Consider the following 56,131-nt stretch of genomic DNA (forward strand, 5'->3'; position numbering starts at 1 on the left):
GGGGTGTTCTGCGCGGACCGCAGTACCAGCGGGTGCTGGGGTCTGTGTACGCCGACGCGCGGGTCGTGGTCACGCCCCGGGTGCGGGCCGAGGCCGCCTTGATGTTGACGCCGGACGCCGTGGCGAGTCACCACACCGCGTTCAACCTCTGGACCGCCGACGACCGAGCCGGCGGTGAGGTTGTCCATGTGACCGTCGAGCGCGATCCGCACCGGGTTCTGCCCCGCGTGAGCGGCCTTTGTGTGCACGAAGTACAGCACCTCGACCGGGCGCTGAGGGACGGCCTGCCGCTCACCTCGCCCGAACGGACCTTCCTCGACCTGGCTCCGTACCGGGATCTCACCGGCCTGGTCACCGCCGGAGACTCGCTGGTACGCCGGACCGAACTGGAGCCCGAGCGCCTGGTCGAAGTGGCGACAGCCGCCAGCGGTCTGCGTGGCGTACGGCTGGCGCGCGAGGCGGCTGCCCTGGTCCGGCGTGGTGTGGACTCGCCGATGGAGACGTCCCTGCGGCTTCTCCTGATCCTCGCCGGACTTCCCGAGCCGCTGGTCGGCCATGTCGTCACCGACTCCGCGGGCGGCTGGCTCGCGCAGCCGGACCTGTCCTATCCCGACCTCAAGATCGCGATCGAGTACGACGGCCGACACCACCTGGTGGACGCACGTCAATGGCGCAAGGACATCCGCCGCCGCGAGAACCTCGAACGCGAAGGCTGGCTGGTCCGCGTAATCACCGCCCACGACCTCTTCGCCACACCCCAAACGCTGGTGGCCCGCATCACCGAAGACGTCCACTCCCGCCGCTACCTCCGCGCCGCCTGACCCACCCCGCCGAGTCGTGTCGATTGGCTCCACCCCCCATCACCCGAGTCGTGGATATTGGTCGAGAAATCCCCTATTTCACGCCCACTTTCCACGACTCGACGAACTAGTTGCCTTCAGCTACGAATTGCATCGGGTCGCCGAAGGCTAGGTCGGTGAGGCCGGCGGTGTGGAAGGCGCCGATCAACAGGGATCGGCGGTGGGCGGCGAAGGTTAGGACGTGGGCTACCATGCCGCCGTAGGTGAAGACCCTTGGGGGTTCGCAGGTGGTGTCGACGAAGCTTTCGTCGAAGCGGCCGTCGTCGTTGAGTTGGGTGACCAGGGCGACGAAGCGGGCGCCGGCCTCGGCGTGCCTGGTGCGGAGCTCCGGGATCGGGGTGACCACCTGGCGGCCGCATTCGGGGACCTGGAACGGGCGGTCCTCGACCGAGGCGAGCCACATCTCCTCCTGCCAGACCAGGCGGTCGAGCAGGTAGCGGATCGAGATGTCGTCGTCGATGCCCTCGACGGACAGCTCGATCGGCCGGTCCAGGGTGGCGGCGTCCAGCCGGGCGCCGCGTTCGATCAGCTCGCCGGTCAGCCACACGTGGTGCTCGACCATCCTGACAAGTACGTCCATGCCCCTCACCTTTCTGCGGGCCGGCAGCCGAAGTCCGGCCGGCGGCTGGAAATGCACTCCACTGGGCGCCGCGAGGAAGAACACCCGCGACGCTTCCCGCCGCCACTCCCGCGGCGGCATCCCGTACGCCCGGGCGAACGCGCGCGTGAACGCCTCGTTCGACCCGTACCCGGCCTCGACAGCAACATCCAGTACGGCGACGGGCTCGGCCAGCAGCCGGTACGCCGCCCGCTCCAGCAGCACCCGCCGCCGGAACGCGAACGGCGACTCCCCCGCGACCGCGCCGATCACGCGGTCGAAGTGGAACCGCGACAGATGTACCCGGTCCGCGAGCCCGGCGCCGTTCACCGGGTCGCACGGCCCGCTCAGCCCGGCCGCGACCACCGCCACGAACTCCTCGAACACATCCGCCATGTGCACCACTGTGCCCCCACCCGGCGCGCTCCGACTTGATCGAAATTGCGCTGGTTGGCGGAGTACTCCGTTATGTGTAGTAGCGTGACGGCATGGACAGCAGCCAGTTGCTCAAGGGCGTTCTCGATCTCGCCGTCCTGGCGGTCCTGCGGGAGGCCGACGGCTACGGGTACGACGTACTCCGCCGGCTGCGGGCCGCGGGACTGGAGGACGTCGCGGACGCGTCCGTGTACGGGACGCTCCGGCGGCTGTTCCAGGCGGGCGCGCTGACGTCGTACGTGCAACCGAGCGAGGAAGGCCCGCACCGGAAGTACTACGGGCTGAACAAGACCGGCCGTGAGCTCCTGGCCCGCTCCACCGAGACCTGGAACCACTTCGCCGGCACCATGTCCGTGCTGCTGGTGGACAAGGAGGCGGCGTGAACACCGGGGCGGCGGCGATCTACCTGGCACAGGTACGGTCCGAGCTCAGCGACCTGCCGCCGGGCGAGCTGGAGGACGTCCTGCAGGACGTCGGCGGCCACCTCAGCGAGGTCTCGGCCGAGTTCGGTACCGAGCCGACGATCGGCCAGCTCCAGGACCGCCTCGGAACGCCACGGCAGTACGCCGAGGAGCTCCGCACCGCGGCCGGCTACCCGCCACGGACCGGCCCGGTCGGGCAGAGCCACAAGGAGCGCCTGGACGCGGGCTGGAACGCGCTGCGCTGGGGCCTGATCGCGGCCACCGTCGGCCCGTTCTTCATCGCGGTGGCGATCTTCGCGTGGTCGCGGCGGGAGACGTCGTTCTTCGGGCTGCTCGGGTTCGGCATCCTGTTCGCGGCGGCCTTCTTCGGGGTGGTGGCGCTGCGCGGGAACGACCCGAAGGTGGTGCTGGACACCCCACAGGGCACCCGCGGCGCGACCACGGTCCGCGGCTGGATCGACCAGATCCCGCCGAACATCCGGCACGAGCTGCGCACCATCGGGCAGCCGATCTGGTGGGTCGCCCGCGGCATGATCGGCGCGGGCGGGTTCTTCGCGCTGTTCGGCGCCCCGGCGGTGACCGTGGTCGGGGCGTTCGCGGGCGCGGCCGTGTCGATCTGGATGGGCCGGCGCACCCAGCAGGACGGCCGCTGGCTGTGGTACGTCGTACCGCTGAACGTGGTCGCCGCGATCGCGGTGCCGGCGTTCCTGGCGGCGGCGTACATGGGTACGTCGTTCGGGTTCCTGAACAACTACCAGCCGCGGCACGGCGGCTCGGCGTACAGCCCGCCGGACAACGGGCTGCGGCTGAACGGTTCACCGGTCACGAACGTCTACCCGTTCGATGCCCAGGGCAAGCAGGTCGACGTCCGGCTGTACGACCAGGACGGCAACCCGATCGACCTGGAACGGCAGGACTGCGCGGAGACCTACCAGCCCGGACAGCACGGCACCACGAGCAACCAGTTCCCGCAGGCGGTGATCGTGCCGGACGAGAACGGCGTGGTCACGAACGCGAGGAACTGCAAGGACACGACAAAGGCCCCGTTCGCCCCGCCGACCGCGTCGCCGACGCCGACACACACCCCGACACCGAAGCCGACGGTGAAACCTACGCGCTAGGACCGGCCGCGGCCACCTGACGGTAGGTGTACCCGAGCCGCCGGTACACCGCGATCGCCGCCGCGTTGTCGCCGTCCACCATCAACGCGACCCGCCCGTGCCGCTTCACCAGCTCGGCGGTCACGAAGCCGCACACCTGCCCGGACAATCCCTTGCCCCGGGCAACAGGATGCGTCGCGACCCCGGCCAGGAACCCGACCCCGGGCGCACTCCACGCGTCCGCCGCGACACTCAGCAGCTCGCCGTCGTCACCGGTCACCGCGGCCCAGCGCCGTACGCCGGGATGCCCCGGCCACGCGTACGACGACGGCGACGCGGTGTCGAGCAACGCCGCCACACCGGCGTCCCCGTCCAGCCAGGCCGCGGTCGTGGTCACGTCCGGAACCTGGTCCGTGTCCATCCAGCCGAACGCGGCCGCGAACTCCAGCCCGGGAAGGTGTTCCGCCATTTCGCGGATCAGCTCCTCGTCGCCGAACGGCCGGAACGACGGACCCACCTCGGTCAGTACGGCGGCCGCCAGCCGGACCGCTTCCGACACCGGCCCGACGACAGCGAGCCGGTCATGTCTGGACACGTCCGGTGCCGCGACGACGACCGCCGAACCCGCGCGCCAGGCCCGCGCACCGGTGGTGAATCCCTGGGCAGCCCATCCGACGATCGAGTCGTCCCCACTCGCCAGCTTCAGCTCGGCCGGCGTCTTGATCTCCCGCACGGGACAAACCGTATGTCATGCCGGTGCACCGCCCGCACGCTGGATGGCGTACGGGACCAGATGCCGGTAGCCGCGGACCGCGACCCGGCGCAGCCGGTGGATCGTGTACGCCGCGTGGCCGTCCAGCGCGGCGGCCAGTTCGCGGTCGGCGAGGACCCGGCCGGGCTTGCATTCCGTGGTCAGGCGGGCGGCCAGGTTGACCACCTCGCCGTACACGTCGCCGAGCCGGATCAGGATCGACCCGTACGCGAGCCCGATCCGCAGCTCGGGCAGCTCCGGGTCCGCGCTGACCGCGTCCTGCAGCGCCAGCGCGACCGCGGCACCCTGCGCGGCAGTGTCGGTGACGAACAGGACCTCGTCGCCGATCGACTTGATCACCCGGCCGCCGTTCTCCGCGACGACGTCCGCGGCGGTGCCCTCGAAGCGTTCGATCAGCTGGCCGAGCTCGATCTCGGTCAGCCGCCGGGTCAGTCGCGTGTAGCTGACGATGTCCGCGAACCCGACCGCACGGACGCCGCGCGCGAGCTCGTCCGACCCGGCCATCGCGCGCCCGGCGGCCGCGGCCAGGTGGCGGCGCCAGACGTACGTCTGCAGGCGCTCCATGGCCGGCAGCAGCAGCGCGGCGACCTCGATCGACTCGTCCGCCGACAGCTTGGAGCCGCCGAGGAACTCCAGGAACATCGCCGACTGCCAGGACGCCAGCCGGGACTGGGTCTGGCCGAGCTTGCGGGCCAGCGACGACTCCATCTCGGGCTCGATGAACCCGTCGTCCTCGAGCGCCGCGACCAGCCGCAGCGCCTCGACGTCGTCGTCGGTGAACGCCACCTCGTCGTCGGGTACGGTCGCGAACCCGAGCGCGTGCCACATCCGCTCGGCGCGCTCGGTGGAGATCCCGGCCCGCTCCGACACCTGGACGCGGGTGAACTTCCGCTCGCCACCGAGCAGGGTGCGCTCGAACTCGCGCTGGACGCCGGCGAGGTCAGGGTCAGGAGCCACCGCGGCGCTCGGCAATGGTGGCGTCGATGGCGTCCCGGAACGCGGGCAACCGCCGCGTCAGGTCGTCGAACTTCTCCCGGGTGAAGTGCAGCAGCTGCAGCCGCGACTTCGCCGTGACAGTTGCCGTTCGCAACGTGTTCTTCCGGACCGCGACCTCGCCGGCGATGTCGCCCGGCCCGAGCTCGGCGATCTCCTCGCCCTTCTCCCGGACCGCGGCGGTGCCGCTCAGGATCAGGTACGCCGCGTCCGGCGGCGTCTGCTCCAGGATCAGCGACCAGCCGGCCGGCACCGAGACTTCCTCGCCGGCCCGGAAGATGTCCCGGATGTCGCGTCCGGACAGATCCGCGAACAACGGCAGGTCCCGCGGGGACGTCCTACCCAGTGCCACGTCGATCCTCCTCGTCGCGCTGATGTTTCCAGTCGGTAACTCTAACGGCTGGACGCCGCCGGGGTCATCCGGTGGCCGAAATTCGGCGGTGGGCCGACCTCCGGGTCGTCCGTTGCCCACTGCACGTATCCGTCCGGGCGGACCAGGATCCGGGGCGTATCCGGCTCGTCCAGCAGCACGTGCCGCCCGGCGCGGAGCCGTTCGGAGACCGTCGTACCGTCGCTCAGCGTGAGGTCCGGCATCCGGCGGCCGACCAGCGCGTGGTCGCCCGGCGCGTACGCGAGGCCGATGCCGGAGATGACGCCGGCCAGCCGGCGGTTCGCCTCCGGTACGGCGAGCAGGTCGGCGAACGTGTCGCGCAGGCAGGCGATGTCGTCGTCCGGCACCATCAGCACCCCCTGCGCGCGGGTGTTCGCCAGTACGGCGGCACCGGCCGGGTGGCGTTCGTCGTGGTAGCTGTCCAGCAGGCTCTCGTCCGCGTCACGGCGGACGACCGCGCCGAGCTTCCAACCGAGGTTGAACGCGTCCTGCAGGCCGAGGTTCATACCCTGGCCACCGGTCGGGGAGTGGATGTGCGCGGCGTCCCCGGCGAGGAAGACGCGGCCGTCGCGGTACCGCTCCGCCTGGCGGGCGGCGTCGGTGAAGCGCGAGGCGTGGCGGAGTTCCCGCAGTACGACGTCGGCGCCGTACCAGGCACGCAGCGCGGCGGCGACCTCGTCGTGGGTGACAGGCTGATCCTTCGGGAGGTGTTGCTGTTCTGGGCCTGTGAAGAGCGCGCGGTGTACGCCGCCGTCGAGTGGGACGAGGGTCATCACGGCGCCGTCGCGGGGTACGAGTTCGGGGAGTTGCCAGTCGGGTCGTACGCCGGACACGACCACGTCGGCGACCACCGCGGTGAATCGACCGTCGCGGCCGGGGAAGCCGATGCCGGTGCGGGTGCGTACTGCGCTGTGGGCACCGTCGCAGCCGACGACCCAGTCGGCGCGGATCGTCGTGCCGTCGGTGAATGTGGTGTCGACGCCGTCCTCGTCCTGGTGCAGGTCGATGAGCTCGAGGCCGCGGCGTACGTCTTGGTTGGCTTCGAGGAGTTGTTCGACGCGGAGCTGTGGAATCCCAAGCTGGTAAGGGAATCTGGTGTCGAGGGCGGTGTAGTCGAGCGGGACGCCGGCGAAGTGGCCCGCGGGTAGCCGCGGGGAGTCGAGCAGGTCGCCGAGGAGGCCGCGGGAGTGCAGGATCTCGATCGAGCGCGGCTGCAGGGTGAGGGCCTTCGACTGGCCGGAGCGTTTCGTCGCCTTGTCGACAATCTGCACGTCCGCGCCGGCGAGGGTCAGCTCGGCGGCGAGCAGCAGGCCGGTCGGGCCGGCGCCTACGACGAGTACGTTCATGCGAGCAGGTCGTTCTTGCGCGAGTAGATCATCATGAAGCCGTAGAGCAGGACGAACAGTACGATCCACTGGACGGTCGTCACGCCCGGGACCGCGTCGAGCGGGAGCGCGTACGCAATCACCACGCGGACGACCGCGTCGAACACCAGGCCGACGCCCCAGACGGCGGTCACCAGCCGGATCCCGTGCCGGAAGCGCGGCTCACGATCCCACCGGCTCGCCCAGACCTCGCCGCCACCCTTACCCCGCTTGGCCTCCGCGATCCCCCGCCCCATCGCCAGCAACAAAGGCTTGCCGAGGGCAACAGTCCCGAGCATCCACAGCCCACACAACGCGGTGATCACGCCATCCTTGGCCAGCAACATCCGCGGACTGTGCATCGCGAGCGAGGCGACGGTTCCGGTCACCAACGCCACAATCACGAACACCGCCATCCAGTCGACCCGCCGCCCCCGCACCGCCGACCAGACCGTCCGCCCCACCGGAACCACAGACCCCGCCAACGTCGCCCCCACAACCCCCACCCCAGCCCGCCGCAACCCGTAAAACACCACCAACGGCACCACCAAATCCACCACCACCGGCCCCAAAACAGCCCCCCACCGAGCCTTCGATTGAACCCCCGACTGCTCCACCGCCGCGGGCGCTGGTGCGAGAAGTGCCGCCTGCCGCTCCGCGGAGGTTGGCACGCGATCCACCCCCGCCCGCAGCACGGCATCCTCCCGCCCCGCGGGAACTGGCGGGCGGTCCACACCCCCACGCGGTACAACGCTCTCCCGCTCCGCGGGGGTTGGCTCGTGACGCGGCGCCTGTCGTCCAGTGGGGGCTGGTGTGCGGTCCACCCTCGCTCGCGGCGTGGCGTCGTCCCGCCCTGCAGGGGCTGGTGGGCGGGTGACGTCCGCATGCGGCTGGGGGCTCTTCGGGAGCGTGGGGGTTGGTGGGCTGGTTGTCGTCTCGTGTGTGGCGGGGGTTGGGTCCGCGGCGCGTGCGGCGTGGGTTGCCGGGGTGGTGTTCGGCTCGGGGTGGTTCATCGGTCGTTCCGGGTGGCTTGGTGGAAGAGGTTGGTTAGTTCTTGGGCGGCGTGGGTGGGGGCGGTGCCGGCTACCAGGCGGGTGGCGAGGGAGTCGATGGCGGCTCGGAGGGTGTGGGCCATCAGGAGGGGGTCGAAGGGGCGGAAGACGCCCGTCTGCTGGCCCTCCTCGAACAGGAGGGTCAGGCGGGCGACTGCGGCGTCGGCCTCCTCGGTCGGGACGGGAGTGCCGGAGAAGACGATCTGCTGGACCGCGCGCACGTGATCGGGGCGCTCCGCGATGAACTCGACGTTCGAGCGGATGTACGCCGCCAGCTTCCCGTCCGGGCCTTCGGCCGCGTCGATCGCGGGACGCATCCGGGCCGCAGCGTCCTGGGTCACCCGGCGCAGCACCTCGGCGAGCAACTCGTCCTTCGTCGTGAAGTGGTACGAGATCAACCGCTTGCTGCTCAACCCGGCCGCCTCGCAGATCGCGTCGTACGACGTCGCGCCGTACCCCCGTTCCGCGAGCACGCCGATCGTCGCCGCGACGATCTGGTCCCGCCGGGCCGCCGTACCGCGGCTCCGCTCCGTGCTCTGTTTTATCCGCATGAGTAAAAATTACCCACCCGGATAAAACTTCGTCAAGCCCGCGACCCGTTGACCTCCTCGACGCGCCCGGTTACGGTGACCCGGAAATCGATTTCTCACCCCTGCTCCACCGCCCGAGGAGACCCAGATGCGGAAGCGATGGTTGTTGGTCATCCCTGCCCTGATCGCGGCGTCCGTGATACCCGCCGACCGCTCGGCCCCCGCACAAGCAACCACCGTGCCGTCCCCCGTCGACCGCGTCGCCAAGCTCACCGGACCGCAGTCGATCAACGACACCGAGGCGCGGTTCGCGCTGAAGGCGACCGACCTCGGCATCCTCTGGGACAACGGTTCCGGGCAGATCCTGACCGCGTTCGGCGACAGCTACGGCAGCGGCTGGACCGGCCCGGGCGGCGGTGCCGGCGACCAGGCCACGATCGACTGGCGGTGCAACCTGCTGCTCCGCAGTACCGACCACAACCTCGCCGACGGGATGTCGTTCGACTCGGCCGCCGAGGACCGGCCCGGTCACGCCAAGGAGTTCCTGCCCTGCAAGAAGATCGACCGCGACGAGCACACGGTGATCCCGACCGCCGGCGTCTCGGTCGGCCACCGCCAGTACGTGCAGTACATGTCGGTCAACTACTGGGGACCGCCCGGCAGCTGGTTCACGAACTACTCCGGCTTCGCGTACTCCGACGACAACGGCGAGACCTGGACCAAGGACGCCGGCGCCCGCTGGCAGAACACCAAGGCCTGGGACGACAACTTCCAGATGACCGCGCTGACCAGGAGCGGTGGATACGTATACATGGTCGGTACGCCGAACGGCCGCTTCGGCAGCGCACACCTCGCCCGGGTCCCCGAGCAGCAGGTCCTGCAGAAGAAGGCCTGGCGCTACTGGGACGGCCGGACCTGGTCACCGCGGGAGGAGGCCGCCGTACCGATCGCATCCGGCCCGATCGGCGAGGTCTCGGTGCAGTGGAACGCGTACACCGGCAAGTGGCTGATGATGTACCTCGACGAGCACCGCGCCTCGATCGTGCTGCGCTCCGCCACCGACCTCACCGGCCCGTGGAGCGGCGAGCAGGTCGTTGTCAAAGGCACCGATTACCCCGGCCTCTACGGCTCCTTCATGCACCCGTGGTCGCAAGGCCCCGACCTCTACTTCACGATGGCGCAGTGGGATCCGTACAACGTGTTCCTGATGCACACCAAGCTCACCGACGACGGCAAGGCGACCAACCTGGTCAGCGATCCCGGCTTCGAGGCGCAGACCAGCGGTACGCCGTCCGCGCCCTGGCAGCTGAGCGGAACCGGCGGCATCGACCGCAACAACCTCTCGCACAGCGGCACCAACAACGCGTACGTCCGCGACTCGATCGGGACCCACCAGCTCCAGCAGACGGTCGCCGTACGGCCGAACCACCGGTACCGCCTGTCCGCCTGGGTGCGCACCGCGGAGAACAACTCCGAGACGATGCTCGGCGTCCGGACCCTGCGCGGCCGGACGATCGCGCAGCAGACCGGCGGCGCGCATCCGCAGTACACGCAGGTCAGCGTCGACTTCAACTCCGGACAGGAGTCGCTGATCCAGCTGTACGCCGGCTTCTTCGGGCACAGCCAGGACGTCTGGCTGCAGCTCGACGACGTCGTACTCCAGGAAATCGGCTAGGTACGGCGCCGGCGCCGGGTCCGTGAGGTCCGCCGGCGGACCGGCCGGCGCGGGCCGACCAGCCGCGGCCCGGCCAGCCGGTCTTCCAGGCGGCGGGCCTCACGGCGGATCGGCTGCGCGACGTACTCGCCGAGGATCAGCCCCGAGGCCAGCGCGACGCCGATCGCGACCGCGGTGGTGAGACCGACGATGCCGATCAGCTCGCCACCCGCGGTCAGTTCGTAGAGGCCCTTGTAGATCGTCAGGCCCGGCAGCAGCGGGATCGACCCGGCGACCACCACGACCAGCGGCGGTACGCCGGTCCGCCGGCCGCCGGAGTACCCGCCGAGGCCGACGACGAAGGCGGCCGCCGCGGTGGACCAGGCCGGGCCGAACGACGCCCTGGTCATCACCGTGAAGATCAGCGAGGCCAGCGCACCCATCACCGCGACCGGCAGCAGCGCACGCAGCGGCGCGTACGACGCGTACGCGAACGCGACCGCCATCACCGCGCCGGAGATCACCATCACCGGGAGGTTCGCCAACTGGATCGTCTGCGGCTCGATCCCGACCTTCAGCCCGAACCGCACCCCCAGCGCGAGCCCGAGCGAGACGCCCGCGATGATCCCGCCGGTGAGCAGCATCGCCTCGAAACTGCGGGCCGCCGCGGTCACGTAGTACCCGGTGATCGCGTCCTGGACGGCGCCGGTGAGGGCGATCCCGGCCAGCAGCATGATGATGCCCGCGGCAACGACCAGCGACGGTTTGACCGGCGCGTGGACGGCGTACAGCACCAGGGCGACCGCGGTCGCGACGAACGCGCCGGCGACCTGCTGGTAGAACGCCGGCAGCCGCTGCCGGTTGAACCAGCGGTTGTTCAGCTCGATGCCGATCGCGGTCAGCACCGCCACCAGCGTGATCAGCCAGCCGCCGCCGAGCAGCAGCGTCGCGCCGCCGGCCATCACGCCCCAGGCCAGCACCGCGGTCCACCGCGGGTACGGCGGTCCCGCGGACGTCAGCCGGGCGAGCTCGCGGGACGCGTCCTCGCGGTTCAGGTCGCCGCGGGCGAACCGCCGTACCAGCCGGTCGACGTCGGTCAGCCGGGAGAAGTCCTGCGAGCGGTACCGGACCAGCCGGATGTGGGTCTCCGGCGCGACGTCGGGCGCGGCCTGGTACGAGACGGCCATCGAGGTGAACGTGATGTCGACCTCGCACCCGCGCAGCCCGCCGGCCGCGGTGACGCCGAGGATCGTCGCGGTCGCGTCCGCCGTACCGGCGCCGCTGGACAGCAGCACCTCACCGACCCGCAACGCCAGGTCGATGGTGGCGTAGACCTCCCGCTGCTCGTCAGGCTCCATCGAGCAGGCGATGCGCCATCGCGAGGTCGGTGATCAGGATGTTGACCCAGCCGCCGAGCAGGGCCGCCCGGATCGCGGAGTACTTGCGTTCACCGCCGGCCACGCCGATCCGGCGCGGCACCGCCAGCAGCTCCTTCGCGGTCACCCCGATCACCCGTTGGTCGAACGTCGAGCGCACCAGCTTCCCCTCTTCGTCGAAGAACCGGAAACACACGTCCCCGACGGCACCGAGCCGGCGCAGCTCGTCCTGGTCGGCCTCCGCGACCGCGTTGCCGCTGCGCTGCAGCAGCGGCGACGGTTCCAGGCTGCCGATCCCGACCAGGGCGTCGGTGAGTTGTCCCCAGGTGCCCAGAACGTCCCGGACCGACACGTCGTTCATCATCGCCCGGCGGACGGCGGGGGTGCCGACCAGGCCGGGCGCCGGCAGGTAGACCGGCATCCCGCCGGTCAGCTCGGCGAACCGCGCGGTCAGCCGGGTGGCCTGCATCTGGACGGCGGCGTCGCCCAGGCCGCCGACGATCTGCACCACCTTGTCGACCACCGGCACGCTCTTGCGCGGCATCCGGTCGACCGCGGAGATCAGCGTCTCGCTCCAGGACGAGATCCCGACCACGTGCCCGCCGGTCAGCGTCATGTCCAGGTACGCCGCCGCGCCCGAGCCGAGCGCGGGCAGGACCTCGTCGCCGGCACTGTCCACGACGACCGCGTCGCGTAACCCGTACCGGCCCTGGAGCTCGTCCTCGAGGTCGCTGTGCACGCCGCTCGGCATGGTCACCACGGTGTGCACGATGCCGACCTCGACGGCCTGCTTGAGCATCCGCGAGACCCGCGCCTGGGACAGGTTCAGCTCGGCGGCGATCTGCGGTTGCCGGATGCCCTTCTCGTGGTACATCCGGGCCACCTTCGCAAGCAGCCGCAGCTCGTCCAGCCCCGGCTGGCGCACCGCGCGGTTGCTGTTCACGACACCCCTCTCAACACGATCAAACTGGACTATAGGCAGATGTAGACCCTCGGTGCGCCACCAACATCGGGCAATGGACTCTCCGGCGTGTCCCGGGTGCCGGTCGCCACCACCGAGCCGTCGCGTGGATCGACGATCGTGTAGCCCAGCGGCACGGTCTCGTCGAACACCATCACCGGCCCGCCGTTCTCGCGGTACACGATCAGGCCGCCGTCCTTGGTACTCAGCGCCCGCCCCGAAATCACGCGGGTCCAGTCCGGCGTCATGTCGGTGGTCGGGAGGCCGTCCAGGATCTTGCCGAGCATCCCGACGTACGTCGAACCCTCGAAGCCGAGCGCCTCCCGCCAGCCCGCGCCCGGCGCGAGGAAGTACTCGGAATGCCCCGGCTCGTCCGGGTGCAGGCGCCACTGCCAGAGGCTGCCGGCGCCGTAGACGACCCCCATCGTGCCGCCCGCGCACAGGTTGCTCCACGCCTCGTGCCCCTGCCACCAGCCCTCGGCGACACCGGTGCGGCCGGTGTGCTCGTACGTCGGTTCGCCGTTCGCGACGGCCTTGACCGGGTCGTTGCGCCACATGTCGGCGACCCGCTCCGGGACGTGCTCGCCGGTGTGGCCGGTCTGGCACCACTGGAAGTCGAGCCAGTCGGCGTCCTGGTGCGCGGCCGGGCGGATGTGCGGGCGGTAGTGGATGCCCGTCGGCTGGTGATAGCAGTCCGTCGCGTGCACCTCCTCGCCGCCCGCGACGATCTGCGGTTCGGTGCCGGAGCCGTCCGCGCCGACCAGATAGATCGCCGGCTGAGCGCCGTACCGGGCGACGAGGTAGCGGCAGTAGGCGGCATACTCTTCCGGCGGCACCACGCGACCGGAGACGTCGAGGCCCTTCCAGCCGAAGCCGTGGAAGACGGGCTGGAGGACCGGGACGATGCCGTGGTCGACCAGGATCCGCAGCAGCTCGTCGAGGTAGTCGAAGTACTCGAAGTTCATCTGCGTGAGATGACCGTCAGGCAGGTCTTCGAACGCGACCCCGAACCCTTCGTCAACAGTCCGATCACGCGACCCGACCGCACGCATGTCCGGTTGCACCGTCATCAGCAGGACCGCATTGAAGCCCTTGGACTGACGATCAACGGCGTACTCGCGCACCTGGTCGGGAGTGGCCCGCCACGGGAGCGCCCACGCGGTGTCGGCCACCAGCACGGCGGGGGTGCCGTCCGCATGGACGAGACTGCGCCCGCCGGGCGACATCTTCCAGAACCCGTGGACGTAGAACGGATTCGTCTCACCCGCAGCCGCGGGCTGCACGTCCAACTCCCCCGACGCGTCCCCATCAACCCACCGCCACCGCCCGGCAACCGGCGCCGCAAAACGCACCTTCCGCCCGGCGCCGTCCGCGCCCACCTCGCCCCCACCGCTACCCGCGGCCGACCCGCCACCCCCGCCGGGGACCGGGGAGAGGCTATTACCTCTTCCCGGTCCCGGCCGCCTCTCCCCGGCACCGCCCGCCGTCGCGGCGGAGTCAAGGAAGGTGGGGCGACGGAGGCGGCGTCCGGATTCGTGGGTGAAGTCGACCCAGGCGGACGTTGCCGGGAGCTCGAGCTCGTGCCAGACGGATGAGATGGACATGACACTCCCGGGATGCTGGTTGCCGTTAGGCTGAGTGAGAGAAGAACACACACGTGCTCTGGGGTCGGTGAAATTCCGAGCCGGCGGTGACAGTCCGCGACCCGTGACTTCGCAAGAAGGAGCGGTTGACCTGGTGGAACTCCAGGACCGACGGTGAAAGTCCGGATGGGAAGACGCACGTGGCAACCGCACGTCCCGAAAACCGGGGCGTGAGGTCTGTCGTTGCCCCGGAGTGCCAGGCCGAGAGGACAGCGATTGTGAACACAGTGACCAGCCTGGACACCATCGAACACGCCGTCACCGAGATCGCCGCCGGCCGCCCGGTGGTGGTCGTCGACGACGAGGACCGCGAGAACGAAGGCGACCTGACCTTCGCCGCCAGCCTCGCGACTCCCGAGCTGATGGCGCTGCTCGTCCGCCACACCAGCGGGTACGTCTGCGCGCCGACCACGTCCGCGGTGCTGGACCGGCTCGAGCTGCCGCTGATGGTGCCGGACAACCAGGACAGCCTGCGGACGGCGTACACGATCTCGGTGGACGCGGCGACCGGTGTCGGTACCGGCATCTCCGCCGCGGACCGGGCCCGGACCGTCCGCGTACTGGCCGATCCCTCGGCGCAGCGCGCGGACCTGATCCGGCCCGGCCACATCCTGCCGTTGCGCGCGGTCGACGGCGGCGTCCGGGAACGCCCCGGCCACACCGAGGCCACGGTCGAGCTCGTCCGGCTGGCCGGTCTGCCGCCGGTCGGCGTGATCGGCGAGCTGATGAACGACGACGGCACGCTGATGACCGTCACGGACCTGCGGGCGTTCGCCGACGCTCATGGCTTCGCGATGATCACGATCGCCGACCTGGTCAGGTACCTGTCGTGACCAGCTTGCGGGCCGCGTCGGCGATGCCCTCGGCGGACAGCCCGTACCGGTCCAGCAGGTAGCCGGCCGACCCGGTGGGCGCGAACTCGGGGATCCCGAGGATCGTCACCCGGGCCGGGTGCCGCTGTACGACGGTCTCGGCGACCGCACCGCCGAGACCGCCGCCGGTCACCGCCTCCTCGGCGGTCACGATCCCGGCCGTCTCCCGTGCCGCCGCGACCACCGCGTCGGTGTCCAGCGGCTTCACCGTCGGCATCGACAGCACCCGCGCCGAGATCCCTTCCGCGGCCAGCAGTTCGGCCGCGGCCAGGGCTCGCCACAGCACGGTCCCGTTGCTGATCACGGTCACGTCGTTGCCTTCGCGGACCGTGATCGCCTTGCCGAGCTCGAAGGTGTAGTCCTCGGAGTACACCTTCGGCACGCTCATCCGGCTGACCCGGATGAACACCGGGCCCTCCGCGGCGGCCGCCCAGCGCAGCGCCGCGGCGGTCTCGATCGGGTCGGCCGGGACGATGATCCGGATCCCGGCGATCGCCCGCAGCCAGGCGATGTCCTCGATCGAGTGGTGCGTCGGGCCGAGTTCGCCGTACGCGACGCCGGGGCTCATCCCGCAGAGCTTGACGTTGGTGTTCGAGTACGCGACGTCGGCCTTGATCTGCTCGAGCGCGCGGGCGGTGAGGAAGCAGGATGCCGCGGACACGAACGGGATCCGGCCGCCGTTGGCCAGCCCGGAGGCGACGCCGACCATGTCCTGCTCGGCGATCCCGACGTTGATCAGCCGGTCCGGGAAAGCCTTCCGGAAGCTGTTCAGCTTGCTGGACCCGACCGAGTCGTTGACGACGCCAACGATCCGGTGATCGGCCTCGGCCAGCTGCGCGAGCGTCTCGACGTACGCGTCCCGGCAGTCGTAGCGCGGCTGGTCGGCGATCGAACGGGTCTCGAGGACGGTCATTTCAGCTCCTTCAGGGCCTGCTGGAACTCAGCGGCATCGGGGACGCGGTGGTGCCAGGCGACGTTGTTGCTCATGAACGAGATCGGGTGCCCCTTGTGGGTGTGTGCGATCACGAAGGTGGGCTTGCCCGGCCGGAACGGGACCGCGGACAGCACGTCGAGCAGCTCGCCGTGGTCGTGCCCGTTCACCTCGACGACCGCGAACCCGAACGCGGCCGCCTTCTCCGGCAGCGGGTCGAGGTCGTTGGTCTCCTTGGTGGTCGCGCCCTGCTGCAGCCGGTTCCGGTCGACGATCACGGTCAGCCGGTCCAGCTGGTACTGCGAGGCCGCCATCATCGCCTCCCAGTTCGACCCCTCCTGCAGCTCGCCGTCCCCGACCAGGACGTACGTACGCCGCAGTGAGACGTCGAGCTTCGCCGACAGCGCGTGCCCGACGGCGACCGGGAGACCGTGCCCGAGCGGTCCGGTGTTCGCCTCGACGCCGGCCACCTTGTTCCGGTTCGGGTGCCCGTTGAGCGCGGACAGCGGTTTCAGGAACGTCGAGAGTTCTTCCACCGGCAGGAAACCGAACGCGGCCAGCGTGGTGTAGAGCGCGCCCGCGACATGGCCCTTGCTGAGGATGAAGCGGTCCCGCTCCGGGTCGTTCACGGTGTCCGGCGTGATGTCCAGGACCGCGCCGTACAGCGTGGCCAGGATGTCGATCGCGGAGAAGTCGCCGCCGATGTGGCCGGCGCCGGCGTGGTGGACGAGCTTGAGGTCCTGGATCCGGATCTGCTTGGCGGCCTCCGCGATGTGCGCGATCTGCTCGGTGCGGCTGCTGTGGACCGGCAGCCGCCCGAGCACCGGCAGCGTCGCGTGCTCGGCGGTCAGCGTCATACGATCTCCGCCATCGAACTCAGCAACACCTTCTGTACCAGCTTCTGCGCCGCCAAGGCGTCGTGCGACGCCTGCGCGGCGGCCAGCGCGTCGTCGTCCAGTACGTCGAGCGCGTGGTGGATCGCCTTCAGGAACGTGATCGCCTGCTTCGCGGCCTGGACACTGTCCTCGCGGAACGGGAACTGGTCGAGCTGCCACACGCCCTCCCAGTTGTTCCGGCGCAGCGTGTGGAAGAACTCGAATGTCTCGACCAGGTGCACCGAGCCGACGACCATGTCGTCGTCCCAGCCCTTCATGTTGTCGTTGACGTCGATCGCGAAGAGCCGGTTGTAGTCGATCGCCAACTGCGCCGCGTCGGCCGGCGTCTCCTGGCCGTACAGCGAGTGGCCGAAGTCGAGCAGGATGCCGAGGTTCGGCAGCCCGATCTTCTCGATGCCGAGCAGCGTCCGGGCGACGTTCGGGAAGATGATCTTCACCCGCGGCTCGCGCGGCTTGTACTCGATCACGAAGTTGATGTCCGGGTGCGCCGACACCAGCTCCTTGAGCCCGTCCAGCGCCAGGTTCCAGATGTCGTGGTAGTTCACCTGGAACGGGTAGTCCCAGCCGTCCTGCCCCGGCCACAGCTTCACGTACGAGCAGCCCAGGTCCTTCGCCAGTTCGGTTGCCTGGTGCAACAGCTCCAGGGCCTGCTTCCGTACGGCGGGGTCCGGGTTGGTGAGCGATCCCTTGACGAAGTCCTTGGTGTAGATCTCCGGGGTGATCGCGATCGCCTTCAGGTTGTTCCGCCGCAGCGCGGCCTTGACGTCGTCGAGGGTCCCGTCGTACCCGGCGAACGGCCAGTTCAGGTCGACCACCGAGAGGTCGCCGACGGCGCCGGCCCGGTCGATCTGCTCGAGCAGCCCGACGGGTTCGCCGTACCCGTCGGTCGCGTAACGGTCCTTGTACGTGGCGAAGTGCCAGATGCCCGCGCCGAAGACCGGCATGTCAGTCATATTCGTTGGTCCTATCCTTTGAGGGAGCCGGCGGTGAGCCCGCCGACGATCCAGCGCTGGAGCAGGGTGTAGGCGATCAGGATCGGCACCACGGCAATCAGGATGCCTGCCGCGAGGCCGGTGTTGTTGTTGGCGAACTGGCCCTGGAAGTTCAGCAGTCCGACCGGGATGGTCTTGTGCGCGTCGGAGTTCAGCAGGATCAGCGCGAACAGGAACTCGTTCCAGGTGGCGACCGCGTCCAGGATCGCCACCGTGACCAGCGCCGGCACGGACAGCGGCAGGATCATCGTGAAGAACACCCGCCAGTCGCCGGCGCCGTCCACCTTCGCGGCCTCGATGATCTCGTCCGGGATCTGCCGGAAGAACGACTGCAGCACCAGCACCTCGAACGGGATGCCGAACGCCAGGTACGGCCCGATCAGCCCGAAGATGCTGTCGGTCATCCCGGCCGAGCGCATCATGATGAAGACCGGGACGATCGTGATGTAGATCGGGATCGTCAGGCCGAGGAACACCGAGAACATCACGGTCCGGCGGAACTTCATCCGGAGCTTCGCCAGCGCGAAGCCGAGCATCGCCGAGAACAGGACGCCGAGCGGGACCTTGATGACCGCGAGGATCAGGCTGTTGCGGTACGTCGTGGCGAAGTTGCCGATGCCCCAGGCGTCGGAGAAGTTCTTCCAGGTGAAGTCCGCCGGCCAGGAGAGTGGGCCGTTGCCGATGAAGTCGGAGAGGGGGCGTACGGCGGTGATGACCAGGAGGGCCAAGGGCGAGATCCAGAAGAGGGCTATTACTGCCAGGACGAATGTGGCTACCAGGCCTCGGTGCCCTTTAGGCCCAGGACTGGTGGAGTTGGTGGTGTCCAGGTGCAGGTCGACCGGGGCTTGGGCTGTGAGGGTCATGTGGCCTCCCTGGTTTGGGAGCGGACGTAGGGGATGCCTACCGCGATGGCTACCAGCGTGATTACCACGGCGATCGCGGTGCCGTAGCCGGCCTGGTAGTACTGGAAGACGTTGAAGTACATCCAGGTCCCCATCACCTGGGTCGACGTACCGGGGCCGCCGTACGTCATGGCGTAGATGAGGTCGAAGACCTTGAACGAGTCGATCAGCGAGAGCGCCAGGACGATGTAGTGCGCGGGTCGCAGGCTGGGCATGGTGATGTGCCAGAACTGCTGCCATTTCGTCGCACCGTCGACGGTGGCGGCCTCGTACAGCTCGTTCGGGATGCCCTGCAGGGCGGCCAAGTAGAGCAGCATCGGGAAGCCGGTCCGCAGCCAGATGGCCGGCACCATCACCGCCCAGAGCGCGGTCGAGTCCTGCCCGAGCCACGCCTGCGCCAGCCCGTCCAGCCCGATCGCCCGGAGCGCCGAGTTGATCGCGCCGTACTGCGGGTTGTACAGCCAGCCCCAGATGCTCGCGATCGACACCAGCGGCAGCACGGCGGGCGTGTAGAAGACCAGCCTGAGGATCGGCTTGCCGTGCACCTTGCCGTTCAGCGCGATCGCGAGCAGCAGGCCGATGACGGTCGGGACCGCGATCGTGACCACGGTCCAGATCAGGTTGTTCTTCACCGCGGTCACCACGACCGGGTCCTGCGGCAGCTTGAAGTAGTTGCTCAGGCCAACGAACTTGTACGAGGCGCTCAGCCCGTCCCAGTTGGTCAGGCTGAACCACAACGACGACAACGCCGGGTACACCAGGAACGCGACGTACACGCCGAGGGCGGGGACGGCGAACAACCAGGGCGACCAACGGCCACCGCGTTTGAGTGCGACTGTGCCGGCCATGCGCTCAGCTCTTCGCCCAGGCGGAGACGATGTCCTGCATCTTCTTCGCCGCCGCGTCCGGCTGGACCGAGCCCTGCAGCAGGTCGCTCTGCACGCTGAAGTACTGGTCGGCCTGCTTCTTCGGGAACGCCTGGTCCTGGATCGTGTAGAACCCGTTGTTGCCGTACTTCTTCGACCACTCCGCAGACAGCGGCAGTGTCTTCGGGTCCGGCTCGGCGCCCTTCACGGTGGAGGCGGTGACGTTCATCGCCTTCTGAGTCTCGGGCTTCACGATGAAGTCGATCAGCGCGGCCGCCTTGTCCGCGTTCCCGGTCTTGGCGTTGACCATGTAGCCCTCGACGAAGCCCGAGTGCCGGGCCGGCGTCTTGTCGGTCGGCAGTTCGAAGTTGCCGAACCCGGACGGGCTCTTCTTGGCACTCAGGATCGCGCCGGCCTCGGTCCACTGCCCGGCGATCGTGTACGCCGTCTTGCCCTGCACGTACCACGGCTCGACGTCGGACGGATCCAGGCCGAGCGCGCCTTGCGGCAGCCACTTCTTGTCCTGCCACTTCTTGAACAGGGTGAACGCCTCGACCACCTCGGGCCGGTCCCAGCTCTCGGCGCCGGTCAGCAGCTTGTCGTGCAGGTCCGGCCCGGCGGTGTGCTCGAGCAGGTACTCGAACAGCCGCATGATGTCCCAGCCGTACTTGCCACCGAGCCCGCACGGCGTGACACCGACAGCCACCAGTTTGTCGTTCACGGCCTCGAGCTCGGCGTACGTCGTCGGCGGCGCACTGACGCCGGCCTTCGCGAACAGCGACTTGTTGTACCAGGCACCGAGCCCGAGCTGCACGAACGGTACGCCGGACTTCACGCCGTCGAAGGTCATCCCGGTGATCGCGGTGGTGTTCAGCTTGGAGTCCCAGCCGAACTTGTCGTAGTACTTGCCCAGGTCCAGGGCCTGCTTGGCCTTCGCGAACGGGCTGCCGATCTGACCGCCCCAGATCCGCCAGACGTCCGGGCCCTTGCCGCCGAGCAGCTCGGTGCGGAGCTTGTCCGGGTACACCGCGGCGCCCGAACCGGGCAGGCTGTCGACGGTGGTCGTCGTACCGTTCTGCTCGTCGAACTTCTTGATCTGCGCCTTCAGCAGGCCGATCGTCGAGTCGTCCTCGTAGGTGAACAGGCGCAGGTTGTTCGACGCGGCACCGGTGGATCCGCTGCTGGTCGACGTACCACCGCCCGTGCAGGCAGTGAGACCGGCGCCGAGCGCGGCGGCGGACGTGAACCCCAGGAAACCTCGACGGGTGATCATTGAGCACTCCTTTGGCGGGCGAAACGGCGGATCTTGGCGAACATGTCCGCCAGCAGGAAGCGGACGTCGACCTGCTCGCAGACGTGGATGGGGTTGTCGGTCCCGGGCAGGTACCAGCCGTCGACACCGAACCGCGGCGCCGGCTGGACCCGCATGTCCCCGCTGCGGGGATAGAGCATCAGTGCGATCGCGGGCGAGTCCCCCAGCGACCGCGACTCGATCGGTTCCCCGTGGTACGTCGCGTTCCACTCGACCAGCTGCTCGATCAGGTATTTCCCGAGCGGGCCGGCGTCGCCGATCTGCTCCTCGAGCTCGGCGTAGCTCACCGAGACCTTCGTGTACACGTCGCTCGGCACCTGCCAGACCGTCATCCCGGAGCCGAACACCACGTTGGCCGCGTGGATGTCGTTGGACAGGTTGAACTCGATCCCGGGGTACGTCTGGTACCCGCGGTAACCGCGGCCGCCGATCCAGATCACCACCACGTCCCGGTGCACCAGCTCCGGGTCGAGCAGGATCGCCGACGCCATGTCGGTGAGCGGACCGAGGAACGACACGAACAGCGGGTCGTCCTTCGAGGCCAGCTTGGACTCCTCGATGATCAGCCGGGCGCCGGGCGAGTCCAGCGGCGTCCGCTCGTCGGGGATGCCGGTGGTCGCGCCGTTCGCGACCGTGACCTTGCCGGTCAGGTCCATCAGGTCCAGCAGCAGGTCGATCTCCGCGCGGGACTCTTCCATGCTCCGGTCCGACCGGCGGGTGCCGAAGTGCGCGGGAATCAGCCCGCGGACGTCGAAGGTCGGCGACAACAGTCCGTGCACGATCGCGAACTGGTCGTCGGCCTCGTTCTTGGCATCGGTGTTGATGATCACCCGGCGTCTACTCGGCTTCACGCTTGACTCCCACCTCGGTGCGAATAGATATTCAATAGTGCATAACGTGTCGCCCTGAGTGTCACCACGGCGCTAGAGTCCCGTCAAGACCTCAGTTGAAACTTGGAGGGCCGATGCTCCAGGCGGTACTCGCGATCGATCAGGGCACCACCAACTCGAAAGCAGCCCTGATCACCGCCGACGGATCAGTCCTCGCCACCGGCTCGTCCCCCGTCGCCCTCTCGACCCCACAACCCGGCTGGGTGGAACAGGACGCCGAGGACTTGTGGCAGAGCACGCTGAAGGCGGTGCAGGCCTGCTTGCTTCCTGAGATGGAGATCGTCGGGGTCGCGCTCTCGACCCAGCGCGAGTCCGTTGTGGGGTGGGATCGCTCCGGGCATCCCGTCGGGGCGGTCCTGGGATGGCAGGACGTTCGTACTAGTAGTTGGTGCGCCCAACTACCCGGTGCGGTTGACGAGCTGGTACGGCGGCGCACCGGGCTCCGGGTCGACGCGATGTTCTCCGCACCGAAGATGCGGTGGTTGCTCGACCGCTCCGACGCGTACGTCGGCACCGTCGACAGCTGGCTGATCCATCGGCTGACCGGTTGCCGCGAGCATCTGACCGACGCGGGGAACGCATCTCGTACTTTGCTGTACGACCTGATCTCCCTGGACTGGTCCGCAGAACTGCTGGAGGCGTTCGGGGTGCCACGCGGAGCGCTTGCGGAGGTGCGGCCGTCCGACGCCGGGTTCGGGTCCACGAAGGGCGTGCCCGGGCTGCCTGACGGGATCCCGATCGTCGCCGTACTCGCGGATTCGCATGCCGCGATGTACGGACAGGGCTGCACCGCGGCCGGGATGGTCAAGGCGACGTACGGCACCGGATCCTCGGTGATGACGCCGGTCGCGGAGTTCGTGCCGGGCGGCTGCACGCTCGCCTGGCTGACCGACCGCCCCGTCTACGCGCTCGAGGGCAACATCGTCTCCTCCGGCGCCGCGCTCGCCTGGACCGCGGACCTGCTCGGCCTCCCGGACGTCGGCGCGCTGATGGAGCTCGCGGCAACCGTGCCGGCGGCCGACGGCGTCGTACTCGTGCCGGCCTTCGCCGGGCTCGGCGCACCACACTGGGACCGCGAGGCACGCGCCGCCCTGACCGGCATGAGCAGCTCCAGCACCCGCGCCCATATCGCGCGCGCGGCGGTCGACGCGGTCGCGCACCAGATCTGCGACATCACCGACACGATCCCGGGCGATCTCACCACCCTCCGCGCCGACGGCGGTGCGACGGTCTCGGACCTGCTCATGCAGACCCAGGCGGACCTCCTCGGCGGCCCGGTCGAGGCGGCCGACGTACCGGAGATCTCCGCCCTCGGCGCGGCCGAACTGGCCTGGTCCACCCTCGGCGCGACCACGGACTGGTCGAAGGACCGCACATACCGCCGCTTCGAACCCCACCTCACCCCGGCGGTCCGCACCGACCGCCGCGCCCGCTGGTCAGCCGCCATCGCCGCCGCCCGGACCACCTGACACCACCGCCGCGAGCACCTGCCGCCTGCCGCGCGGCAGGACATAACGACAGGACATATACACCCAAAGCCGACCGCAATGGGCTTCGAGCAGGCTCAGGCCGAGAGCCGTCGGCGGACATGTCCTGTCGATGTGCACCCGTGCGCCTGGAGATCGCTTTCCGTTACAGGTTGACTGGATCTTTACGCCCACCTATGGTTGCGATCAGAATCTTGGAAAGCCCTTTCCAAGGGCGCCGGACGTGAGAGGCAAGACTGTGAACGAGCGACGCATCGGCATCGTGATGAACGGCGTCACCGGCCGGATGGGCCTGCGCCAGCACCTCGAGCGTTCCATCGTGGCGATCCGCGAGCAGGGCGGGATCCCGGCCGCCGACGGCACGATGATCATCCCCGAGCCGATCCTGGTCGGCCGGAACGAGCTGAAGCTGCGCAAGATCGCCGAGCAGTACGGGCTGGAACGCTGGACCACCGACCTCGCCGAAGCTCTGGCCGCGCCGGACGTCGAGATCTACTTCGACTCCCAGCTCACCCAGCTCCGCGAGAAGGGCGTCCGGGCCGCGGTCGAGGCCGGCAAGGCGATCTACTGCGAGAAGCCGATCGCGGAGAGCCTCGACGCCGCCGTCGACCTGGCGAAACTGGTGGTCGGGTCCGGGCTGAAGAACGGCGTGGTGATGGACAAGCTGTCGCTGCCCGGCCTGCGGAAGCTGAAGCGGCTGGTCGACGGCGGGTTCTTCGGCCGGATCCTGTCGGTGCGCGGCGAGTTCGGCTACTGGGTCTTCGAGGGTGACTGGCAGGAGGCGCAGCGGCCGTCCTGGAACTACAAGTCCGAAGAGGGCGGCGGCATCATCCTGGACATGTTCTGCCACTGGCGGTACGTGCTCGACCAGACGTTCGGCGCGGTCCAGTCGGTGTACTGCCAGGGCGCGACGCACATCCCGGCCCGGGTCGACGAGAGCGGCAACGAGTACGCCGCGACCGCGGACGACGCGGCGTACGGCGTGTTCGAACTGGAGGGCGGGATCGTCGCGCAGCTGAACTCGTCGTGGGCGACCCGGGTGTTCCGGGACGAGCTGGTCGAGTTCCACGTGGACGGGACCGAGGGGTCCGCGGTCGCCGGACTGCGGAACTGCCGCGTGCAGCACCGCTCGGCGACCCCGAAGCCGGTCTGGAACCCGGACATCCCGGCCACCGAGAAGTTCCGCGACCAGTGGGCGACGGTGCCGGACAACGAGCAGTTCGACAACGGGTTCAAGGTCCAGTGGGAGATGTTCCTCCGCCACGTCGTCGACGACGCCCCCTTCACCTGGGACTTCGTCGAGGCCGCCAAGGGCGTACAGCTCGCCGAACTCGGCCTCAAGTCCTGGCACGAAGGCCGCAAACTCCAGGTCCCCACCCTCGACCTGAAGGCGAACTGATGGCGCTCGAACTCCGCCTCCCGCCGAGCCTCACCACCTCCGGCGGCTCACCGGAGAGCGCGCACGGCGCGGGCGCTGGTCGCGCTCACCGCGCAGGCGCGGGGGCGGGTGGTGCTCACGACGCGGGTGCGGACGCGCGTGGCCCGCGCGGCACGGGCGCGAGTGTGGGTGGTGCGCATGGCGCGGGTGGCGCGCGCGGCACGGGCGCGAGTGTGGGTGGTGCGCATGGTGCGGACGCGGGTGGCGCGCAGGGCGCTGGTGCGGGTGGGCACGGCGCAGGGGTGTACGGCGCGGGTGGCGGGGTGCGTGGGGGCGGGGGTGGGCTGGAGACGTATCGGCTGGTCGGCCGGCCGGTTGCTGATGGCAACTACGCTCCCGCGAGCTCGCGGTTGGCGTTTGCGGCGGCTCATGTGGTGGGGGATCCGGTGGGGGACAACTCACCGGGGGCGCCGGCGGTGGTGGACTGGGAGCATACGCTGGGGTTCCGGCGGCATCTGTGGTCGTTGGGGTTGTCGGTCGCGGAGGCGATGGACACCGCGCAGCGTGGGATGGGGCTGGACTGGACGGCCACCCAGGAGCTGATCCGGCGGTCGGCGGCGGAAGCTCCGGACGGGCGGATCGCGGTCGGGGTCGGCACCGATCAACTTGCCGCTGGCAACCATTCGGTGGACGTCGTGATCGGCGCCTACGAAGAACAGCTCGCGGTCGCGGAGGCAGCCGGTGCGCGGCCGATCATGATGGCCAGCCGGGCGTTGTGCGCGGCGGCCGAGTCGCCGGACGACTACCGCAAGGTGTACGACCGCCTGCTCACGCAGTCCAGCCGTCCGGTCATCCTGCACTGGCTGGGCCCCATGTTCGATCCCGCTCTGGAAGGGTACTGGGGCAGCAGCTCGTTCGACTCGGCGTGTGCGTTCGTCGTGGACCTGATCAACGACAACACCGCGAACGTCGACGGGATCAAGATCTCGTTGCTCGACGCGTCGAAGGAAGTTGCTCTACGCAATCAGCTTCCGGACGGCGTACGGCTCTACACAGGTGACGACTTCAATTATCCGGAGCTGATCCGCGGTGACGGCGAGCGGCACAGTGACGCACTGCTCGGCATCTTCGCCGCGATTGCCCCGGCTGCTGCAGCTGCCCTGAGTGCCCTGGACCGTGGTGATGCGGCGACCTACGAGCGGGTGTTTGCGCCTACGGTTCCCCTTGCTCGGCAGATCTTTTCGGCGCCGACGTACTACTACAAGACCGGGATCGCCTTCCTCGCCTGGCTGAACGGGTTCCAGCCCGGGTTCACGATGGTCGGCGGGCTGCAGACCGGGCGGTCGTTGCCGCATCTGGCGGACACGTTCCGGCTGGCGGACCAGGCCGGCGTACTGACGAATCCGGAGCTCGCCGTCGACCGGTTCCGGCAGCTCCTCCGCGTCGGCGGGATCGACGCATGAACCGGTACAGCCTCAACCAGGCGACCACGAAGTACTGGCCGCTCGAGGATGTCGTCGGCGCCAGCGCGAAGGCCGGGCTGGAGTGGGTCGGCCTGTGGCGCGAACCGATCCAGGAGTACGGCGTGGAGAAGACCGCGAAGCTGGTCGCCGACGCCGGCCTGAAGGTCTCGTCGCTGTGCCGCAGCGGCTTCTTCACCTCGGCCGACGCCGCCGAACGGCAGGCCAGGATCGAGGACAACCGCCGCGCGATCGACGAGGCCGCCACCATCGGTACGCCGGTCCTCGTCCTGGTCAGCGGCGGCCTCCCGCCCGGTTCCCGGGATCTCGACGGCGCCCGCGCGATGGTCCGCGACGGCATCGCCGAGCTGGCGCCGTACGCCGCCGAACGCGGGGTCACGCTGGCGGTCGAGGCGCTGCACCCGATGTTCTGCTCGGACCGCTGCGTGGTGTCGTCGCTCGGCGGCGCGCTCGACCTGGCCGAGCAGTTCCCGGTCGAACAGGTCGGCGTGGTCGTGGACGCGTACCACCTGTGGTGGGACGCGGACGTGTACCGGCAGATCGAACGGGCCGGCGCGCGGATCGTCTCGTACCAGGTCAGCGACTGGGTGGTACCGCTGCCCGCCGACACGTTGCTCGGCCGGGGCATGATGGGCGACGGCACGATCGAGCTCCGCCGCCTCCGCGCAGCCTGCGACGCCGCCGGTTACGACGGCCCGATCGAGGTCGAGATCTTCAACCAGCAACTGTGGGACTCGCCGGGTCACGAGGTGTTCGACCTGGCGTACGCGAGGTATCAGGAACACGTCCTCTAGAAGGAGTTGCCTGTATGACTGACCGGACCATCCCCGCCGACGGTATCGGGATGCACCTGTACACGATGCGAGACGTGCTGGCCCAGGACTACCCGGGGACGCTGAAGCGGCTTGCCGGGATCGGGTATCGGACCGTGGGGGTGAGTGGGCGGTTCGAGCACAGCGCGGAGGAGATCCGGGGGTTCGCGGACGACGCGGGGCTGGGGATCGTGCTGGAGCATGTCGGGTACGCGCGGATGAGCGACGACTGGGCGGGCGCGCTGGCCGACGTACGGACGCTCGGTGCGCAGTGGGCCGTCGTACCGTCGATTCCGTCGGAGCTGCACTCGGTCGAAGGGTTCAAGACCGCGGCGGCCGCGTTCGCGGAGGCCGGCAAGGCGGCGCGGGACGCGGGGCTGAAGCTGCTGTTCCACAACCACGGGCACGACTTCGACGAGGTGGACGGGCGGGTGCTGTATGACATCCTGCTGGACGTCGACCCGGAGCTGCTCGGGTTCGAGCTGGATCTGTACTGGGCGGTGGACGGCGGGCACGACCCGGCGAAGCTGTTCCAGGAGCACCCGGGCCGGTTCCCCGCGCTGCACGTGAAGGACATGGCCGAGGACGGCTCCTGGGAGGACGTCGGCGCCGGCAAGCTGGACTTCGGCGCGATGTTCGCGCACGCCGAGTCCGGTGGCGTACAGCAGTATCTGGTCGAGCACGACAAGCCCACGGACGCCTGGCACTCAGCTGAGCGGAGCTACCGCGGCCTGACCGAACTGCGGTACTGACGCCTGTGACAACAAACGCTTAACCGGGTCAGCTGTGGATACGGCTGCTCACCGCGGGTGAAATCGGCCTATTCTCGACGGGTGCAGAACGAGCCCGCGGTCCGGCTGTCCGCCGTCCGGCGCCTGTACGAGGTGAGCGCGCGGATGGGCGCCGGGCGCAGCCTTGCCGAGACGCTGCAGGCTGTCGTCGACGGTGTCGTGGACGGGCTCGGGTTCGGCATCGCGGTGCTGAACCTGCGCTACCCGGACGGCAAGTTCGAGGTGATCGCGGTGGCCGGGTCCCCGGAGGCCCGGGCCGCGCTCCTCGGGCGGGTGAGCGCGGCGGACCTGTTCGACGCGGAGTTCGCGATCGCGGACGTCTGGGGCAAGCTGCGGTTCGTGCCGCACGAGCGGCTGCCGGAGGGCGAGGTGACCGGCTGGGTTCCCGACGTACCGGTGTCCGACGCGCCGGACGCGTGGCATCCGCTGGACGCCCTGTTCGCGCCGCTGTACTCGTCCGAGGGCGAGCTGGTCGGGATGCTCTCGGTCGACCTGCCGGAGGACCATCGGCGGCCGGGGCCGATCCACCGGGAACTGCTGGAGATCTTCGCGACCCAGGCCGGCGTGGCGATCGACAAGGCCCGGCTCACCGATCAGCTGCTGGCCGAGAAGACCCGGCTGGAGGCCAGCGAGGCGACGTTCCGGCTGGTCTTCGAGGGCGCCGGGAACGGGATGGCGACGATCGCGTTCGACGGGCCCGACCTGGGCCGGATCCTGCGGGTGAACGACGCGTTCTGCCGGATCACCGGCTACACCGCGGACCAGCTGGTCGGCATGCGGCTGGTCAGCTTCCTGCGCGACGACGAGCCGGAGCAGACCCGGACCGAACTGGAGGAAGTTGCCGCCAGCAACGGTACGTACCGGTTCGAGCGGGTGTTCACGCAGCCGAGCGGGAACGCGATCTGGCTCGGCGGTACGGCGTCCCTGGTCGAGCAGGGCGCCGGGCAGTCGCGGATCCTGCTGGTGCAGATCGACGACGTGACGGCCCGCAAGGACGCCGAGCGCAAGCTCCGGCACCACGCCGCGCACGACCCGCTGACCGGCCTGCCGAACCGGCGGCTGCTGCAGCAGAGGTTCGCGAAGGTCCTGGCGCAGACCAGGTTCACGGGCCGGCCGGGCGCGCTGCTGTTCTGCGACCTCAACCACTTCAAGCTGGTCAACGACAGCTACGGGCACGAGGCCGGGGACCACGCGCTGCGCGAGATCGCCACCCGGCTCAGTACGGCGGTCCGGCACGGCGACACCGTGGCGCGGCTCGGCGGCGACGAGTTCGCCGTACTCGCCGAGGACATCACCGGGGACGACCTCGACACGCTGATCACCCGGCTGGAGGACGCGGTCAGCCGGCCGCTGCCGGACATCGACATCCTGGTCACCACCAGCGTCGGCACGGTCCCGATCACGCCCACCACCAGCGACCTCGATGCGCTCCTGCACGAGGCGGACCAGGCGATGTACGTCGCGAAGAAGAACCGCTCGTAGGACTGTTCACCTCGAGTTGGGTCCCGCGCCGCATGGACCGGGCAATCTCTGCCCATGAAATTCAAGCACTTTGCCGCGGTCGCTGCCGTGCTGGTGGGTACGACGATCAGCGCCGCCCCGGCGAACGCCGGCACCCACCCGTCGTTCTGCGGGCACGACCAACGCAGTACGCCGTACTCGCAGTACCTGTGCGCCGCGCCCGGCGAGCTGCTCGACGTACGGATCGGCGACGTCCACCCGACCCAGCCGTCGCTCGGGTACGACGAGGTGTACTACAAGCTCGGGCGCTACACGCTTGGCAAGGACGCGGTGAACAAGAAGTTCGACGACTGGTGCGAGGCCGACGGCCGGGTCGAGGCAGACTCGGTGAAGGCCGGCGCGCGGCTCGACGACCCGTCGTCGTTCAGCTGTGAGCTGCCGGTCGGGAGCGAGACCGCGGACAGCGTCGCGGCGATGAAGACCGTCGTGATCGGCCCCGGCGGCCGGCCGTACCTGACCGACGGGCACCACACGCTGACGGCGTTCGACGAGACGCCCGACGGCGGCCCGAACCTGCACGTCCGGCTGCGCGTCGTCGCGAACCTCAGCACGCTCACCCGGCAGGACTTCTGGGCCACGATGCAGGCCAACAAGTGGACGTACCTGCGCGACCCCGAAGGCAACCCGGTCAGCGTGAACAAGCTGCCGAACAACGTCGGCCTGGCGAACTTCCAGAACGACAAGTACCGGAGCCTGCTGTACTTCGGCCGCGACATCGGCTACGCCCAGAACGGCCTGGCGTTCCAGGAGTTCTACTGGGGCGACTGGATCCGCGAGACACACCCGGGCGGCCTGAAGAGCTGGGACAACAACGACTCCACGAGCTACCTCGCCGCCGTCAAGACCTTCACAAAGGCGATGGTCGCCGTACCGAAGGACCAGCTCGTCGGCAGCGGCTTCACCGCGAACCAGCTGGGCGCGCTGGACGAATGGAACGACGGCAAGGCCGAAACCAAGGGCGAGTTCGACAAGCTGACCAAGCCCTACACCGACTCCAAGCCCGGCAAGATCGCCTACACGCTGGAATACAAGAAGGCCCACGGCCTCAAGTAGTCGCCGCCAGGGCGGAGAGGGCCTCGTCGGTGAGGCGGTAGACGGTCCATTCGTCCTGGGGTTTGGCGCCGAGGGACTTGTAGAAGTCGATGGCGGGGGTGTTCCAGTTGAGGACGGACCATTCGAGGCGTTCGTAGTTGTTGCGGACGCATTCCTGGGCGAGGGCGGTGAGCAGGGCCTTGCCGAGGCCGGTGCCGCGGATCTCGGGGCGGACGAAGAGGTCCTCGAGGTAGATGCCGTGGACGCCGCGCCAGGTGGAGAAGTTGAGGAACCAGATCGCGCAGCCGACGATCTGGCCCTCGTGTTCGGCGACGTGGCAGAAGGTGGCGGGATTGGCGCCGAAGAGCGCGGCGTGCAGCTGCTCCTCGGTCAGGTGGCACTCCTCGGGAGCACGCTCGTACTCGGCCAGCGCGTACACCAGCTCCACCAGCGCCGGTACGTCGTCCGGTCGCGCCCGGCGGATCCGCTCGTCGATCTGCATGGCGCCTATCCTGCCGTGTCGCCCTTACACCCCGAGACCGCCGTCCACCCGGAGTACGGCGCCGGTGACGTACGAGGCGCGGTCGCTGAGCAGCCAGGCGGCGGCCTCGGCGACCTCCGCGGGGGCGGCGCCGCGGCCGATCGGGGCGCGGGCGATCAGCGTGTCGATCACGCCGGGCTGGGCGCGGTCCCAGTCCTGGAGCATCTCGGTCAGCGTGGTGCCGGGGGCGATCGCGTTCACCCGGATGTTCTCCGGGCCGTACGTGATCGCGGCCGACTCCGTCAGGCTGTTCACCGCGCGTTTCAGGGCGCCGTACGCCGGGAGCGCCGGGTTGCCCGCGAAGCTGCCGACGCTCGACGTGTTCACGATGCTGCCGTGGCCGCTGGTGGCGCGGATCGCGGTGACCTCGGCGACCATCGCGGACCAGACGCCGCGCAGGTTCACGGCGTACACCTGGTCGAACTCCGCCGGGGTGAGCCCGTCCATCGGGCCGGGCTGCTGGCCGGCGGCGCCGTTGTTGAAGGCGGCGTCCAGGCGGCCGTACTCGGCCACGGTCCGGTCGACGGCGGCGCCGATCGCGTCCGGGTCGGACAGGTCGCAGACGACGTACCGGGCGTCGAGTTCCTTGGCGACGGCGGCGATTTCGGACTCGGTGCGGGCGGCGAGCATCACCTGCGCGCCCTCGGCGACGAACAGCCTGGCGGCCGCGGCGCCGATCCCACGGCCGGCGCCGGTGATGAAGATGACCTTGTTGTCGAGAAGTTTGCTCATGCCTTCGAGCTTTCAAGGCCCGCGGAGCGGTAACCAGGCATCGGTTGTACCTGGCTAACGCCGGACGAAGGGGCAGACTGGAGACGTGGACAAGGCGGAGCTTGCGGTGTTCCTGCGCAGCCGGAGGGAGCGGGTCGCCCCGGCGGACGTCGGCCTGCCGGCCGGGCGCAGACGCCGTACGCCGGGACTCCGCCGGGAGGAGGTCGCGCAGCTCGCGTACATCTCCACCGAGTACTACACCCGCCTCGAGCAGGCCCGGGCGCCGCATCCGTCCGCGGAAGTCCTGGCCGGGCTGTCCCGCGCGCTGCGGCTGAACGATGCCGAGCGCAACCACCTGCACGACCTCGCGGGCGTGCCGCCGGTACGGCCGGTGGGGCCGCCTCGGGAAGTACGGCAGAGCATCCTCGACCTGCTCGACCGGCTGCCGAACGCGGCCGCGATCGTGCTCTCGGCGTACTACGAGGTGATCGCCTGGAACCACCTCGCGGCCGCGCTGATGGAGGACTTCTCGGTCCGCTCCCGCGCCGAACGGAACCTGCTCCGGCGCGCGTTCCTCAGCGGCGACCGGCACGTGTACTCCGTCGTCGACGGCGCGCGCTTCGCCCGGAGCTCGGTGAACCACCTGCGGGTGACCGCGGCGCGGTACCCGGACGACCCCGAGCTGCGTTCGCTGATCGCCGACCTGTCCGCGAGCGAGGAGTTCACCGCGCTGTGGGAGGCACACGAGATCGCGGGCGAGCCGACGCTGTGCAAGTCGTTCCAGCATCCGCTCGTCGGCCTGGTCACGGTGAACTGCGACGCGCTCGCGATCCCGGACAGCGACCAGCAGGTCATCATCTACACCGCGACACCCGGCTCGCCGTCGGAGGAGGCGCTTCGGCTGCTCTCGGTCGTCGGCACCCAGCGGCTCGACGTACCGGGGTGATTAAGCACTCCCGCTGCTCACTGTGTGCGGATATTCCTGTTGGAATTGTCGCCGGGCGCGCGGGAGGTTGGACGTATGGCAGCTGACACGAACAAGACCCGCCGGATCGGTGACGTCGAGGTGTCCGCGATCGGACTCGGCGGAATGCCGATGTCGATCGAGGGCCGGCCCGACGAGGCCCGGTCGATCGCGACCATCCACGCCGCGCTCGACGCCGGGATCACGCTGATCGACACCGCCGACGCGTACCACCTGACCGCGACCGACGACGGCCACAACGAGACCCTGATCGCCCAGGCGCTGGCGTCGTACGGCGGCGACACCTCGAACGTCCTGGTCGCCACCAAGGGCGGCCACCTGCGCCCCGGCGACGGCAGCTGGACGCAGGACGGCTCCCCGAAGTACCTGGCCACCGCGGCCGAGGCGTCGCTGAAGCGGCTCGGCGTGGAGGCGATCGGGCTGTACCAGTTCCACCGCCCGGACCCGCGCGTCCCGTACGCGGACTCGATCGGCGCGATCCGCGACCTGCTCGACGCCGGCAAGATCCGGATGGCCGGCATCTCGAACGCGAACCCCGCCCAGATCAAGCAGGCCCAGGAGATCCTCGGCGGCCGGCTGGTGTCGGTGCAGAACCAGTTCTCCCCCGCCTTCCGCTCCAGCGAACCCGAGCTCGACCTGTGCGACGAACTCGGCATCGCGTTCCTCCCCTGGTCCCCCCTCGGCGGCATCACCCGCGCCGGCGACCTCGGCACCAAGCACCCCGCCTTCCACACCCTCGCCGCCGAACTCGGCGTCTCCCCCCAACGCCTCACCCTCGCCTGGATGCTCGCCAAGTCCCCCCACGTCATCCCCATCCCCGGCTCCAGCCGGCCGGAGACGATCCGCGACTCCTACGCCGCCGTGGACCTCCAGCTCACGGCGGACCAGGTCGCCGTACTGGATGCGGCCTGACCTGGGCATATTCGCCGTACCTCGCGTGTTGAGGAGCGCATGGAAGACATGCGCGCATTGAGCTACGGCCTCGGGCAGCAGTACTTCGAGGACCGTGATTACCGCGGCGCGATCCGCGCGCTGCAGCCGGTGGTGGACGAGACGCCTGAGGACGTCGGGACACGGCTGTTGCTGGCGCGGGCGTACTACCACGCCGCACTTCTCAAGCCCGCCGAGGAGCAGTTGCTGGCGGTCATCGAACGTGAGCCCACCGAGTACTACGCCCATCTGATGATGGCTCGCACGCTGGAGCGGCAGTCGCGGCCGGACGAGGCCGGGAAGCATCGGCGGATCGCCGCCGCGCTGACCGGCGACGACGAGCTGCTGACGCCGCATACGGTCTGAGCTGCACCGTCCGAAGGCCCGTGATCCGCTGATCGCGGGCCTTCGGTGTGTCCGGAATGAGTTGCGGTCGCTCCGCGTTCTGGTAGTTTAATAGTTAATCATCTTGGAGGAGGACCGATGCAGTTCGGCGTTTTCAGCGTCGGGGACGTGACCGAGGACCCGACCACCGGGACCACTCTGTCCGAGGGCGAGCGGATCAAGGCGATGGTGCGGATCGCGGTCAAGGCCGAAGAGGCCGGGCTGGACGTGTTCGCGCAGGGTGAGCACCACAACCCGCCGTTCGTGCCGTCCTCGCCGACCACCCAGCTGGCGTATGTCGCCGCGCAGACGTCGAAGATCGTGCTGTCCACCTCGACGACGCTGATCACCACCAACGACCCGGTGAAGATCGCCGAGGACTACGCGATGCTGCAGCACCTGGCCGACGGCCGGGTCGACCTGATGATGGGGCGCGGCAACACCGGGCCGGTCTACCCGTGGTTCGGGCAGGACATCCGGAACGGGATCGCGCTCGCGATCGAGAACTACGCACTGCTGCGCCGGCTCTGGCGCGAGGACGTCGTCGACTGGGAGGGCAAGTTCCGGACGCCGTTGCAGGGGTTCACCGCGACACCGCGGCCGCTGGACGACGTACCGCCGTTCGTCTGGCACGGGTCGATCCGGTCGCCCGAGATCGCCGAGCAGGCGGCGTACTACGGGGACGGGTTCTTCCACAACAACATCTTCTGGCCGATCTCGCACACCAAGCGGATGATCCAGCTGTACCGGCAGCGCTTCGAGCACTACGGGCACGGCGCCGCCGACCAGGCGATCGTCGGGCTCGGCGGGCAGATCTTCATGCGGAAGAACTCGCAGGACGCGGTCCGCGAGTTCCGGCCGTACTTCGACAACGCGCCGGTGTACGGGCACGGGCCGACGCTGGAGGACTTCAGCCGGGAGACGCCGCTGACCGTCGGGAGCCCGCAGCAGGTGATCGAGCGGACGCTGTCGTTCCGGGAGCACTTCGGGGACTACCAGCGGCAGTTGTTCCTGATCGACCATGCCGGGTTGCCGTTGAAGACCGTGCTGGAGCAGTTGGACATCCTTGGCGAGGAGGTCGTACCGGTCCTGCGGAAGGAGTTCGCGGCGCTGAAGCCGGCGCACGTACCGGACGCGCCGACGCACGCCTCGCTGAAGGCCGCCGCCGAGCGCGCCCGCGAACTGGAGACGATCGAGGAGCCGCCGGTGACGACGCCGGCCGAGGAGCCGACCCGATGAACGACAAGGTGATCGCCGTGGTGACGGCCGGGCTGACGACGCCGTCGTCGTCCCGGCTGCTCGCCGACCAGCTGGCGGAGGCGGTCCGCGACGAGCTGTCCGGGCGCGGCATCGGCTCGCGGGTCGAGCTGATCGAAGTACGCGACCACGCCCACGAGCTGACCGACAACCTGCTGACCGGGTTCCCGCCCGCGAAGCTGCGGGAGGTCCTGGACACGGTCGCCGCGGCCGACGCGCTGATCGTGGTCAGCCCGACCTTCAGCGCGTCGTACTCCGGTCTGTTCAAGATGTTCTTCGACGTACTGGACGACAAGGCGCTCGCCGGCAAGCCCGTCCTCCTCGCCGCGACCGGCGGCACCGAGCGCCACTCACTGGTGCTGGAGTTCGCCCTGCGACCGCTCTTCGCCTACCTGAAGGCCCTCCCCGTCCCCACCGCCGTGTACGCCGCCTCCACCGACTGGGGCCCGAACGCCGCCACCCTCCGCCCTCGCATCACCCAGGCGGCCGCCGAACTCGTCGCCGCCCTCCACCACGAAACCCCCACCACCACAGACCCATTCGCCAACCCGACCCCGTTCGAGGAACTGCTGAACGGATAGGCGGACCGCCAGGCCATCACAACTGACAGTTTCGGCCGCGCCTGAGCGGGCGTTGCCCGCGCACCGAGCGATTGTGATGGCCTGGGGGTCCTCAGGACCGCTCGTCGATGAGCAGGGCGATGCCGTCGAGGATCCGAGCAAGGCCGAAGGTGAGGGCGTGGGCGGGGTCTAGGGCGGACTGGAAGTGTTCGCCTACTGCGGTGCCGACGCGGCCGGCCAGGGGGAAGTTGGTGCCAGTCATGACCGCGGTGAGGGTCGGGGAGATCTGGCGCCACCACTCCTCGTCGGTGAGGCCGGAGTCGCGTTGGGTGCGGAGTTGTTCGGCGCCGGCTCGGGCGGTGCCTTGGACGTGGGTGAGGACGAGGGCCAGGGCCGAGTCCATCTCGACATCGGACAGGCCCAGACCGTCCAGCGGGCGGAGTTCGATCTCGTACTTGCGGGTGATGTTCGGGCCCAGCGCGGTCCGCATCGTCGGGACGTCGTGGATCCACGGGTGCGCGACGAGTACGTCCCAGTTCTTGCGGGCGATGAACTCCAAGGCGGCGCGCCAGTCGCCCTGGGCGGCCGGCTCCGCGTCGGCGTACAGGTCGCCGTACGCCTGGTCGAACATCAGGTCGGTCAGCTCGCCCTTGCCGGGGACGTGCGTGTAGAGCGACATCGTGCCGACCTTCAGCCGGTCGGCGACCATCCGCATCGAGAGCGCGTCCAGCCCCGACACGTCCGCCAGTTCGATCGCCGCGCCGACGATCGCCCGGACCGTCAGGCCGGAGCGGCCGGGCTTGGTGTGGCTGCCCCAGAGCAGCGCCAGGCTGCGCGCCGGATCGGGCGCCGCCGCCTTTCTTCCCGCCACTCGGAACCTTCCTCCACCGCTCGTCGTTGGAGGAATCGTACCTGAGCCGTACAATGTACGGTACAGGCTACGGTTCATCGACACGAGAGGTGGGAAGTGACGACGGAGCGAGTGATCGAGGCCGCCGGCGTACGGAAGAACTACCGCGGCGGCACGGAGGGTGCGGGGCTGAACGGCTTCGACCTGGAGGTCACGGCCGGCACCGTGACCGGGCTGCTCGGCCCGAACGGCGCCGGCAAGACGACAGCGGTGCGGATCCTGTCCACGCTGCTCGACCTGGATTCCGGTACGGCGACGATCGCCGGGTACGACGTACGCCGGCAAGGAGCGGAGGTACGGCGGCGGATCGGGCTGGTCGGCCAGTACGCCGCCGTGGACGAGGTACTGACCGGGCGGCAGAACCTGGTGATGTTCGGCCGGCTCAACCATCTGAAGAACGCGAAGGCCCGGGCGGACGAACTGCTGGAGCGGTTCGATCTGGTCGAGGCGGCCGGGCAGGCGGTGAGCAAGTACTCCGGCGGCATGCGGCGCCGGCTCGACCTCGCGGCGAGCCTGATCGTGGCGCCGCGGGTGCTGTTCGTGGACGAGCCGACGACCGGGCTCGACCCGGCCGGGCGGATCGAGGTGTGGAACGCCGTCCGGCAACTGGTCGACGGCGGTACGACCGTGTTGCTGACGACGCAGTACCTGGAGGAGGCGGATCAGCTGGCGAACCGGATCTCGATGCTGAAGGCGGGACGGGTGGTCGCGGAGGGGACGCCCGACGAGCTGAAGACCCAGTTGGGTTCGGACCGGCTGGAGCTGGTACTCGCGGATCCGGCCGAGGTGGCGCGGGTGGTCGAGCTGGCGGCGCCGCTGGCGGACGGGGAGGTGCGGGTGAGCGACGTACGGGTCAGCATTCCGGTCAAGGATCGGACGAAAGCGCTGGTGGTGATGGCGAACTCGTTGCATGAGGCAAAGATCGAGCCGGAGGACATCACGTTGCGAAGGCCGACGCTGGACGAGGTCTTCCTGCACCTGACCGGGGCGGAGGTGGCGGCGTGAGGTGGGTGCTGGCAGACAGCTGGACGATCGCGCGCCGGACCTTCCTGCATTGGCGGATGCAGCCGGGGCTGGTGGTGTTCACGTGGTTCTTCCCGGTGCTGATGTTGCTGCTGTTCGGCGGGTTGCTGGGCGGGGCGATGGCGTCGGACGCGTCGTACTACGAGTTGCTGGTGCCGGGGATCTTCGCGTTGGCGATGCTTTTCGGGCTCGAGGGGACGATGACGGCGGTCGCGACGGATGTGTCGAAGGGGGTGACGGACCGGTTCCGGTCGCTGCCGATGAGCTCGGCGGCGGTGGTGCTGGGGCGGTGCATCGCGGATCTGCTCGACTCGGTCGTCACGCTGGCGGTGCTGGTGGCGACGGGGCTTGCGCTGGGGTGGCGATGGCATGAGGGTTTGCCGTCGGCGGTGGCGGCGTTCGGGCTGTTGCTGCTGCTCCGGTTCGCGCTGTTGTGGGTGGGGATCTTCATCGGGCTCTCGGTGAAGAACGCTCAAAGTGTGACGGTGGTACAGGTGCTGGTGTGGCCGATCGGGTTCCTGTCCAGCACCTTCGTCGCCACGTCGACGATGCCGGACTGGCTCGGCACGATCGCCCAATGGAACCCACTGTCCGCAACGGCAACCGCAGCACGGGAACTGTTCGGCAACCCGGACCCGTCCAGCACAGCAACGTGGATCGGCGAGCACGCAGGCACCGCCGCGATCATCGCCCCCCTGCTGCTGACCGCGATCTTCCTACCCCTCTCCGCCCACCGCTACCGCACCCTGTCGCGATGATCCTTCCGCCGGTACGCCGAGGTTGATCACTCGGTCGGCGTGCTGGTGGAGGGTGGGGTCGTGGGTTATGAGGATTGTGGTTCGGGTTGGGGGGAGGGACTGGACGAGGTTGTGGGCGGTGGGGGCGTCTAGGCCGGTGGTGGGTTCGTCGAGGATGAGGACGGGGGTGTTGCGGAGTAGGGCTCTGGCCAGGGTGAGGCGTTTCAGTTGGCCGCCGGAGAGGGTGGGGGACGACGGGGAGAGTGGGGTGTCGTAGCCGTCGGGGAGGGCGGTGATGAAGGTGTGGGCGTTGGCTGATCGGGCGGCCTCGATCACCTCGGCAGTGGTCGCGTCGGGGCGGCCGTAGGTGATGTTCGTGCGGATAGTGCCCGGCAGGACGTGGGTTTGTTGCGGGAGCAGCGTGATGTGCTCGCGGAGGCGGCGTACCTCCAGAGACGTGAGGGGTACGCCGTCCAGGCGGATCTCGCCCGCGCTCGGATCGTGGAAGCGGAGCAGCAGCTTGGCGACCGTCGACTTGCCGCTGCCGCTCGGGCCCGTGACTACGACGAACTCGCCCGGCTCCACGGTCAGCCCGAAGTCCGACAGCACGTCCATGTCCCGGTAGCGGAACCCGACCCGGTCGAACTCGACCCGCCCGCGTACGTGCGCGAGTTCGACCGGGTGCTCCGGATCGCCGACGGTCGGTGCGGCGGTCAGCAGTTCGTCCAGGCGTTCGGTCGCGGCGGTGGCAGCGGTCGCGGTCAGGTTGAGCTCGCCGAGGCTGCGCAACGGCGGGTACAGGTACCCGAGGAACGCCGCGAACGACAGCAGCGCCCCCAGCGTCATCCGCCCGTACGAGATCTCCCACACCCCGAGCCCGATCACCCCGAGCACACACAGGGTTTCCAGTACTTCGACCACCTGCTCGTACAGCTCACTCCGCCGCGCGCCGTTCACCGACGCCCACAGCCACGCGACAGCCTCGCGGTCCAGCCGCTGCTCCTCGGCCGACGCCCGGTTGTACGCCTGCGTGAGCTCGATCGCCCCCAGCGACTCTTCCAGTACGGACGTGATCGCGCCGTCGGCGACCCGCTCCGAGCGGGCGAACCGCCGGATCGGCCCGGAGAAGACCTTCGCGGCCAGCCAGAGCAGCGGCGCCAGTACGAACGTGAGCAGCGCGAGGTCCCACCGCAACCAGAACGCCGCGGCCGAGAACAGTACAACGCGGAACACCGCCGACAGCACGCCGATCGTCGAGGACACCACCAGCTGCTCGATCGCCTCGACGTCACCGCTCAACCGCTCAACCAGGTCGCCCCGCCGGTACCGCTGGAAGAAGTCCGGCGGCAGGCCCTCCACATGCCGGAACACCTGTGCGCGCAGGCGGCGTACGAACCGCTCACCACTCCAGAACGCCAGCGAGTTCCCGAGGTATCCGATGATCGCGCCGACGACCGCGACCACCAGCCACGCGGTCGCCGGATGCCAGAACGCGCGCAGCGAACCCTGCTCCAGCGCGTGATCGGTGAGGTTGCCGAAGAGCAGGATCGCGACCGTCTCGCAGACCGCCGCCGCGATCACGCAGCAACACACCAGGGCGTACCACCACCGGTCGCCGCGCGTCAGCGGCCAGAACCGCGCGAACGCCTGCCGGATCGTCATCGCCGTCTCCCGTCGGACACGCCGGTGGGGCCTGCGAACCGCAGGCCCCACCGTCGAAGGACTAGCGTGCGATCGGCCGGCGACGCGGCGCCTTCTTGGCCGGCTTCTGGTGGCACGCACCGGGCTTCGGGGCCGGGTGCTTCTTCGGGAGCGGGGCAACCTTCTTCAGGCTCATGACGTTCTCCTTCGTGGTGTGTTTGTTGCCGCGGTCAACTGCTTGCGACAACCACGAAGTTAGCCAGCGAGCCTGGCGAAACCGTCAGCCCTTACTGGCAAGAGCCTTTGAACTATGGAGTTAGTTGCCCGCCGTTGATCTCGATGATCTGGCCGGTGACGTACGACGCCATTCGGTCGGACGCGAGGAACAGGATCGTCCCGACGCATTCGTGCGGCGTACCGGTCCGGCCCATCGGGATGGTCGCCAGCATCGCCTGCATCTGCGCGTCACCCGTGTGCCGGTCGTGGAACGGCGTCTTGATCACGCCCGGCGCGATCGCGTTCACCCGGATCCCGTCCGGCGCCAGCTCCTTCGCCAGGCCGCGGGTGAACGTACTCACGGCGCCCTTCGACGTGGCGTAGACCACCGAACCACCCGCCCCACCGGTTCGCCCGGCGATCGACGTGACGTTGACGATCGACCCGCCGGCCTGCGCCTTGAACACCGGCACGATCCGCCGGCTGAGCGCGAACACCGAGGTCAGGTTGACGTCCAGGATCCGGTGGAACTCGTCGTCCGGTACGTCGGCGATCGGGGACCGGTGGACCAGGTCGCCGGCGTTGTTCACGAGTACGTCGATCCGCCCGTGCTGCGCGAGCACCTCGTCGACGAACGCGTCCGCCGCCTTCGGGTCGGCAAGGTCCGCCTGGTGAAGCGACGCCGTACCGCCCGCCGTCTGCACCGCCCCGACGGTGTGCTTGGCCCCCTCCTCGTTGCGGTGGTAGTGCAGCGCGACCGTCGCCCCGGCCTCCGCGAACCCCACCGCCGCCGCGGCCCCGATCCCGCTGCTGGCCCCGGTCACCACCACAACCTGATCCCTGAAATCCAGATATCCCATGCGCCCTATCCTCTACCAGTGCCGCGTACCGTTCTCCTCGCCGCGTATGTCGCGTGGCCGACCGGCGTCGCCCTCCTCCGCCTGGTCGCCCACGCCCGCGGCCGCTGCCTCGTCTTCACCGGCGCCGGCTACCTGATCGCACTGGTGATCGCAACAACCGCCACACCATCCTCCGTAGCGGTCCCGCTGGGACTGATGCTCGGCGGGGTGATCGGGGCTGTCCTGTGCCTCGGGACGGGGCACGGCCTGACGTTCACCTTCGATCCGGAGACGACGTATTGGGTGTACGAGGGGAAGATCCCGCGGGGCGACCGGCTGGTTGAGGTGCTCAACGTGCTGGTCGCGATCTGCGGTGGGGTCTCGGTGAACTGGGGGTGAACGCGCCGTGCGCTGGGATGGCGATTCGGTGGCGGGGGTATTTTCGTTGGATGGGATACGCGCTCGGGGAGCTCGGGCTCCGGCGGTGGCGGACTGGGGATGCGTTGCGGCTGGCGGCGGCGCACGATGATCCGGCGATGGTGAACCAGGGCGGGATCGTGGACCGGGCGTCAGCGGTCGACTGGATCGGGCGGGTCGCGGACCTCGACAACGGGCACGTGTACGCCGTGGCGGACGCGGACGACCACCCGATCGGGTGCGTGGGGGTGACGAACATCGACCGGCACCGGGTCGGCTGGACCTGGTACTGGACGCTCGCCGACGTCCGCGGCCACGGCGTCGCGCGGGACGCCCTCCGCGCGCTCGCGAACTGGGCCCACCACGAGGCCGGCCTGTACCGCCTCGAGCTGGGCCATCAACTCGACAACCCGGCCTCCTGCGCGGTCGCGGCCGGCGCCGGCTTCCTCTCCGAGGGCGTCGAACGCCAGCGCCTCGCCTTCGACGGCACCCGGTACGACGTCGAACGCCACGCCCGGCTGCTCACCGATCCCCTCGACCCGCCGAGCCGCCCGGTCCGCATCGTCAGCTGAGAACTGTCGGTGGCGCCCGCTAGCGTCGTCGGATGTGACACCCGAGCTGCTACTGACCGACGTACCGACCGAGGCCGACGAGGCCGCGGTCTCCGACGGCCTGGACACGTTCAACTTCGAGGCTGCCGGCGTCCACAACCGCCGTCCGTTGGCCGTGTTGGTCAAGGATCCCGTCTCCGGTCAGACCATCGGCGGCCTCACCGGGCGTACGTCGCTCGGGTTGTGGTTCGTCGACCTGCTCTACCTGCCGGAGAAGCTCCGCGGCGCCGGGCTGGGCAGCAGGATCCTCGCGGACGCCGAGCAAGAGGCGCGGCGCCGCGGCTGCGTCAGCGGAGTCCTGTACACGATCAGCTTCCAGGCACCCGACTTCTACTCCCGCCACGGGTGGACGGAGTTCGGCCGGGTGCCGAGCAGTGACGGGATCAACCGGATCTACTTCCGGAAGGACCTCACAACGTGAGCTTGGGGTGCCGGTTGACGTCCTTGTAGAGCAGGTAGCGGAAGCGCCCCGGCCCGCCGGCGTAGCAGGCCTGCGGGCAGAAGGCGCGGAGCCACATGAAGTCGCCCTCCTGGACCTCGACCCAGTCCTTGTTCAGGAGATAGATCGCCTTGCCCTCGAGCACGTACAGCCCGTGCTCCATCACGTGCGTCTCCGGGAACGGGATCACCCCGCCGGGCTCGAACGTCACGATGTTCACGTGCATGTCATGACGTACGTCGTCCGGGTCCACGAACCGCTGCGTCTGCCACGCGCCGTCGGTGTCGGGCATCTCCCGGCCCTCGACGTCCGCCTCGTTGGTGACCAGCGCCGGCGGTACGTCGATCCCGTCGACCCGCTCGTACGCCTTCCGCACCAGGTGGAAGGTCGTCGGGGCGTCGCTGGTGTTCCGCACAGCCCAGTCGCCGCCCGGCGGCAGGTACGCGTACCCGCCCTCGGTGAGCGTGTGCTTCTCGCCCGCCACCGTCAGCACGATGTTGCCTGAGACAACGAACAGCACGGCCTCCGCGGCCGGGTCGGTCTCCGGCCGGTCGCTGCCGCCGCCGGGCGCGACCTCGACGATGTACTGCGAGAACGTCTCCGCGAACCCGGACAGCGGCCGCGCGATCACCCACAGCCGGGTGTCGTCCCAGAACGGCAGCCGGCTGGTGACGATGTCCGTCATCGTGCCGCGCGGCAGCACGGCGTACGCCTCGGTGAAGACCGCGCGGTCGGTGGTCAGCTGGGTCTGCGGCGGCAGCCCGCCCTTCGGGGCATAGAAGGTCATCGTTCTCCTCGGGTCAGCAGGCAGCCGCGCGGGTCGGCGGCGAGGTCGACGGGTACGCCGTGCAGCCAGGTGCCGCGGACGACCCCGGTCAGCGTGCGGCCGTCGTACGGCGTGATGGCGTTCTTGTGCTGGAGTTGGTGCACGTCGACGGTGAACGTCTCGTCGGGGGCGAGCACGCACAGGTCGGCGTCGTACCCGACCTCGATCCGGCCCTTCGTGCTCAGGCCGGTCTGGGCGGCGGGCGCCTCGGCCATCCAGCGGACCACGTCCGCCAGGGCGAACCCGCGGTCGCGGGCCTCGGTCCAGATCGCGGACAGGCCGAGCTGGAGCGAGGCGATCCCGCCCCAGGCGGTACCGAAGTCGCCGGTGTCCAGGTGCTTGAGGTCGATCGTGGACGGCGAGTGGTCGGACACGATCTGGTCGATGGTGCCGTCGCGGAGGCCGTCCCAGAGCAGCTCGCGGTTCGCGGCCTCGCGGATCGGCGGGCAGCACTTGTACTGCGTGGCGCCGTCCGGGATGTCCTCCGCGTCGAAGCTGAGGTAGTGCGGGCAGGTCTCGGCGCTGATCCGTACGCCGTCCGCGCGGGCCTTCGCGAGCAGCGGGAGGACCTCGGCGCTCGAGACGTGCAGGATGTGGACCCGGCAGCCGGTCTCGCGGGCGAGGTCGATGACGTGCTGCACCGCCTCGTTCTCCGCCGTACGGGGCCGGGAGTTGAGGAAGGCCTCGTAGCTCGCGCCGTCGGGCTGGGTCGCCTCGTCGATCCGGTGCGCGTCCTCGGCGTGCACGATCAGCAGACCGTCGAAGCTCGCGATCTCGCGCATCGCCTCGCCGAGCTGCGCCGGGTCCAGCGGCGGAAACTCGTCGACGCCGGAGTGCAGGAGGAAGCACTTGTAGCCGAAGACGCCGGCGTCGTGCAGCGGGCGGAGGTCGGGGGCGTTGCCCGGGATCGCGCCACCCCAGAAGCCGACGTCGACGTACGCCTGGGTCTCGGCGGTCTTCCGCTTCAGGGTGAGCGCCGGTACGTCGCAGGTCGGCGGGATGCTGTTCAGCGGCATGTCGACGATCGTGGTGACGCCGCCGGCCGCCGCGGCCTTGGTCGCGGAGGTGAAACCCTCCCAGTCGGTGCGGCCCGGGTCGTTCACGTGCACGTGGGAGTCGACGAGCCCCGGCAGCAGCACCTCGTCGTCGGCCAGCCGGACATCGGCCGCGGCGTCGAGGTCGGCGTCGTACGGCGAGATCGCGACGATCCGGCCGTCCCGGACGCCGATCGCGGCCGCCTGCTCGCCTCCGCCGCGCACCACCCGGCGGGACCTGATCACGAGATCCAGAGCGTTCATGCGATGCCTTTCTCTCTTCGTGTCATCGTAAGGTGCTCCACCGCGATCCGTTCCCCGAGCTCTTCGAGGAGCGGGCGGGGTTCGGCGATGCACCGCCGTACGTCGGGCTCGAGGTCAGTGAGGGCGTACGCCGCCGCGACACCGATGCCCTTGAGCTGGTTCGGGGCGAGCTTGTTCACACCGCAGACCGCTACTACCTGTACGCCAGGTCTGTGGACGGCAGCTGCTACTCCGGCGACGGCTTTCCCGTGCAGGGTTTGTTCGTCGAGCGCGCCTTCGCCGGTGACCACCAGGTCCGCACCGGCGACCTTCTCGCTGAACCGCACCATCTCCAGCACGAGGTCGATCCCGGGCCGCAACTCGGCACCGAGCAACGCGATCGCCGCGAACCCGACCCCGCCGGCCGCACCCGCACCCGGGGTGTCGCGCAGATCGGCCCCGGTCTCCCGAGCCACCAGATCCGCCCACTCCCCGAGCCGCCGATCCAACTCGACAACCTGCGCCGCCGTAGCCCCCTTCTGCGGCCCGTAAACAGCCGCCGCCCCCCGAGGCCCGGTCAACGGATTGTCCACATCACAAGCAACCACAACCTCCACACCGTCCAACCGCCGCCGAAGCGCCACCAGGTCGAGGCCACCACCGCTCTTCGGAACATTTCCGTCGCATAGCGCCGAATTGTTTCCGCAAAGGCGCCCGGCGAGCCCCTCGACCAGGCCTCGGCCCCCGTCGGTGGAGGCGCTTCCGCCGATGCCGAGGATGATTCGGGTGCAGCCGGCGTCTACGGCGGCCGCGATGACCTGGCCGGTGCCGTACGACGTCGCCGTGAGCGGGGCAGGTACTCCACCCGGCAGGCGGACCAGGCCGGAGACGTCGGCCAGTTCCACTACCGCGGTGTCGCCCAGGCGGGCGTACCCGGACGCCACCGGTTCCCCGGTGGGGCCGGAGGCGGTGACCGGGTGCAGGGTGTAGCCGGCGGCGACGGCGGCCGACAGGGTGCCGTCGCCGCCGTCGGCTACGGGGACCGAGGTCACGGTGGCGTCGGGGCAGACTCGTCGTACCCCGGCGCCGACCGCTTCCGCGACCTCGGCGCTGGTCAGCGTTCCCTTGAACTTGTCCGAGGCGACCACCATCCGCAGGCCGAACCCCTCGAACGACGCCGTCGCCATGTCAGTCCAGCAACGCGAGCGCCGTGGGCGCGTCCTCGGGCGCGATCGCCAGGTCCTCGAACTCGATCACGTTGTCGATCTCGACCCCCATCGACACGTTCGTGACCCGCTCCAGGATGACCTCGACGACGACCGGCACCCGGTGCTCGACCATCAGCTTCTTCGCCTGCTCCAGCGCCGGCAGGATCCCGTCCGGCTCGGACACCCGCAGCGCCTTGCAGCCGAGGCCTTCGACGACCTTCACGTGGTCGACGCCGTACCCCGCGACCTCCGGGCTGTTGATGTTCTCGAAGGACAGCTGCACGCAGTAGTCCATGTCGAAGTTCCGCTGCGCCTGACGGATCAGGCCGAGGTACGAGTTGTTCACCACGACGTGGATGTACGGGATGTTGAACTGCGCCCCGACCGCCAGCTCCTCGATCAGGAACTGGAAGTCGTAGTCCCCCGACAGCGCCACGACAGTGCTGTCCGGATCCGCGGTCGCGACACCCAACGTGGCCGGCACGGTCCACCCGAGCGGCCCGGCCTGGCCGGCGTTGATCCAGTGCCGCGGCCGGTACACGTGCAGCATCTGCGCCGCCTGGATCTGCGACAGCCCGATCGTCGACACGTACCGGACGTCCGGCCCGAACGCGCGGTTCATCTCCTCGTACACCCGCTGCGGCTTGATCGGCACCGCGTCGAAGTGCGTCTTCCGCTGCAGCGTGGTCTTACGCTCACGGCACTCCGCGGCCCACGCCGTACGATCCGGCAGCGAACCGGCCCGCTCGCGGGCGACCTGGACGAAGACCTCCAGCGCGGCGCGCGCGTCCGACACCACACCGTAGTCGGGCGCGAACACCCGCCCGATCTGCGTCGGCTCGATGTCGACGTGGATGAACTTGCGAGAGCCGCGGTACACGTCCAGCCCGCCGGTGTGCCGGTTCGCCCACCGGTTGCCGATCCCGAGCACCAGGTCGGACGCCAGCAGCGTCGCGTTCCCGTACCGGTGCGACGTCTGCAGCCCGACCATGCCCGCACTCAACGGGTGGTCGTCCGCGATCGCACCCCAGCCCATCAACGTCGGTACGACGGGAACGCCCGTCAGCTCGGCGAACTCGACCAGCAGGTCGGCCGCGTCGGCGTTGATGATGCCGCCGCCCGCGACGATCAGCGGGTGCTCGGCGGCCGCGAGCATGTCGAGCACCTTCTCCGCCTGCGCCCGGGTGGCCGCGGGACGGGAGACCGGAAGCGGCTCGTACGTCGCGATGTCGAAGTCGATCTCGGCCAGCTGGACGTCGATCGGCAGGTCGATCAGCACCGGACCCGGACGGCCTTCGCGCATCACCTGGAACGCCTTCTGGAAGGTGCCCGGGACCTGCGCGGCCTCCATCACGGTGACCGCCCACTTCGCGACCGGCTTGGCGATCGCGGAGATGTCGACGGCCTGGAAGTCCTCCTTGTGCAGCTTCGCGACCGGCGCCTGGCCGGTGATGCACAGGATCGGGATCGAGTCCGCGGCCGCGGAGTACAGCCCGGTGATCATGTCGGTGCCGGCCGGCCCCGACGTACCGATGCAGACGCCGATGTTGCCGGCCTTGGCCCGGGTGTACCCCTCGGCCATGTGCGACGCGGCCTCGACGTGCCGGGCGAGCACGTGCTTGATCCCGCCGTGCGCGCGCATCGCGCTGTAGAACGGGTTGATCGCGGCCCCCGGCAGCCCGAAGGCCTGCGTCGAGCCTTCCTTCTCCAGGATCAGTACGGCGGCGTCGACCGCCCGCATCCGGGTCATGCGATCGCCTTTCCGGACAGGCGCTCCACACCGCGGAGCAGCGCCGAGTGGTCGAGCTTGCCGTCGCCGTTCGCGCGGGCGGACGCGACCAACTGCGCGACCAGGGCGCCCAGCGGTACGACGACGCCGGCCTCGCGGGCGGCCGCGGTGACGATGCCCATGTCCTTGTGGTGCAGGTCGATCCGGAACCCGGGCTCGAAGGAGCGTGACAGCATGTTCTCCTTCTTCTGGTTCAGTACGGCCGAACCCGCCAGGCCGCCGCCCAGTACCTCGAGGGCCGCCTTCGTGTCGACGCCGTACGCCTCCAGGAACACGACCGCCTCGGCGACCGCCTGGATGTTCGCGGCGACGATCAGCTGGTTGGCCGCCTTCACGGTCTGGCCGGAGCCGCTCGGGCCGACGTGCACGACGGTCTTGCCGACCGCGTCGAACACGGACTTGGCCTGCGCGAAGTCGTCCGCCTCGCCGCCGACCATGATCGACAGCGCGGCGTTCTTGGCGCCCGCCTCGCCGCCCGAGACCGGGGCGTCGAGCAGCCGGAAGCCGAGCGCGCGGGCCTGCTCGGCGAGCTGCTGCGTGACGTCCGGGCGGATGCTGGAGAAGTCGATGATCAGGGCGCCGGTGTCGGCGTTCTGGAAGACGCCGTTCTCGCCTTCCAGGACCTCCTGGACGTCCGGCGAGTCGGGCACCATCACGCAGATCACGTCGGCGCCCTTGACCGCCTCGGCGATCGTGGGGACGGCTCGGCCGCCGGCCTCGACCAGCGGGGCGGCGCGCTCGGCGCTGCGGTCGACACCGGTCACGCTGTGTCCGGCGTTGGCGAGGTGGACGGCCATCGGGTTGCCCATGATGCCGAGGCCGATGAAGGCGATGTTCGTCATTTCGTCTCCTAGGGAATTCAGCGGCGCTCGAACGGCAGCCAGCCGAAGCTTGTTTCGGTCGTGGTGGACGGCTTGTACTCGAGCCCGACCCAGCCGGCGTAGCCGTTCGCCTCCAGGGCGCTGAGCTGCTGGTCGAGCGGGAGCGTGCCGGTGCCGGGCTCGTTGCGGCCCGGGTTGTCGGCGATCTGCACGTGCGCGACCCGGTCGGTGTGCTCGGCGATCACCCGGTCGACGTCGTCGCCGTTGACCGCGAGGTGGTACAGGTCCGCGAGCAGCCCGAGGTTCGCTGCCTGCACGCGGTCGATCACCTCGAGCGCGTCGGCGGCGAGCTTGATCGGGTACCGCGGGGCGCCGCTGACCGGCTCGAGCAGGACGGTGGCGCCGATCCGGGCGGCGGCCTGGGCGGCCAACGCAAGGTTCTCGACCGCGACGTCGTCCTGCTCCTGCTCGGTCGCGCCGTCCACGCGGTTGCCGTACAGCGCGTTGAAGCCCTGGGTGCCGAGCCGCTCGCCGATGCCGACCGTGACGTCGATGTTGTCCCGGAACTCGCCGGACCGCTTCGGCCAGGACACCAGGCCGCGGTCGCCGCCGGGCATGTCGCCGGCGAAGAAGTTCAGGCCGGTCAGCTGGACGCCGGCGTCGGTGACGGCGTTCACGAACGCGTCGACCTGGCGGTCCGGCGGGACGGCCTCGACGAACGGCCACCAGAACTCCACCGCACTGAACCCGGCCCGCTGGGCGGCCGCGGGCCGCTCGAGCAGGGGCAGCTCGGTGAAGAGCAACGAACAGTTCACCGTGTACCGCAACTGGTGACTCATCCCGTCTCCAACTTCCGCATTGTGGAACTTGATTTCTGTTCTGCGAAATAGACGATAAGTCGGCGGATGCGGGCCGTCAAGCGTCCGTGAGTCCTATATGAGGGCTGTCCCCCGCGTACGCGCGCGTTGTACGTTCCTCTAAAGGAGGTACGCCGTGTTGCTCGCCGAACTGCTGGACGCGCCTGAGCTCGGGCTGCGCCTGCTGTACTCCGCGGGCGGCGTACTGGACCGCCCGATCGGCCGGCTGGTGACGACCGACCTGCTGGAGCCGGGGCGGTACCTGAGCGGCGGCGAGGTGGTCCTGACCGGACTGGTCTGGCGGCGGCAGCCGGAGGACAGCGCGGTGTTCGTGGCGTCGGTCGCGGCCCGCGGGGCGACCACGATCCTCGCGGGCAAGGCGCAGCTGGGCGACGTACCGGAGGATCTGCTGGCGGCCTGCCGCGAGCATCAGATGACGCTCGTCGAGGTGCCGATCGAGGTCGCGTTCGCGGACGTCACGGAGTACGTCGCAGCGGCCGGGTCGGCGGAGACCGGCGCGCGGCTGTCGGCCAGCCTGGTCCGGCAGCGGCAGCTGCTGTCGTCGATCGCGGCCGGCCGCAGCCTGGACGAACTCGCCGCCCGAATCTCCGCCGAAATCGGCCACGACTGCCGAGTACTGACCCCGACCGGCCGGCACGTCGTACCAGGCCCCGGCGAACTGGACCCCGACACCGTCGACGCCATCGCCCGCCGCTTCCTCACCGCGGACCGCATGCCGGCAGTCGCCGCCGCTCCCACGCCGGGCGAGTCCGCTGCAGCGGGCTCGGCGGGTGCGTACAGCTTGTTTCCGGTGGGGTCGGGGTTTGGGAATCGGCTGACGGCGTGGTTTCTGGTGATCGACGGGGATCACACGACCTGGTCGCACGACCACGTCGAGGCGGTGCACGAGTTGTGTGCGATCGCGGCGCTCGACCGGGCCCGGCGTGACGAGGGGCGCCGGGCGCTCCGGCCGTTGGTCGCGGACGCGCTCGCGCTGGTGGAGTCCGGCGCGCCGCAGACCGAGGTCGCCGCGCGGCTGCGGCAGGCGGGCGCGCATTCGGAACGACCCCTGGTTGTCGCGGTCGCCGGCCTCCGTGACGACGGCACCGGCGGCCCCAGCGAGGTCGCGCTGACGTTGGTCGAAGACGTCGCGCTGACGGTCGGTCCCGCGGTCGTCGCGCCCGGCCGCGACGGTCTGCTCGTCGGCTTCCTGCCGTTCACGCCGGAGCTCCCGGAGCACCTCCGGCGCGCCTTCGGCCGGCTCGCTCCCGGACTGAACCGCGCCCATCTCGCCGTCGGGATCAGCGGCGAGACGGCGATCGACGCGCTCGCCGGCGCACTCGAGGAGGCCCGGTTCGCCCAGCGCGCGGCCGGGGCGGCCCGCGCACCGGTCTCCGTGGTCACATCGGACGAGGTCGCCTCGCACGTCCTCCTGCTCGCCACGCTGCCCGACGACGTACGGCGTACGTACAGCAACCGCGTCCTCGGAGCGGTGATCGACCACGACCGGCGTACCCACGCCGACCTGCTGATGACGCTGCAGGAGTTCCTCGCCTGCTCGTGTTCCTGGACGCGTACGGCGGAGTCGCTGCACCTGCACGTCAACACCGTTCGCTACCGGATCGAACGCGTTGAGCAACTGACCGGACGCGATCTGTCGAGCCTCGAGGACCGGGTGGACGTGTTCCTCGCACTCAAGTCCCTGTAACTGTGTGATCACACAAAACAGGGCGTTCTCCGGCTGTTCATCTTCGGAGGTTCACCGGGTGCAATCCACAGACTGTTGAGCCGATGCTCAGGTGCAGGTCACATCCCCCGCGCCGAGGAGCGTCCCCGATGAAGGCAAACCTGCGACCCAGTCGCCATCCCGTAGACCAGGTGCTGCCACCCGGCAAGCTCGCGGTGTACGGCGCCCAGCACGTGCTGGCGTTCTACGCCGGGGCGGTGATCGTACCGATCCTGCTCGCCAGCGCGATCGGCCTGAACACCCAGCAGCTCATCCACCTGATCAACGCGGACCTCTTCACCTGCGGGATCGCCTCGATCATCCAGTCCGTCGGGTTCTGGAAGGTCGGCGTCCGGCTGCCGCTGCTGCAGGGCGTCACGTTCACGGCGGTGTCGCCGATGATCGCGATCGGGCTCGCGGCCGGTGGTGGTACCAACGGTCTGCTGGTGATCTACGGCTCGGTCCTGGTCGCCGGCCTGGCGACGTTCTTCATCGCGCCGTACTTCAGCAAGCTGATCCGGTTCTTCCCGCCGGTGGTGACCGGCTCGGTGATCACGATCATCGGCCTGGCGCTGCTGCCGGTCGCGGCGGGGGACGCGGTCGGCGGGGCGGGGCCGACGGCGGCTCCGACCAGCGGCAAGAACATGGCGTACGCGCTCGGCACGCTGGCGCTGATCGTGCTGATCCAGCGCGTGTTCAAGGGGTTCATGGCGACCATCGCCGTACTCGTCGGCCTGGTGGCCGGCACGCTGGTGGCCTGGGCCTTCGGCGACGCGCACTTCAGCGCGGTGCACGACGCGGCCTGGGTCGGCGTGACGCAGCCGTTCTACTTCGGCTGGCCGAAGTTCTCGGTCGCGGCGATCATCTCGATGGTCGTGGTGATGCTGATCACCGCGGTCGAGACCACCGGTGACGTGTTCGCGACCGGCGAGATCGTCGAGAAGCGGATCGGCCGCGACGACATCGCCCGGGCGCTACGCGCCGACGGCCTGGCGACCACGATCGGCGGCGTCTTCAACTCGTTCCCGTACACGTGCTTCGCGGAGAACGTCGGTCTGGTCCGGCTGACCCGGATCCGCAGCCGCTGGGTGGTCGCCACCGCCGGGGCGATCATGATCCTGATCGGGCTGCTGCCGAAGGCCGGCGCGATCGTGGCCGGCGTACCGCATCCGGTGCTCGGCGGCGCGGCGCTGGCGATGTTCGCGACGGTCGCCGTGGTCGGGTTCCAGACGCTCGCGAAGGTCGACTTCCACGACCACCGGAACGTGGTGATCGTCGCGACCAGCGTCGGGCTGGCGATGTACGTGACCGCGCAGCCGCAGGTCGCGCAGGCGGTGCCGCACTGGGCCCAGATCATCTTCGGCAGCGGCATCACGCTCGGCAGCCTGACCGCGATCTTCCTGAACATCCTGTTCCACCACGTCGGCAAGAACTACGGCCCGGCGGTCGCGGGACAGCCCGGCGACACGGTCCGGCTCGACCAGGTCGACCAGATGACCCGCGAGCAGTTCGTCGAGACGTTCGGCGGCCTGTTCCAGGGGCCGCGCTGGGCGGTCGAGCGGGCCTGGGAGATGCGGCCGTACGCCGACACGCACGCGCTCCGGCGGTCGTTCCAGGAGGCGTTGTTCTCCGGGTCCCGCGAGGAACAGGTCGAACTGATCCAGGCGTACCCGCAGCTCGGGTCGCAGTTCGTCGCCGACGGGCTGAGCGGCGAGGCGTCGCTGCGGGACCAGTCCGACAAGGGGCTGACGTTCCTCGGCGATCCCGAGCGGGACGAGCTGACCGCGATCACGTCGGCGTACGAGGACCGCTTCGGGTTCCCGCTGGTGATCTCGGTACGGGACGCCGAGTCGTACGAACGGATCCTCGAGCAGGGCCGCGAACGGCTCGGGAACTGCGCGAACCAGGAGCACGCGGCCGCCCTGCTCGAGATCGCGAAGATCGCCGGCTACCGGTTCGACGACTTCGTGTCCGACGCCAACCCGATCCACTCCGCGCGGACCCGATGGAGCAGCAACCGATGACCACGCAAGCCCTGCGCACCCCCGCGCTGACCGTGAACGGCGACGTCACCCCGATCGGTGACGTCTCCGTCCACACCACCGTCCTCGACTGGCTCCGCAACCGGGGTCTGACCGGCGCGAAGGAGGGCTGCGCCGAAGGCGAGTGCGGCGCCTGCTCGGTCCTGGTCGCCCGCCCCGGCACCTCGTCGGAGACCGAGTGGACCGCCGTGAACGCCTGCCTGCTGCCCGTCGCTTCACTGGACGGGCAGGAAGTCATCACCTCCGAGGGGTTGGGGTCGGCCGCCGAGTTGCACCCGGTCCAGAAGGAGATGGCCGTCCGCGGCGGCTCCCAATGCGGCTACTGCACCCCAGGCTTCATCTGCAGCATGGCCGCGGAGTACTACCGCCCCAACCGCACCTGCGCGCCGCGGTCGGCCAGCAGCCGCACCGGGGCCGCAACCTCCCACCCCGCGGCCGACACCACCCCAACCAAGCACGCAGCTGACACCGCCCCAACCGAGCACGCACCTGACACCGCCCCAGCCGAGCACGCAGCTGACCCGGCCCCGATCGAGCACGCGGCTCCCGCCTCCCCACCTCCCGCCGCCGCAGGCGGCGGGGATCATGAGCACGGCCCCAACGGGTTCGACCTGCACTCGTTGAGCGGGAACCTTTGTCGCTGTACGGGGTATCGGCCCATCCGCGACGCTGCCTACGCACTGGACGAGCCGGCGGAGGACGACGCGTTCGCCGTACGCCGCGACTCGCCGCCGCCGGCCGCCGCGCCGACGGGGATGGTCTCGGCCGAGGGTGAGTTCCTCCGCCCGCCCACGCTTGAGGCTGCTCTGGCCGTGCTGGGCGAGCGGGACGACGCGGTGGTAGTGGCTGGTTCGACCGACCTCGGCGTACAGGTGAACATCTTCGGGTCCCGTCCGCCGCTGACGGTCGCGATCGACCGGCTGGAGGAGCTGCGCGAGTTCAGCTTCGGCGCGGACGAGGTGCGACTGGGCGCTGCGCTGACCCTGACGGAGATCGAGCGGAGGCTGAGTGGGCGAGTTCCGTTGCTCGCGCAGTTGTTTCCGCAGTTCGCGTCTCGGCTGATCCGGAACGGCGCGACGATCGGTGGGAACTTGGGGACCGGATCACCTATTGGAGATACACCCCCCGCACTCCTGGCACTGGATGCGAGGCTGGTGCTCGCGTCGAGCCGGGGGGAGCGGGTGGTGCCGCTGGCTGAGTACTTCACGGGCTACAGGCAGACCGTGAAGGCGCCGGACGAGCTGATCCGGACGATCGTGCTTCCGTTGCCCTTGGCACCGATCACCGCGTTCCACAAGATCGCCAAGCGCCGCTTCGACGACATCTCCAGCGTCGCGATCGGCTACGCGCTCACCATCACCGACGGCGTCGTACAAGACGCCAAGATCGGCCTCGGCGGCGTCGCCGCCACCCCACTACGCGCGACCGCGACCGAGCACGCCCTGACCGGCCGGCCGTGGAACGAGACGACCGTACGGACCGCCGCCGCGGTGCTGGCGAGCGAGGGTACGCCGATGGACGACCACCGCGCGAGCTCGTCGTACCGCTCCGCGATGCTCGGCCAGTCGCTACTGCGCTTCTACCACCAGGAGGCGATCGCATGAGCTCGCTGTCCGAACGCCCCGCCGCCGGCGCGATCGGCGTACCGCTCCCGCACGAGAGCGCCGCGCTCCACGTCACCGGGACCGCTCTGTACACGGACGACCTGGTGATGCGCACCCGCGACGTACTGCACGCCTTCCCGGTGCAGTCCCCGCACGCCCACGCACGGATCGTCGCGCTCCGGGTCAAGCCGGCGTACGACGTCCCGGGTGTCGTCCGGGTGCTGACCGCGGACGACGTACCGGGGGTCAACGACGCCGGGGTGAAACACGACGAGCCGCTGTTCCCGGACGAGGTGATGTTCAACGGGCACGCGGTGTGCTGGGTACTCGCGGAGACGTTGGAGGCCGCGCGGCTCGGGGCTGCGGCCGTCGAGGTCGAGTACGAGCCGCTGCCGGCGCTGATCGGCGTCCGCGACGCGATCGAGGCCGGGAGCTTCCAGGGGATCGGGCGGCATCTGGAGCGCGGCGATGTGCCGGCCGCGCTGGCGGGTGCGGCGCACGTGTTCAGCGGCGAGTTCGAGTTCGCCGGGCAGGAGCACTTCTACCTGGAGACGCACGCGGCGCTGGCGCTGGTGGACGAGTACGGGCAGATCTTCGTGCAGTCGAGTACGCAGCACCCGTCGGAGACGCAGGAGATCGTCGCGCATGTGCTCGGGCTGGCCAGTCACTCGGTGACGGTGCAGTGCCTGCGGATGGGCGGCGGGTTCGGCGGCAAGGAGATGCAGCCGCACGGGTTCGCGGCGATCGCGGCGCTCGGTGCCACGCTGACCGGGCGGCCGGTGCGGTTGCGGCTGAACCGGACGCAGGACATGACGATGTCGGGCAAGCGGCACGGGTTCCACTCGGCCTGGAAAGTCGGGTTCGACGACGACGGCAAGCTGGTCGCGCTGGATGCCGTGATCACCGCCGACGGCGGCTGGAGCCTCGACCTGTCGGAGCCGGTGCTGGCCCGGGCGATGTGCCACATCGACAACGCGTACGAGATCCCGCACGTCCGTGTCGACGGGCAGATCGCGAAGACCAACAAGACGTCGCAGACCGCGTTCCGCGGGTTCGGCGGGCCGCAGGGGATGCTCGTGATCGAGGACATCCTCGGCCGGTGCGCGCCGCTGCTCGGGTACGACGCGCTGGACCTGCGCCGGCGGAACTTCTACCAGCCCGGCGACTCGACGCCGTACGGACAGCCGGTGCGGCACGCGGATCGACTGGAGGCCTGCTGGTCGCAGGTGCTGTCTCGTGGTGACGTCGACGAGCGGGTCGCGGAGATCGCGGAGTTCAACGCGGCGCACCCGTTCGCGAAGCGCGGGTTGGCGATGACGCCGGTGAAGTTCGGGATCTCGTTCAACCTGACCGCGTTCAACCAGGCCGGCGCGCTGGTGCACGTGTACAAGGACGGATCGGTGCTGATCAACCACGGCGGCACCGAGATGGGACAGGGGCTGCACACGAAGATGCTGCAGGTCGCG

At 69.6% G+C, this 56,131-nt stretch carries 54 protein-coding genes and 1 riboswitch (2 of these 55 cut by a window edge); of the genes, 26 read left to right on the forward strand and 28 right to left on the reverse strand.

Annotated elements, in window-relative coordinates; all coding sequences use genetic code 11:
- Window positions 1-821: the 3' portion of a hypothetical protein gene (locus tag ACQHIV_RS28480; RefSeq protein ID WP_427886769.1), read on the forward strand. The gene continues 13 nt to the left of window position 1, outside the view; the window shows 821 of its 834 coding nt (coding positions 14-834); the start codon falls outside the window, past its left edge; the stop codon is at window positions 819-821.
- Window positions 822-927: 106 nt separating this feature from the next.
- Here the strand turns inward: ACQHIV_RS28480 and ACQHIV_RS28485 are convergent, their stop codons facing one another.
- The gene (locus ACQHIV_RS28485) at window positions 928-1,854 is read right to left on the reverse strand and encodes a helix-turn-helix domain-containing protein (RefSeq protein WP_427886771.1); all 927 of its coding nucleotides are present in this window, start codon (window positions 1,852-1,854) and stop codon (window positions 928-930) included.
- Between the two features lie 92 nt (window positions 1,855-1,946).
- On the opposite strand from ACQHIV_RS28485, the gene ACQHIV_RS28490 reads away from it, so the two are divergent.
- Together ACQHIV_RS28490 and ACQHIV_RS28495 are read left to right on the forward strand one after the other, a co-directional pair.
- On the forward strand, window positions 1,947-2,276 hold the full coding sequence (locus ACQHIV_RS28490) for a PadR family transcriptional regulator (RefSeq protein WP_427886773.1): 330 nt from the start codon (window positions 1,947-1,949) through the stop codon (window positions 2,274-2,276).
- A complete protein-coding gene (locus ACQHIV_RS28495; protein WP_427886775.1) occupies window positions 2,273-3,436 on the forward strand; it encodes an HAAS signaling domain-containing protein in 1,164 nt (387 codons plus the stop codon). The genes ACQHIV_RS28490 and ACQHIV_RS28495 overlap by 4 nt, the downstream gene beginning before the upstream one ends.
- Here the strand turns inward: ACQHIV_RS28495 and ACQHIV_RS28500 are convergent.
- Genes ACQHIV_RS28500 through ACQHIV_RS28525 form a run of 6 tightly spaced genes read right to left on the reverse strand, consistent with a single transcriptional unit; the run spans window position 3,426 to window position 8,538 of the window.
- A complete protein-coding gene (locus ACQHIV_RS28500; protein WP_427886777.1) occupies window positions 3,426-4,148 on the reverse strand; it encodes a GNAT family N-acetyltransferase in 723 nt (240 codons plus the stop codon). The genes ACQHIV_RS28495 and ACQHIV_RS28500 overlap by 11 nt on opposite strands.
- A gap of 15 nt (window positions 4,149-4,163) precedes the next feature.
- Window positions 4,164-5,144, reverse strand: coding sequence for an adenylate/guanylate cyclase domain-containing protein (locus ACQHIV_RS28505; RefSeq protein ID WP_427886779.1), 981 nt, complete (start codon window positions 5,142-5,144; stop codon window positions 4,164-4,166).
- The gene (locus ACQHIV_RS28510) at window positions 5,134-5,532 is read right to left on the reverse strand and encodes a cyclic nucleotide-binding domain-containing protein (RefSeq protein WP_167203823.1); all 399 of its coding nucleotides are present in this window, start codon (window positions 5,530-5,532) and stop codon (window positions 5,134-5,136) included. The genes ACQHIV_RS28505 and ACQHIV_RS28510 overlap by 11 nt, the downstream gene beginning before the upstream one ends.
- A 41-nt stretch (window positions 5,533-5,573) precedes the next feature.
- A complete protein-coding gene (locus ACQHIV_RS28515; RefSeq protein ID WP_427886781.1) occupies window positions 5,574-6,917 on the reverse strand; it encodes an FAD-dependent monooxygenase in 1,344 nt (447 codons plus the stop codon).
- Window positions 6,914-7,948: a VC0807 family protein gene (locus tag ACQHIV_RS28520; RefSeq protein ID WP_427886783.1), complete on the reverse strand. Its 1,035-nt coding sequence runs from the start codon at window positions 7,946-7,948 to the stop codon at window positions 6,914-6,916. Before ACQHIV_RS28520 ends, ACQHIV_RS28515 begins: the two co-directional genes overlap by 4 nt.
- Window positions 7,945-8,538: a TetR/AcrR family transcriptional regulator gene (locus ACQHIV_RS28525; RefSeq protein WP_427886784.1), complete on the reverse strand. Its 594-nt coding sequence runs from the start codon at window positions 8,536-8,538 to the stop codon at window positions 7,945-7,947. Before ACQHIV_RS28525 ends, ACQHIV_RS28520 begins: the two co-directional genes overlap by 4 nt.
- 127 nt (window positions 8,539-8,665) lie before the next feature.
- On the opposite strand from ACQHIV_RS28525, the gene ACQHIV_RS28530 reads away from it, so the two are divergent.
- Window positions 8,666-10,192 carry a DUF4185 domain-containing protein gene (locus tag ACQHIV_RS28530; protein ID WP_427886785.1) on the forward strand — a complete coding sequence of 509 codons (1,527 nt, stop codon included), beginning with the start codon at window positions 8,666-8,668 and terminating at the stop codon, window positions 10,190-10,192.
- Here ACQHIV_RS28530 and ACQHIV_RS28535 read toward each other — a convergent pair.
- From ACQHIV_RS28535 to ACQHIV_RS28545, 3 genes are read right to left on the reverse strand one after another with little or no spacing between them, the layout of a single operon-like run.
- Window positions 10,189-11,529 carry a threonine/serine ThrE exporter family protein gene (locus ACQHIV_RS28535; RefSeq protein ID WP_427886786.1) on the reverse strand — a complete coding sequence of 447 codons (1,341 nt, stop codon included), beginning with the start codon at window positions 11,527-11,529 and terminating at the stop codon, window positions 10,189-10,191. The genes ACQHIV_RS28530 and ACQHIV_RS28535 overlap by 4 nt on opposite strands.
- A complete protein-coding gene (locus tag ACQHIV_RS28540; RefSeq protein ID WP_427886788.1) occupies window positions 11,519-12,490 on the reverse strand; it encodes a sugar-binding transcriptional regulator in 972 nt (323 codons plus the stop codon). The genes ACQHIV_RS28535 and ACQHIV_RS28540 overlap by 11 nt, the downstream gene beginning before the upstream one ends.
- Before the next feature lie 29 nt (window positions 12,491-12,519).
- Window positions 12,520-13,791 (reverse strand): DUF4038 domain-containing protein, encoded by a 1,272-nt coding sequence (locus ACQHIV_RS28545; RefSeq protein ID WP_427886790.1) that lies wholly within the window; start codon window positions 13,789-13,791, stop codon window positions 12,520-12,522.
- A 370-nt stretch (window positions 13,792-14,161) separates the two neighbouring features.
- Window positions 14,162-14,295: riboswitch (FMN riboswitch) on the forward strand.
- 74 nt (window positions 14,296-14,369) lie between these two features.
- On the opposite strand from ACQHIV_RS28545, the gene ribB reads away from it, so the two are divergent.
- A complete protein-coding gene (gene ribB, locus ACQHIV_RS28550; protein WP_427886791.1) occupies window positions 14,370-14,984 on the forward strand; it encodes a 3,4-dihydroxy-2-butanone-4-phosphate synthase in 615 nt (204 codons plus the stop codon).
- Here the strand turns inward: ribB and ACQHIV_RS28555 are convergent.
- The 7 genes from ACQHIV_RS28555 to ACQHIV_RS28585 are packed head-to-tail and all read right to left on the reverse strand — an operon-like array spanning window position 14,968 to window position 21,773.
- On the reverse strand, window positions 14,968-15,936 hold the full coding sequence (locus ACQHIV_RS28555; protein ID WP_427886793.1) for a transketolase family protein: 969 nt from the start codon (window positions 15,934-15,936) through the stop codon (window positions 14,968-14,970). The genes ribB and ACQHIV_RS28555 overlap by 17 nt on opposite strands.
- Entirely contained in the window at window positions 15,933-16,811 is an 879-nt protein-coding gene (locus ACQHIV_RS28560) for a transketolase (RefSeq protein ID WP_427886795.1), read from the reverse strand. Before ACQHIV_RS28560 ends, ACQHIV_RS28555 begins: the two co-directional genes overlap by 4 nt.
- Window positions 16,808-17,803 carry a sugar phosphate isomerase/epimerase family protein gene (locus ACQHIV_RS28565; protein WP_427886797.1) on the reverse strand — a complete coding sequence of 332 codons (996 nt, stop codon included), beginning with the start codon at window positions 17,801-17,803 and terminating at the stop codon, window positions 16,808-16,810. The genes ACQHIV_RS28560 and ACQHIV_RS28565 overlap by 4 nt, the downstream gene beginning before the upstream one ends.
- Window positions 17,804-17,814: 11 nt before the next feature.
- Entirely contained in the window at window positions 17,815-18,705 is an 891-nt protein-coding gene (locus ACQHIV_RS28570; protein WP_427886799.1) for a carbohydrate ABC transporter permease, read from the reverse strand.
- Entirely contained in the window at window positions 18,702-19,592 is an 891-nt protein-coding gene (locus tag ACQHIV_RS28575) for a carbohydrate ABC transporter permease (protein WP_427886801.1), read from the reverse strand. The genes ACQHIV_RS28570 and ACQHIV_RS28575 overlap by 4 nt, the downstream gene beginning before the upstream one ends.
- Window positions 19,593-19,596: 4 nt before the next feature.
- Window positions 19,597-20,883: an ABC transporter substrate-binding protein gene (locus ACQHIV_RS28580; protein WP_427886802.1), complete on the reverse strand. Its 1,287-nt coding sequence runs from the start codon at window positions 20,881-20,883 to the stop codon at window positions 19,597-19,599.
- Window positions 20,880-21,773, reverse strand: coding sequence for a nucleoside hydrolase (locus ACQHIV_RS28585; protein WP_427886804.1), 894 nt, complete (start codon window positions 21,771-21,773; stop codon window positions 20,880-20,882). Before ACQHIV_RS28585 ends, ACQHIV_RS28580 begins: the two co-directional genes overlap by 4 nt.
- Window positions 21,774-21,886: 113 nt before the next feature.
- Here ACQHIV_RS28585 and ACQHIV_RS28590 point away from each other — a divergent pair, with 113 nt between their 5' ends.
- The 7 genes from ACQHIV_RS28590 to ACQHIV_RS28620 all read left to right on the forward strand — a co-directional run bounded on the left by ACQHIV_RS28590 (window position 21,887) and on the right by ACQHIV_RS28620 (window position 30,335).
- The gene (locus ACQHIV_RS28590) at window positions 21,887-23,281 is read left to right on the forward strand and encodes an FGGY family carbohydrate kinase (protein WP_427886806.1); all 1,395 of its coding nucleotides are present in this window, start codon (window positions 21,887-21,889) and stop codon (window positions 23,279-23,281) included.
- A gap of 241 nt (window positions 23,282-23,522) precedes the next feature.
- Window positions 23,523-24,698: a Gfo/Idh/MocA family protein gene (locus tag ACQHIV_RS28595; RefSeq protein WP_427886808.1), complete on the forward strand. Its 1,176-nt coding sequence runs from the start codon at window positions 23,523-23,525 to the stop codon at window positions 24,696-24,698.
- Window positions 24,698-26,140: a dihydrodipicolinate synthase family protein gene (locus ACQHIV_RS28600; protein ID WP_427886810.1), complete on the forward strand. Its 1,443-nt coding sequence runs from the start codon at window positions 24,698-24,700 to the stop codon at window positions 26,138-26,140. Before ACQHIV_RS28595 ends, ACQHIV_RS28600 begins: the two co-directional genes overlap by 1 nt.
- The gene (locus ACQHIV_RS28605; RefSeq protein WP_427886811.1) at window positions 26,137-26,952 is read left to right on the forward strand and encodes a sugar phosphate isomerase/epimerase family protein; all 816 of its coding nucleotides are present in this window, start codon (window positions 26,137-26,139) and stop codon (window positions 26,950-26,952) included. The genes ACQHIV_RS28600 and ACQHIV_RS28605 overlap by 4 nt, the downstream gene beginning before the upstream one ends.
- Before the next feature lie 14 nt (window positions 26,953-26,966).
- On the forward strand, window positions 26,967-27,722 hold the full coding sequence (locus ACQHIV_RS28610) for a sugar phosphate isomerase/epimerase family protein (protein ID WP_427886813.1): 756 nt from the start codon (window positions 26,967-26,969) through the stop codon (window positions 27,720-27,722).
- A gap of 81 nt (window positions 27,723-27,803) precedes the next feature.
- Window positions 27,804-29,243 carry a diguanylate cyclase domain-containing protein gene (locus ACQHIV_RS28615; protein WP_427886815.1) on the forward strand — a complete coding sequence of 480 codons (1,440 nt, stop codon included), beginning with the start codon at window positions 27,804-27,806 and terminating at the stop codon, window positions 29,241-29,243.
- A gap of 54 nt (window positions 29,244-29,297) precedes the next feature.
- Window positions 29,298-30,335, forward strand: a complete 1,038-nt coding sequence (locus ACQHIV_RS28620; RefSeq protein WP_427886817.1) for a ParB-like protein — start codon at window positions 29,298-29,300, stop codon at window positions 30,333-30,335.
- On the opposite strand, the gene ACQHIV_RS28625 is transcribed toward ACQHIV_RS28620, so the two are convergent.
- Together ACQHIV_RS28625 and ACQHIV_RS28630 are read right to left on the reverse strand one after the other, a co-directional pair.
- Window positions 30,328-30,816 carry an N-acetyltransferase family protein gene (locus ACQHIV_RS28625; protein ID WP_427886819.1) on the reverse strand — a complete coding sequence of 163 codons (489 nt, stop codon included), beginning with the start codon at window positions 30,814-30,816 and terminating at the stop codon, window positions 30,328-30,330. The two genes, ACQHIV_RS28620 and ACQHIV_RS28625, sit on opposite strands and share 8 nt — an antisense overlap.
- Window positions 30,817-30,840: 24 nt before the next feature.
- Window positions 30,841-31,587 carry an SDR family NAD(P)-dependent oxidoreductase gene (locus tag ACQHIV_RS28630; RefSeq protein ID WP_427886821.1) on the reverse strand — a complete coding sequence of 249 codons (747 nt, stop codon included), beginning with the start codon at window positions 31,585-31,587 and terminating at the stop codon, window positions 30,841-30,843.
- An 85-nt stretch (window positions 31,588-31,672) separates the two neighbouring features.
- Between ACQHIV_RS28630 and ACQHIV_RS28635 the strand changes: the two genes are divergently transcribed.
- The 5 genes from ACQHIV_RS28635 to ACQHIV_RS28655 all read left to right on the forward strand — a co-directional run bounded on the left by ACQHIV_RS28635 (window position 31,673) and on the right by ACQHIV_RS28655 (window position 35,703).
- Window positions 31,673-32,512, forward strand: a complete 840-nt coding sequence (locus ACQHIV_RS28635) for a helix-turn-helix transcriptional regulator (RefSeq protein WP_427886823.1) — start codon at window positions 31,673-31,675, stop codon at window positions 32,510-32,512.
- 75 nt (window positions 32,513-32,587) lie between these two features.
- On the forward strand, window positions 32,588-33,463 hold the full coding sequence (locus ACQHIV_RS28640; protein ID WP_427886825.1) for an aldo/keto reductase: 876 nt from the start codon (window positions 32,588-32,590) through the stop codon (window positions 33,461-33,463).
- Between the two features lie 39 nt (window positions 33,464-33,502).
- Window positions 33,503-33,847: a tetratricopeptide repeat protein gene (locus ACQHIV_RS28645; RefSeq protein ID WP_427886826.1), complete on the forward strand. Its 345-nt coding sequence runs from the start codon at window positions 33,503-33,505 to the stop codon at window positions 33,845-33,847.
- Between the two features lie 117 nt (window positions 33,848-33,964).
- A complete protein-coding gene (locus ACQHIV_RS28650; RefSeq protein WP_427886828.1) occupies window positions 33,965-35,104 on the forward strand; it encodes an LLM class flavin-dependent oxidoreductase in 1,140 nt (379 codons plus the stop codon).
- Complete coding sequence (locus tag ACQHIV_RS28655; RefSeq protein WP_427886830.1) at window positions 35,101-35,703, forward strand: FMN reductase; 603 nt, start codon at window positions 35,101-35,103, stop codon at window positions 35,701-35,703. The genes ACQHIV_RS28650 and ACQHIV_RS28655 overlap by 4 nt, the downstream gene beginning before the upstream one ends.
- Window positions 35,704-35,794: 91 nt before the next feature.
- Here ACQHIV_RS28655 and ACQHIV_RS28660 read toward each other — a convergent pair whose 3' ends face one another.
- Window positions 35,795-36,553, reverse strand: a complete 759-nt coding sequence (locus ACQHIV_RS28660; protein WP_427886832.1) for a TetR/AcrR family transcriptional regulator — start codon at window positions 36,551-36,553, stop codon at window positions 35,795-35,797.
- Window positions 36,554-36,649: 96 nt separating this feature from the next.
- Between ACQHIV_RS28660 and ACQHIV_RS28665 the strand changes: the two genes are divergently transcribed.
- Window positions 36,650-37,597 carry an ATP-binding cassette domain-containing protein gene (locus ACQHIV_RS28665; protein WP_427886834.1) on the forward strand — a complete coding sequence of 316 codons (948 nt, stop codon included), beginning with the start codon at window positions 36,650-36,652 and terminating at the stop codon, window positions 37,595-37,597.
- Window positions 37,594-38,373, forward strand: coding sequence for an ABC transporter permease (locus tag ACQHIV_RS28670; RefSeq protein ID WP_427886836.1), 780 nt, complete (start codon window positions 37,594-37,596; stop codon window positions 38,371-38,373). The genes ACQHIV_RS28665 and ACQHIV_RS28670 overlap by 4 nt, the downstream gene beginning before the upstream one ends.
- Here the strand turns inward: ACQHIV_RS28670 and ACQHIV_RS28675 are convergent.
- A complete protein-coding gene (locus tag ACQHIV_RS28675; protein WP_427886838.1) occupies window positions 38,332-40,014 on the reverse strand; it encodes an ABC transporter ATP-binding protein in 1,683 nt (560 codons plus the stop codon). The genes ACQHIV_RS28670 and ACQHIV_RS28675 overlap by 42 nt on opposite strands.
- A gap of 287 nt (window positions 40,015-40,301) precedes the next feature.
- Window positions 40,302-41,069: an SDR family NAD(P)-dependent oxidoreductase gene (locus tag ACQHIV_RS28680; RefSeq protein WP_427886840.1), complete on the reverse strand. Its 768-nt coding sequence runs from the start codon at window positions 41,067-41,069 to the stop codon at window positions 40,302-40,304.
- An 18-nt stretch (window positions 41,070-41,087) separates the two neighbouring features.
- Here ACQHIV_RS28680 and ACQHIV_RS28685 point away from each other — a divergent pair, with 18 nt between their 5' ends.
- From ACQHIV_RS28685 to ACQHIV_RS28695, 3 genes are read left to right on the forward strand one after another with little or no spacing between them, the layout of a single operon-like run.
- Entirely contained in the window at window positions 41,088-41,447 is a 360-nt protein-coding gene (locus ACQHIV_RS28685) for a hypothetical protein (RefSeq protein WP_427886842.1), read from the forward strand.
- A gap of 50 nt (window positions 41,448-41,497) precedes the next feature.
- A complete protein-coding gene (locus ACQHIV_RS28690) occupies window positions 41,498-42,037 on the forward strand; it encodes a GNAT family N-acetyltransferase (protein ID WP_427886843.1) in 540 nt (179 codons plus the stop codon).
- Window positions 42,038-42,071: 34 nt separating this feature from the next.
- A complete protein-coding gene (locus tag ACQHIV_RS28695; protein ID WP_427886845.1) occupies window positions 42,072-42,497 on the forward strand; it encodes a GNAT family N-acetyltransferase in 426 nt (141 codons plus the stop codon).
- Here ACQHIV_RS28695 and ACQHIV_RS28700 read toward each other — a convergent pair.
- Genes ACQHIV_RS28700 through ACQHIV_RS28725 form a run of 6 tightly spaced genes read right to left on the reverse strand, consistent with a single transcriptional unit; the run spans window position 42,487 to window position 49,275 of the window.
- Window positions 42,487-43,302 carry a bifunctional allantoicase/(S)-ureidoglycine aminohydrolase gene (locus ACQHIV_RS28700; RefSeq protein ID WP_427886847.1) on the reverse strand — a complete coding sequence of 272 codons (816 nt, stop codon included), beginning with the start codon at window positions 43,300-43,302 and terminating at the stop codon, window positions 42,487-42,489. The genes ACQHIV_RS28695 and ACQHIV_RS28700 overlap by 11 nt on opposite strands.
- The gene (gene allB, locus ACQHIV_RS28705) at window positions 43,299-44,639 is read right to left on the reverse strand and encodes an allantoinase AllB (RefSeq protein ID WP_427886849.1); all 1,341 of its coding nucleotides are present in this window, start codon (window positions 44,637-44,639) and stop codon (window positions 43,299-43,301) included. The genes ACQHIV_RS28700 and allB overlap by 4 nt, the downstream gene beginning before the upstream one ends.
- Window positions 44,636-45,805, reverse strand: a complete 1,170-nt coding sequence (locus ACQHIV_RS28710; protein WP_427886851.1) for a glycerate kinase — start codon at window positions 45,803-45,805, stop codon at window positions 44,636-44,638. The genes allB and ACQHIV_RS28710 overlap by 4 nt, the downstream gene beginning before the upstream one ends.
- 1 nt (window position 45,806) lies before the next feature.
- Window positions 45,807-47,576: a glyoxylate carboligase gene (gcl, locus tag ACQHIV_RS28715; RefSeq protein ID WP_427886853.1), complete on the reverse strand. Its 1,770-nt coding sequence runs from the start codon at window positions 47,574-47,576 to the stop codon at window positions 45,807-45,809.
- Complete coding sequence (locus tag ACQHIV_RS28720; protein ID WP_427886854.1) at window positions 47,573-48,457, reverse strand: 2-hydroxy-3-oxopropionate reductase; 885 nt, start codon at window positions 48,455-48,457, stop codon at window positions 47,573-47,575. The genes gcl and ACQHIV_RS28720 overlap by 4 nt, the downstream gene beginning before the upstream one ends.
- Window positions 48,458-48,474: 17 nt before the next feature.
- Complete coding sequence (locus ACQHIV_RS28725; RefSeq protein ID WP_427886856.1) at window positions 48,475-49,275, reverse strand: hydroxypyruvate isomerase family protein; 801 nt, start codon at window positions 49,273-49,275, stop codon at window positions 48,475-48,477.
- Window positions 49,276-49,429: 154 nt separating this feature from the next.
- Between ACQHIV_RS28725 and ACQHIV_RS28730 the strand changes: the two genes are divergently transcribed.
- The 4 genes from ACQHIV_RS28730 to xdhB form a co-directional block, all read left to right on the forward strand.
- Entirely contained in the window at window positions 49,430-51,001 is a 1,572-nt protein-coding gene (locus ACQHIV_RS28730; protein ID WP_427886858.1) for a PucR family transcriptional regulator, read from the forward strand.
- Window positions 51,002-51,129: 128 nt separating this feature from the next.
- Window positions 51,130-53,043, forward strand: coding sequence for a 2-oxo-4-hydroxy-4-carboxy-5-ureidoimidazoline decarboxylase (gene uraD, locus ACQHIV_RS28735; RefSeq protein ID WP_427886860.1), 1,914 nt, complete (start codon window positions 51,130-51,132; stop codon window positions 53,041-53,043).
- Window positions 53,040-54,665 carry a xanthine dehydrogenase small subunit gene (locus ACQHIV_RS28740; protein ID WP_427886862.1) on the forward strand — a complete coding sequence of 542 codons (1,626 nt, stop codon included), beginning with the start codon at window positions 53,040-53,042 and terminating at the stop codon, window positions 54,663-54,665. Before uraD ends, ACQHIV_RS28740 begins: the two co-directional genes overlap by 4 nt.
- Window positions 54,662-56,131, forward strand: partial view of a xanthine dehydrogenase molybdopterin binding subunit gene (gene xdhB, locus ACQHIV_RS28745; protein ID WP_427886863.1) — the 5' portion only. 858 nt of this gene lie beyond the right edge of the window; 1,470 of the gene's 2,328 nt are visible here — the first part of the coding sequence; the start codon lies at window positions 54,662-54,664; its stop codon lies beyond the right edge, outside the window. Before ACQHIV_RS28740 ends, xdhB begins: the two co-directional genes overlap by 4 nt.

This window comes from Kribbella polygonati, assembly GCF_050320105.1.
Taxonomy (GTDB): Bacteria; Actinomycetota; Actinomycetes; order Propionibacteriales; family Kribbellaceae; genus Kribbella.

Excerpts from the sequence above, each read along its gene's own strand:
- ACQHIV_RS28640 (WP_427886825.1), top strand. The coding sequence starts at position 32,588 with ATGGCAGCTGACACGAACAAGACCCGCCGGATCGGTGACGTCGAGGTG.
- gcl (WP_427886853.1), bottom strand. The coding sequence starts at position 47,576 with ATGACCCGGATGCGGGCGGTCGACGCCGCCGTACTGATCCTGGAGAAG.
- ACQHIV_RS28620 (WP_427886817.1), top strand. The coding sequence starts at position 29,298 with ATGAAATTCAAGCACTTTGCCGCGGTCGCTGCCGTGCTGGTGGGTACG.
- ACQHIV_RS28590 (WP_427886806.1), top strand. The coding sequence starts at position 21,887 with ATGCTCCAGGCGGTACTCGCGATCGATCAGGGCACCACCAACTCGAAA.
- allB (WP_427886849.1), bottom strand. The coding sequence starts at position 44,639 with ATGAACGCTCTGGATCTCGTGATCAGGTCCCGCCGGGTGGTGCGCGGC.
- ACQHIV_RS28690 (WP_427886843.1), top strand. The coding sequence starts at position 41,498 with ATGGGATACGCGCTCGGGGAGCTCGGGCTCCGGCGGTGGCGGACTGGG.
- ACQHIV_RS28725 (WP_427886856.1), bottom strand. The coding sequence starts at position 49,275 with ATGAGTCACCAGTTGCGGTACACGGTGAACTGTTCGTTGCTCTTCACC.
- ACQHIV_RS28485 (WP_427886771.1), bottom strand. The coding sequence starts at position 1,854 with ATGGCGGATGTGTTCGAGGAGTTCGTGGCGGTGGTCGCGGCCGGGCTG.
- ACQHIV_RS28680 (WP_427886840.1), bottom strand. The coding sequence starts at position 41,069 with ATGGGATATCTGGATTTCAGGGATCAGGTTGTGGTGGTGACCGGGGCC.
- ACQHIV_RS28490 (WP_427886773.1), top strand. The coding sequence starts at position 1,947 with ATGGACAGCAGCCAGTTGCTCAAGGGCGTTCTCGATCTCGCCGTCCTG.
- ACQHIV_RS28740 (WP_427886862.1), top strand. The coding sequence starts at position 53,040 with ATGACCACGCAAGCCCTGCGCACCCCCGCGCTGACCGTGAACGGCGAC.
- ACQHIV_RS28625 (WP_427886819.1), bottom strand. The coding sequence starts at position 30,816 with ATGCAGATCGACGAGCGGATCCGCCGGGCGCGACCGGACGACGTACCG.
- ACQHIV_RS28560 (WP_427886795.1), bottom strand. The coding sequence starts at position 16,811 with ATGACGCTGACCGCCGAGCACGCGACGCTGCCGGTGCTCGGGCGGCTG.
- ACQHIV_RS28650 (WP_427886828.1), top strand. The coding sequence starts at position 33,965 with ATGCAGTTCGGCGTTTTCAGCGTCGGGGACGTGACCGAGGACCCGACC.
- ACQHIV_RS28575 (WP_427886801.1), bottom strand. The coding sequence starts at position 19,592 with ATGGCCGGCACAGTCGCACTCAAACGCGGTGGCCGTTGGTCGCCCTGG.
- ACQHIV_RS28700 (WP_427886847.1), bottom strand. The coding sequence starts at position 43,302 with ATGACCTTCTATGCCCCGAAGGGCGGGCTGCCGCCGCAGACCCAGCTG.
- ACQHIV_RS28720 (WP_427886854.1), bottom strand. The coding sequence starts at position 48,457 with ATGACGAACATCGCCTTCATCGGCCTCGGCATCATGGGCAACCCGATG.
- ACQHIV_RS28710 (WP_427886851.1), bottom strand. The coding sequence starts at position 45,805 with ATGGCGACGGCGTCGTTCGAGGGGTTCGGCCTGCGGATGGTGGTCGCC.
- ACQHIV_RS28605 (WP_427886811.1), top strand. The coding sequence starts at position 26,137 with ATGAACCGGTACAGCCTCAACCAGGCGACCACGAAGTACTGGCCGCTC.
- ACQHIV_RS28515 (WP_427886781.1), bottom strand. The coding sequence starts at position 6,917 with ATGAACGTACTCGTCGTAGGCGCCGGCCCGACCGGCCTGCTGCTCGCC.
- ACQHIV_RS28630 (WP_427886821.1), bottom strand. The coding sequence starts at position 31,587 with ATGAGCAAACTTCTCGACAACAAGGTCATCTTCATCACCGGCGCCGGC.
- ACQHIV_RS28645 (WP_427886826.1), top strand. The coding sequence starts at position 33,503 with ATGGAAGACATGCGCGCATTGAGCTACGGCCTCGGGCAGCAGTACTTC.
- ACQHIV_RS28580 (WP_427886802.1), bottom strand. The coding sequence starts at position 20,883 with ATGATCACCCGTCGAGGTTTCCTGGGGTTCACGTCCGCCGCCGCGCTC.
- ACQHIV_RS28655 (WP_427886830.1), top strand. The coding sequence starts at position 35,101 with ATGAACGACAAGGTGATCGCCGTGGTGACGGCCGGGCTGACGACGCCG.
- ACQHIV_RS28565 (WP_427886797.1), bottom strand. The coding sequence starts at position 17,803 with ATGACTGACATGCCGGTCTTCGGCGCGGGCATCTGGCACTTCGCCACG.
- ACQHIV_RS28530 (WP_427886785.1), top strand. The coding sequence starts at position 8,666 with ATGCGGAAGCGATGGTTGTTGGTCATCCCTGCCCTGATCGCGGCGTCC.
- ACQHIV_RS28520 (WP_427886783.1), bottom strand. The coding sequence starts at position 7,948 with ATGAACCACCCCGAGCCGAACACCACCCCGGCAACCCACGCCGCACGC.
- ACQHIV_RS28600 (WP_427886810.1), top strand. The coding sequence starts at position 24,698 with ATGGCGCTCGAACTCCGCCTCCCGCCGAGCCTCACCACCTCCGGCGGC.
- ACQHIV_RS28555 (WP_427886793.1), bottom strand. The coding sequence starts at position 15,936 with ATGACCGTCCTCGAGACCCGTTCGATCGCCGACCAGCCGCGCTACGAC.
- ACQHIV_RS28535 (WP_427886786.1), bottom strand. The coding sequence starts at position 11,529 with ATGGAGCCTGACGAGCAGCGGGAGGTCTACGCCACCATCGACCTGGCG.
- uraD (WP_427886860.1), top strand. The coding sequence starts at position 51,130 with ATGAAGGCAAACCTGCGACCCAGTCGCCATCCCGTAGACCAGGTGCTG.
- ACQHIV_RS28570 (WP_427886799.1), bottom strand. The coding sequence starts at position 18,705 with ATGACCCTCACAGCCCAAGCCCCGGTCGACCTGCACCTGGACACCACC.
- ACQHIV_RS28675 (WP_427886838.1), bottom strand. The coding sequence starts at position 40,014 with ATGACGATCCGGCAGGCGTTCGCGCGGTTCTGGCCGCTGACGCGCGGC.
- ACQHIV_RS28525 (WP_427886784.1), bottom strand. The coding sequence starts at position 8,538 with ATGCGGATAAAACAGAGCACGGAGCGGAGCCGCGGTACGGCGGCCCGG.
- ACQHIV_RS28610 (WP_427886813.1), top strand. The coding sequence starts at position 26,967 with ATGACTGACCGGACCATCCCCGCCGACGGTATCGGGATGCACCTGTAC.